Below are 57,671 nucleotides of genomic sequence, written 5' to 3'. Positions count from 1 at the left end.
TACGCTTTCAGGCGGCCAAAAACAACGCGTTTCTATTGCTCGCGCCATGATTAAAAATGCGCCTATTCTCTTGTTAGACGATTGCTTGTCGGCTGTAGACACCGAAACCGAAGAAGCAATTCTAAACAATCTAATGGAGTTCTGCCAAGACAAAACAACCATCATAGTGAGTCATCGTGTATCATCCGCTAAAAACGCCGATCAAATAATAATTTTAGAGGACGGTAAAATCATTCAACAAGGCACTCATAATCAATTAGTAAACCAAGAAGGTTATTACAAAGAGTTATATTTCAAACAACTTTCGGAAAAAGAATTACAATAATTTGTTGCTAATCTTACTTTTTTTTTAGATTTTTGGTTTCAACTAAACACAATTAATTTTTTGAAAGAAGGATTATGAGAGAAAATGATTTATTAGAAAAAGAAGAAATTTTTTCTAAGGTATTACGAGCAGGTAGAAGAACGTACTTCTTTGATGTAAGAGCAACAAAAGCTGACGATTACTACATTACAATTACAGAAAGTAAAAAATTCACAGAAGAAGACGGTTCATTCCACTTTAAAAAACACAAAATTTATTTATACAAAGAAGATTTTGCTGCTTTTAAAGAAATTTTAGATGAAATGACATCGTTTGTTTTAAACCAAAAAGGTGAAGAGGTAATCTCTGAAAGACATCAAAGAGATTTCAAAAAAGAATTCGCTTCTGAAATGATGGAAGAAACAAAATCATCAGGAAGTTTTACCGATATTGATTTCGACGATATTTAATCTTTATCATAACAATCTAAAGCCCGTTTTCAATTTGAAAACGGGCTTTTTTTGTACCTTTAATATGCAAATGGTCTTGACAAAATCTAAACACAATAAAATGACAACAGCAGATTTAAAAAAATTACAGGCTCCATTAAAAGAAAAATATAACGCAAATCCAGAATCCGCTTTAATTACCCTTAAAGCTTCAGGAGAAATTGGAGAGGGAATCTCATGTAAAGTAGATACCGGAAAGCAAATGATAGAAGCGGGACTACATCCAGCTACAGGAGGAACCGGCTTACAAGCTTGCTCAGGCGATATGCTATTAGAAGCTCTTATTGCTTGTGCCGGAGTAACATTACAAGCTGTTGCAACGGCTATGGAAATAACCATCAAAAGTGGCACCATTAGAGCAGAAGGTGATCTTGATTTTAGGGGAACATTAAGTGTTTCTAAAGAAGCACCGGTTGGATTTCAAAAAATTAGATTGTTTTTTGAGATTGATTGTGATGAAGATTCAGAAAAAATACAGACCCTTTTAAAATTAACCGAACGTTATTGTGTGGTTTATCAAACCTTAACATCTGCAGTTACTGTGAACGCTTCAATTTCAACAAAATAAAGGCATTTCGAATACTAACCAATTCGTAAACCATTATCAATTTTAAAATCGGGTGAGAGTAACACAATATCGTTATTTTCACCAACAGCCCCCAATACCAAACATTCGCTCATAAATTTTCCTATTTGTTTTTTAGGAAAATTGACTACAGCAACTATTTGCCTATTCACTAATTCTTCTTTCGAATAACGTTTTGTGATTTGAGCAGACGATTTTCGAACGCCTATTTCTGGTCCAAAATCAATCAACAATTGATAGGCTGGTTTTTTTGCCTCAGGAAAGTCAAACACTTCCAAAATTGTCCCAACGCGCATTTCAACTTTTTCAAATTCTTCCCAAGTCAACATTATTCTTTGTTTTTAGACGGAAATACGTTTTCAATTACCCAAGCCGGACCAATCAATAAAAATTGAATATCTTTTAAAAACGAAGGCTTTTTCCCTTCCAATTTATGTCCGTAAAACTGACCAATCCATGCCAAAGCAAAAATAAGCAGCGAAACTTTCCACAAAGAAAACTGCAAGCCAATGACATAGTTAACCGAAATACACAATGCCGAAAATACAGCCACTTTAATAGCCATCATGATTGACAAGCGTGAATAAAAAAACAACACAAAAAACAATGCTACAACAGCCCAATTATCGATTAACGGTTCATGAAATGGAGAAATTTGCTCTAAAAATGAAGTTGGAACACTCATCAATAACCCAACAATAGAGAAAAAAATGGCTGGCACACACACATAATGAATGGCTTTATTTGTAGGGTTCTGATGACTTACAGCATAATCATCGAACCATTGTTGTAACGTTTTCATGATAAAAGGTTTAACTATACTAAGGTAATACTTATTTTTTTATTGTAATTTGGTACAAATCAATTTCAAAAAATGGCACGAACAGCTTCTAATATGTTACCTCTTGGTACTCAGGCTCCAGATTTTAGCTTAAAAGATACTTTTTCAAATAACACGTATACCTTTTCTGAATTAAAAGGAGAAAAAGGCACATTAGTATTCTTCATCTGTAACCACTGCCCTTTTGTTCATCATGTTATTGATGAAATCGTACGAATTGCTAACGATTACAGAGTTCAAGGTTTCGGAATTATTGCGATTTCAAGCAACGATGTTAGTCAATATCCCGAAGATTCACCAGAATTAATGTATGAATTTGCATTAAAAAACAATTTTGAGTTTCCATATCTGTATGATGAAACACAAGAAATAGCTAAAGCATTCGATGCCGCATGTACTCCCGATTTTTATGTTTTCAACAAACAGAATGAATTGGTTTACAGAGGACAAATTGATGATAGCAGACCCGGAAATGGAATTCCTTTAAGTGGTAGTGATTTACGAGGAGCTATAGATGGTGTTATTTACAACCGAAGTATTAATCCTACTCAAAAGCCTAGTATTGGATGTAATATTAAGTGGAAAAACTAAATATTATTTTTTTTCCAAAACGATATCAATTGGACGGTTTTGTTTTTTTCCAAACTGAACTGCTTTTTCTGCTTGAGAGGCACACAAAACATACATATTGAATGCATATAATTGCACAAATTGTTCCTTATACTTTCCAGATTCGTCTTTTATTTTAATTCGAAAATCGTCTGCGGGAAATGTATTGGAAATTGACAACAAATAATCATCTTTTGCATATGGAAAATACCAACGAGCTGTAGCATTGGCTTCAGTTAAGCGATTTCCGTTTTCGTCGATTTGATAGTTTAGTGAAAACACCATGGGTTTATTACTATTTTTCCAGCTATATGCATTATTCACATTCAATACATTATTACCTAAACTATCAACAACGGTAATGGTTAAGCCTGTTACATTTTCTTTCTTCCCATCTTCATGAACGTGCAAAACCAAATACGATGTGAAATCATACCCACAATGCATTGTACTAATTTGAGCTTTACTCAAAAAACATTGAATCAGAAGAAAAAAAACAAATGGTAATCTCATAAGCATTATTAAAACTAAATCCCAAGTAACTTACCTGGGATTTAAATTTATTTCTTTTTTTATTGCATTCCGGCAGTTACATAATTGTATACAGCTGCAGCATCTTCATCCGATATTTTTGCTTTACGTTGCATTCTACCTACAATTGGTTTCCATTCTTCGGCAGTGTGACTAGAAGGCTCAAACAATTTATGGCATTTTGCACAATTGTTTTCATACACTTCTTTTCCGTGCAATTGATCTGCAGTTAACGTAGCAACTTTTGCAGTCGATTTAACTTCGGTTGTTTCTACTACTTTTTTTGTTGCACACGAAAACACAAATAACGAGGCAACCGCAAGACCTACTATTCTAAATTTCATATTCTATAATTTATAGTTTTTGGATTGTAAATCTAATAAAAAAAGCTCTCAAATTGGAGAGCTTTATATTTTTTTAAAAGATTATGAATTATTTCACATCCATTAATTCTACATCGAAAATCAAAGTAGCATCAGGCGGAATAACACCACCAGCTCCTCTTGAACCGTAACCTAAATATGAAGGAATTACAAAACGGGCTTTATCACCAACTTTTAAAAGAGCAATACCTTCATCCCATCCTTCAATTACATGTCCTTTTCCTAAAGGAAATTCAATAGGTTGTTTTCTTTTGTAAGAAGAATCGAAAACCATCCCGTTATCTAAAGAACCTTGGTAGTGAACAGAAACCGTTTTACCTTTTTCCGCTTGCTTACCATTTCCTTTTTGAATGATTTGATAACGTAATCCGCTGTCTGTTTTTTGAAAACCAGCAGCTAATTTCTCTAATGCTTCTTCAGCTAATCTTTTTTGCTCAGCTAATCTTTTTTCGCGAGAACCTTCAAATGTTCTGAAAGCCTCTACCGCGTTCCATTTTTGAGCTTCATCACCTACTCTAACAATCTCGATACTTTCAATAATATCACCTTGAGCAATTTCATTTACAATATCCTGTCCTTCTACTACATGTCCAAAAACAGTATGTTTGTTATCCAACCAATCTGTTGGCACATGAGTAATGAAAAACTGAGATCCATTAGTACCTGGTCCAGCATTAGCCATAGACAAAACACCTGGAGTATTGTGTCGTAATTCTGGGTGAAATTCATCATCAAATTGATAACCCGGTCCACCAACACCACTACCTAATGGGCAACCCCCTTGAATCATGAAATCAGGAATAACACGGTGAAATTTTAATCCGTCGTAATATGGTTTTCCTTGAGGTTTTACATCATTTTCTAATTTCCCTTCAGCTAAGCCAACAAAGTTCCCAACTGTTCCCGGAGTTTTATCATGTGTCAATTTTACTAAAATAACACCTTTTGTAGTATTGAATTTTGCGTAAATTCCGTCTTGCATCTTACTTTAATTTTAAATTTTTGAGTAGCAAAATTACGAATATTAAATGTAAAAACTTTCATAAATAATAGACAAGTCTACAGAAGTAAAAAGGAATCTGTTTAAATTTGTTATCGACATACAATCATCAATGGAACCAAAAATAATAACGTATCAACCAAAATACAAACAGCAATTTATCGATTTAAACAAAGCTTGGCTTGAAGAATATTTTTTTGTTGAGCAACACGATATAGAGGTATTTGAAAACATTGAAGAGGTGATTTTAAAACCCGGCGGACAAATTTTCTTTTGCTTATTAAATAACGAGGTTGCGGGAACTGTTGCGTTGCAAAAAGTAAACGATTCCGTTATTGAAATGGCCAAACTCGCTGTCGATAAAAAGTACCAAGGAAAAAAATTGGGAAATTTATTGGTTGAAGCTTGTATTGATTTCGCTAAATCCAATTCATACAAAACAGTAATGTTGGTATCGAGCACAAAGCTTAGCACAGCATTAAACTTATATAAAAAATACAATTTTAAAGAAGTACCTTTGGACGAAACCGACTATCATCGTGCTGATATTCAAATGGAATTATATTTATAACCATGGAAACACCAAAAGACTATCTCGAAATCAATAAAGCCTCGTGGAATAAAAAAACAGAAGTTCATATCCAGTCTGAGTTTTACAACATGGAAAGTTTCATGAATGGAAAATCGACTTTAAATCCTATTGAACTTTCGCTTTTAGGCAATATTGAAGGCAAGAAAATTTTACACTTGCAATGTCATTTCGGGCAGGACACTATCTCGTTAGCTCGAATGGGAGCTATTACAACCGGCGTGGATTTATCGGATATTGCAATCAATAAAGCAACAGAACTAGCGAATCAACTACAGGCCAATGCAAAATTTATTTGTTCGGATGTGTACGATTTACCCAACCATTTAAATGAAACGTTCGACATTGTTTTTACAAGCTATGGTACTATTGGCTGGCTACCCGATTTAAACCAATGGGCTAACGTAATCGCTCATTTTTTAAAACCGAACGGTAAATTGGTTTTTGCTGAATTTCACCCTGTAGTTTGGATGTTCGATTATGATTTCAAAAAAATAGAATACAATTATTTCAATTCTGAAGCCATCATTGAAACTGAAGAAGGAACTTATGCAGATAAACAAGCAGCAATTACCAATAAAACTGTAAGTTGGAATCATCCGCTTTCAGAAGTTTTCTCTTCATTGATAAACAACAATTTAGAAATTAAAACTTTTGAAGAATTCGACTATTCCCCATATAATTGCTTCAACAATACCGAAGAATTTGAACCAAATAAATTTAGAGTTCAACATATAGGAAATAAAATTCCAATGGTGTACTCCTTAACCGCAATTAAAAAACCGTAACTCGTATGGAAAGTTTATTTACACAAGAAGGTAATCAAAACATTGTAGAACGAATTAACAAATTAGAACCTACTACACTTTCGGAATGGGGAAAAATGACCGTTGACCAAATGATGTCACATTGCATTGCTCCATTTGATGTTGCTTATGGGGATCTTCAACTGAAAGCCAATCCGATTATTGCTCTATTGGGCAGAATGATGAAAAACAAAATAATTAACTCACCACGTTTTAAAAAAGACAGCCCGACTGCACCAGCTTTCATTCGAACAGGTACATATGATTTTGAAACTACAAAATCTGAACTAATTGAAAAAGTAAAAAAATTTAGTAAAGGAACCGAAGTAATTAAATCATACAAGCATCCTTTTTTTGGAACAATGACTGCAAAAGAGTGGGACACATTACAATGGAAACATTTAGATCACCATTTAAGACAGTTTGGAGTTTGATTTTTAGTTATAAGTAAATAAGCAAAAAGGGATAAGGAAGTTCAAAGCCTTTTCCCTTTTCTCTTTTCCCTCTTAACTTTTCCCTCAAAACTCTTACCTTTGCGCTTTGCAAACAACAAAACCATGCGCATCGATATCATTACCGTTTTACCTGAATTAATCCGTAGTCCATTTGAAGCTTCAATCTTAAAAAGAGCTATAGCCAAAGGTTTAGTAGAAGTTCACATGCATAACCTTCGCGATTACAGCACTAATAAACATAAAAACGTAGATGATTATCAATTTGGTGGTGGTGCCGGTATGGTTATGAGTATTGAACCTATAGCGGCTTGTATTGAGAAATTGAAAAATGAACGCGAGTACGACGAAGTAATCTATATGACTCCAGATGGCGAAACCTTAAACCAAAAAATGGCCAATTCAATGTCGTTGTTAAAAAACATCATTATGCTTTGTGGTCATTATAAAGGTGTAGACCAACGTGTTCGTGATTTATTCATAACCAAAGAAATATCAATAGGTGACTATGTGTTGTCGGGTGGTGAATTGGGTGCTGCCGTTTTATGCGACGCTATTATTAGATTGATCCCCGGAGTTTTAAGCAATGAAACCTCTGCCTTAACCGATAGTTTCCAAGACAATTTACTCTCTCCTCCTATTTACACACGACCGGCAGAATACAACGGTCATAAAGTCCCAGATGTACTCTTAAGTGGGAACTTTGCAGAAATTGAAAAATGGAGAGAAAATATGGCTTACGAACACACCAAAAACCGTAGACCCGATTTGTTGGAGGATTGATTTTTTATTCTAAATGATGAATTATAAATTTTAAATGAATTGAAAATCGTGTAATAATTCAAAATTTATAATTTAAAATTCAAAATATTTATTAAATTTGCAGCCACATTTAGATCAACCTCTGACGAAAGACGTGTATGTTGTTCTGATTCAATAGTTTAAATTAATAAATCATGTCGAATTTATTACAATTTGTTCAAGACGAATTCGTAGCGAAAAAAGATTTTCCAGAATTCAACGCAGGTGATACTATCACTGTATACTACGAAATTAAAGAGGGTGAAAAAACTCGTACTCAGTTCTTCAAAGGAGTTGTTATCCAAAAAAGAGGTGCTGGTGTTACTGAAACCTTCACAATCCGTAAAATGTCAGGTGCTGTAGGTGTAGAGCGTATCTTCCCTATCAACATGCCAGCTTTACAAAAAATTGAAGTTAACCAAAGAGGTAAAGTTCGTAGAGCTCGTATCTTCTACTTCAGAGAACTTACTGGTAAAAAAGCAAAAATCAAAGAAAGAAGAAGATAATCAACTTTCCGACATTTATAAAATTAGCTCCGATAATCTCGGGGCTTTTTTTATGCAAAAAAACAAATCGAAAATTATCATTTTGATAAATTAAAACCTTCATAATAACAATCTGATAATTCGTTCAATTCCGATAAAAACACCCATACTTTTTTGGTCTGATTTCCTTATATTTGCTACGCTTTTTCAAGCAATTATATTCAAACATAAAAAAACACAACGATAGATTTAAAATTCAACCCAATGGCACAAAAATCAAAAATTCATTACACCTTGACAGATGAAGCTCCAATGTTAGCTACTCATTCGTTCTTACCCATTGTACAAGCTTTTACTGCTCCCGCAAACATTGATATCGAATTACGCGATATTTCGTTAGCAGGACGTATTTTAGCTAACTTCCCTGAATTTTTAAAAGAAGATCAAAAAATTGCTGATGCACTTGCAGAACTAGGTCAGTTGGCAACAACTCCAGAAGCAAACATCATTAAATTACCAAATATCTCGGCTTCAGTTATCCAATTAAAAGAAGCAATCACCGAGCTGCAATCACACGGCTTTGCAATTCCTAACTATCCGGAAGAACCACAAACCGAGGATGAGAAAAACATCAAAACAAAATACGGAAAAGTATTAGGTTCTGCGGTAAACCCAGTTTTACGTGAAGGAAATTCAGACCGTCGTGCTCCAAAAGCTGTTAAAAACTATGCTAAAGAGAACCCGCACAGAATGGGCACTTGGACTTCAGACAGCAAAACTAACGTAGCGCATATGACTGCAGGTGATTTCTACGGAACGGAAACCTCAACTACAATTGCTAACGATGGTAAATTTAGAATTGTTTTCGCCGGAAATGATGGTTCTACTAAAGTTTTAAAAGACTATTCAAACCTAAAAGCTGGTGAAGTAATTGACAGCTCAGTAATGAACTTAAATGCTTTAAAAAAGTTTGTTGAAATTGCAATTGCTGAAGCGAAAGAGAAAAACGTTTTACTTTCTGCACACTTGAAAGCTACAATGATGAAAGTTTCCGACCCAATTATCTTCGGAGCTATTGTTGAAACTTTCTTCAAAGATGTATTCACAAAATATGCCGATTTATTCAAATCACTAGATATTAATGCGAATAACGGCTTACAGGATCTATTCGAGAAATTAGCTGGAAATGCTCAAGAAGCTGAAGTGAAAGCAGCAATCGACAGCGCTTTAGCTAACGGACCTCGTGTAGCCATGGTAAACTCAGACAAAGGTATTACTAACTTCCACGTTCCATCAGACATTATCGTAGATGCATCTATGGCTGCTTTGGCACGTAGTGGCGGTAAAATGTGGAACAAAGAAGGAAAAGAAGAAGATACCATCTGTATTATTCCAGATCGCTCGTATGCTGGTTTCTACCAAGCGGTTATCGACGATATGAGAAAAAATGGTGCTTTAGATCCAAAAACGATGGGTTCTGTACCTAACGTTGGTTTAATGGCACAAAAAGCGGAAGAATACGGTTCGCACGATAAAACATTCCAAATAACAGCAACAGGAAGTGTAAATGTGGAAGACGAAAACGGAAACGTTTTATTATCTCAAAAAGTAGAAGCAGGTGACATTTTCAGAATGTGTCAAACTAAAGATGCTCCTATTCAAGATTGGGTTAAATTGGCTGTTACAAGAGCCCGTTTATCGGATACGCCAGCTATTTTCTGGTTAGATAAAGACAGAGCACACGATAGAGAAATCATCAAAAAAGTAGAGAAATACTTGAAAGATTTCGATACTACAGGTCTTGACATTCGCATCATGGACGTGAAAGATGCAATGACAGAAACCTTACGAAGAATCCGCGAAGGAAAAGATACTATCTCAGTTTCAGGAAACGTATTACGTGATTATTTAACTGACTTGTTCCCTATTCTAGAGTTAGGAACTTCGGCTAAAATGTTATCTATTGTTCCATTAATGAACGGTGGTGGATTGTTCGAAACCGGTGCGGGTGGTTCTGCTCCAAAACACGTAGAGCAATTTGTAGAAGAAGGGTATTTGCGCTGGGATTCTCTAGGTGAATTTTTAGCATTACAAGCTTCTTTGGAGCATTTGGCACAAACACAAAACAATCCGAAAGCACAAGTTTTAGCTGATACTTTAGACGAAGCAAATGCGAAATTCTTGGCTACAGATAAATCTCCTGCACGTAAAGTTGGAGAAATCGACAACAGAGGTTCTCACTTCTATCTAGCTTTATATTGGGCTCAAGCTTTAGCAAACCAAACTAAAGATGCTGAATTACAAGCTAAATTTAGTCCAATTGCTACCGAATTGACTGCCAATGAAGCTACAATCAATTCCGAATTAATTGGTGCTCAAGGCAAACCTCAAAACATTGGAGGGTATTACCAACCGTCTAACGAGCTTACCAATAAAGCTATGCGCCCTAGCAGTACTTTAAATGCTACATTAGCAAAATTAGTTTAATCCAATTTATATAGTATGAAAAGACGATTCGAAAGAGTCGTCTTTTTGCTTTCATATATTTTAGCAATCCTTATCTTTACACTAACACTTAATAAATTACTACTCAAGTTATGTCATCTCACCACATTGTTCGGGACGATCAAGAACCAGCTTTAATTATTGCCAACGGAGCAGAGTGTAATCCTGAATTGTTAGGGCAACTCTTAGAATGGTCACCATTTGTTGTGGTTTTAGATTCTGCAATGAAACGCGTTGTCGATCTGGAAATAAAAGTTGATGTCTTATTAGGTGATTTCGATAGAGATTTCAATCCGAACGAGTACCTCGAAAAACAATATCCATTAGAAATAATTCACACTCCTGATCAAAACAAAACCGATTTGGAGAAAGCTTTCGATTTTTTAATAGAGCGTGGTCATAAAGCCGTCAATGTGGTCTGGGCCACTGGAAAAAGAGCCGATCACACAATCACCAACATTACCAATATCGTAAGGTATCGAAACCTACTTAAAATTGTAGTGTTAGACGATCATTCTAGGATTTTCCTATTGCCTAATCATTTTCAAAAATGGTATACTAAAGACAGCATCATCTCGTTAATACCAATTGGTGATGTGCATGGAATTTATTCTGAAAATTTATTTTACCCGTTACAAGGCGATTCACTAAAAATCGGCTATCGAACCGGAAGCAGCAATCATGTAACCGAAGACGGAATAGTTACCATCAATCACGAGAAAGGAGACTTGATTTTAATCGAATCTTTAGATTAATTTAAAGCTTAAAAATAATTTTACACCTATCTTTATTTTAGAATTGATTTTTTTTCAAAACATAAATTGATATGAAACTGAAAGTCGCAATCCTTACCTTTTTCTTTTCCACAGTACTATTTGCTCAAGAAACGAAACTATTAAATTTTGAAGAATCGCTTGAAAAAGCCAAAACCGAACAAAAAAATGTTCTGCTCTATTTTTCAGGATCCGATTGGTGTGCGCCTTGTGTTAAATTTAAAAAGCACTTTGTCGAATCCGATGCTTTCAAATCATTTAGCGATGAAAACTTAATTGTATACAATGCTGATTTTCCAAGACTGAAAAAGAACAAACTGGATGATACTTTGATTTCGCAAAATGAAAAATTAGCCGAAAAATATAACTCAAAAGGATTTTTTCCGATGATTCTGCTTTTAAAATCAGATGGCAGCATACTCAAAAAATGGGAACAACTCCCTTCGGAAACTTTAGAAGAATTTATAGCAAAATTAAAGCTTTAGATTAATGCTCCACAAAAGAGTTGAAAAATTAATGGGAAATCGGTTTGAGTTATCAGTTCTCGGACCAAACGAGCAGTGGTGCGTTGAAAAAATCGATTTAGCTATTGAAGAAATCAAACGAATTGAGCGTCTTTTAACTACCTTTTCTACCGATAGTGTAACTTATAAAATTAACGAAAATGCTGGCATTAAACCGGTAAAAGTTACTGATGAAGTTTTTCAATTGATTAAACGATGTCAATTTATTTCGAAGATAACCCAGGGTGCTTTTGATATCAGTTACGGAAGTTTAGACAAACGTTTTTGGAATTTCGATTTAAACATGACATCGCTTCCCGATGCTGAAACCGCAAAAAAAACAGTCGCTCTTATCAATTACGAAAACATTATTTTGGACGATATCGGAAAAACTGTTTTCTTAAAAAACAAAGGCATGCGCGTTGGTTTTGGTGGAATAGGGAAAGGATATGCGGCAGAAATGGCAAAAAAAGTTTTGATTCAAAATGGCGTAGAAAGTGGAATTGTGAATGCGTCTGGAGATTTATCGGCTTGGGGCTTTCAAGAAAACGGAAAACCTTGGACAATTGGTATTGCAAACCCAAACTTGAAAGATGACATTTTTTCTGCTTTACAAATTACCAATACCGCTGTGGCAACATCTGGAAACTATGAAAAGTTTGTTATGATAAAAGGAAAAAAATATTCACACACTATAGATCCAAAAACGGGGTTCCCAGTAAGCGGTATTAAAAGTGTGACTATAATTGCGGAAAATGCAGAAATTGCAGATGCTTTGGCCACACCTGTTACGGTAATGGGGATAGAAGTAGGATTGGATTTTATCAACCAACTCAAAACCATTGGCTGTATTATTATTGATGATAATGATGCTAAATATTTTTCTAAAAACATTAAACTTACGTAAACTATGAAATATTTAATTTGTTGTTTGCTGTTAACTTTAAGTTTCAGCTGCAAATCGGTTAAAGAGTATCAAAAGTCAAAAATTAACGATTCCGAAATGGAATTAGCTGCAAAAAAAACAGAAAAATTCGAAAACACTTTTCAACTGTATCGCGAAGGTAGTTCGGGTGCTAACGGAGGAAAAACAGGTGGAGGCTGCGGCTGTAATTAATTGGCTATAGATGAAAAAGAGACTCATTACCGCATCGCTACTGGCTTTTTTCTTTGGAAATAATTTAAAAGCACAAAACACCAATTCTTCAGACAGTTCAGCTTATAAAAAACAAAAGCTAAAAATTGAAGAAGTAAACTTCATATCCAGTTATTATAGTCAAGACGGAAACAATTCTGCCGTAACTGGTGGAAAAGGAACAGAAAAACTTACGGATGTAGCCACTACTTTTGAATTAAAAGTTTCAAGAAGAGATAAAAACAACAACAAACACAACATCAATTTTGAATTGGGTGTTGATGCTTATACCTCGGCATCATCGGATAAAATTGATCCAAGTACTGTTTCTTCTGCTTCGTACCAAGATGTACGTGTATATCCGTCAGCCAATTACAGTTACCAGAATGAAGAAAAGAACTACATCCTTAACGGAGGACTTTCATTTTCAACAGAATTTGATTATACTTCTGTTGGTGGAAATGTTGGGTTTACTAAAATTTCAAAAGATCACAATAGAGAATTTTCAGTTAAAGGAATGGCATTCTTCGATACCTGGAAAATTATTTTACCGGTAGAATTACGTGCCACCCCTTCAGATAACGAAGCCAAACAAGGTGATTTAAAACCTCGGACATCTTATAACCTCGGATTAACATTTTCGCAGGTAATGACTAAAAATTTCCAAATCGCAATTTTGTCGGATATTGGATACCAACAAGGTATGCTGGCTACCAAATTCAACCGTGTATATTTCAATGATTTAGCTACTGTAAAATCTGAGAAATTACCTGACACTCGATTTAAATTACCTGTTGGTATGAGAGCTAACTATTTCTTGGGAGACAATATTGTTTTAAGAGCCTTTTACCGTTATTATTGGGATGACTGGAATATTAGTTCCCACACAATCAGTTTGGAACCAAGTTATAAGCTTTCGGCATTTTCATCGATTTCATTGCCTTATCGTTTCTATACCCAAACGGCAGCAAAATACTTTCAACCAATTGCACTTCACGGTTTAGCCGAAGAATACTACACTAGTGACTACGATTTGTCTAAATTTAGCAGTCACATGATTGGAGCAAGTTATAAAGTTATTGATTCCGATAAAGGAATTTTCCACATAAAACGAATGAATAGTCTTGAAATACGATACGGCTATTATACTCGAAATAACGGTTTAGACTCACATATTTTAACACTCGCAGCGCGTTTTAAATAATCGAACAAACCCTAAATATCCATCAGGCTAAGTGATAAATTCTTACTTAGCCTGATTTTTCATATCTTTAAAAAAAAGATTACCAACTATGATTAAAAAAATTCTTGATTACTTAAATCTGGATAGTGAAGTGGATAATTTTGATCTTATTCACGAAAAGATTGAAAAAGATATCACCTTCAAAGGAACCAATCTGTGGATTTTAGTATTTGCTATTTTTGTTGCTTCCATTGGATTAAACATGAATTCAACAGCCGTAATTATAGGTGCCATGTTAATTTCCCCATTAATGGGACCAATTAACGGTATGGGCTACAGCATTGCAACATACGATTTTTACATGTTCCAAAAAGCCTTAAAAAACTTTGGTTTTGCCGTTATTGCCAGTTTAATTGCTTCTACCTTATACTTTGCCATCAGTCCGGTTGCCACTGCGCATTCCGAATTATTAGCCAGAACCAGTCCGACAATCTATGACGTTTTAATTGCTTTTTTTGGTGGACTTGCCGGTATTGTAGCCATTAGTAGCAAGCAAAAAGGGAATGTTATTCCCGGAGTAGCAATTGCCACGGCCTTAATGCCACCGCTTTGTACTGCTGGTTATGGATTGTCTTCCGGTAACCTAAGTTATTTCTCTGGTGCTTTTTATCTTTTTACTATAAATACCGTTTTCATTGCGCTCTCTTCAGTTTTGGTGTGCAAGCTTTTAAAATTTCCGAACAGAACCATTATCGATGAAAAGAAAAAAACACGTGTAAACAATTGGGTTTCTTTCATCATTTTTATAACAATTGCCCCTAGCATTTATTTTGGATACGGATTGGTACAAAATGAAAAGTTTACCGAACGCTCGAAAAAATTCATTGAAAGCATTAATGTTTTTGAAGACAACTATCTTATTAAAAGTAAAATTGATGCAAACAAAAAACAGATAACTTTAGGATTTGCAGGAAAGTCGTTAGATAAAAAATATCAGGAGAAAGTTTACCAAAAAGCAGCCGATTTTGATATTGACAGTACCAATATTATTTTCCAAAAAGCACTAACCTTTAGCAGCAACACTAATATTCAGGATAAAAGCGACAAAATGCAAAGTGAAATAAATCGCTTAAAAGCAATTATCAATACCAACCAGCAAACAAACGACAGTTTAAAACGCTTCAGTAGCGTTTTATTAAAAGAAATAAACCCTATTTTCCCTTCATTAACTGAATGTTCCTATGCTACATCGGAATCGTTTTCGATAAAAGACAGTACAACAACATTCAAAATCGTTTCTTTTGAATGTAAAACTGAAATCTCATCGGAAGAAAAATCAAAAATTAAAGAATGGTTACGTTACCGATTAAATTCGAATTCGATTAAAGTATTCTTCGAAAAAAAGGAAACCGAATAATCTTTTTACCTTTGCAAAACCTGTGAAAAAACAGTATAATCCTTTTTCTTTATCATGAAATTTCAAGTCGTATCCGATTACAAACCCATGGGTGATCAGCCCCAAGCTATAGACAAATTAGCTAAAGGAATTATCAATGAGGAGAAATATCAAACTCTACTGGGTGTAACAGGTTCGGGAAAAACTTTTACGGTTGCCAATGTAATTCAGGAAGTACAAAAGCCTACATTGGTATTGGCACACAATAAAACTTTGGCTGCACAGTTGTACTCGGAGTTTAAACAATTTTTTCCAAATAATTCGGTTCAGTATTTCGTATCGTATTACGACTATTATCAACCCGAAGCTTTCATACCCGTAACCGGAACGTATATTGAAAAAGATTTATCTATCAATGACGAACTCGAAAAACTTCGTTTGAGTACAACTTCTGCCCTACTTTCTGGCCGAAGAGATGTTTTAGTTGTTGCCTCAGTATCGTGTTTATATGGTATTGGAAATCCTGTAGAATTTCAAAAAAATGTAATTTCTATAGAACGCGATCAAACCATCTCAAGAACAAAATTATTACACCGTTTAGTACAAAGTTTATATTCCAGAACTGAAGCTGAATTTACTCCAGGTTCATTCCGAATTAAAGGGGATACTGTTGAAGTTTTTCCAAGTTATGCAGATGAACCGTTCCGCATACATTTTTTTGGCGATGATATCGAAGAAATTGAAGCTTTTGATGCTAAAACCGCTCAGGTTATTGAAAAATACGAAAAACTGAACATCTACCCTGCCAACATGTTTGTAACTTCTCCCGATGTATTACAAAATGCCATTTGGGAAATACAGCAAGATTTGGTAAAACAAGTTGATTATTTCAAAGAAATAGGAAAACATCTCGAAGCCAAACGTTTGGAAGAACGCACAAACTTCGATTTGGAAATGATTCGAGAATTGGGATATTGCTCCGGAATAGAAAATTACTCGCGTTATTTAGATGGTAGGCAGCCTGGAACACGTCCGTTCTGTTTATTGGACTATTTTCCAGATGATTATTTAATGGTAGTAGACGAAAGTCATGTTACCATTTCGCAGGTCCATGCAATGTATGGAGGAGATAGAAGTCGTAAAGAAAACTTAGTTGAATACGGATTCCGATTACCGGCTGCAATGGATAATCGTCCGCTTAAATTTGAAGAATTCGAAAGCTTACAAAATCAGGTAATATATGTTTCGGCAACTCCCGCGGATTACGAATTGCAAAAATCGGAAGGAATCTATGTAGAACAAGTCATTCGCCCAACAGGTTTACTGGATCCAATAATTGAAATTCGACCAAGTTTAAATCAGATTGATGATTTAATTGAAGAGATTCAACAACGTTGTGAAGCCGATGAAAGAGTACTGGTTACAACTCTTACTAAGCGTATGGCAGAGGAACTGACAAAATATTTAACAAAAGTAGCCATCCGATGCCGTTATATTCATAGTGATGTGGATACCTTAGAGCGTGTAGAAATCATGCAAGATTTACGTAAAGGAATATTTGATGTTCTTATTGGAGTAAACTTACTTCGTGAAGGTTTAGATTTACCCGAAGTATCATTAGTAGCCATATTAGATGCCGACAAAGAAGGTTTCTTAAGAAGTCATCGTTCCTTAACACAAACTGTGGGACGTGCTGCACGAAATGTAAATGGTAAAGCCATTATGTATGCCGATAAAATAACGGCTTCAATGCAGAAAACCATAGATGAAACCAATTACAGAAGAGAAAAACAAATCGATTTTAATACGAAAAACGGTGTTGTTCCAAAAGCTTTAAATAAAAGTTTAGGAAATGCATTGGCAGGCAATTCTGTTTCAACACAGTATTATGAAAATCAAATACTAAAAGCTGCGGAACCAGAAAGCCTGTATCTTTCAAAACCTGAAATTGAAAAGAAAATCAGAGAGCTCAGAAAAGCTATGGAAAAAGCAGCTAAAGACTTAGATTTCATGCAAGCAGCTAAATTACGTGACGAAATAAAAGTACTACAGGATAAAATTTAATTATGCTGCTCCATAAAAGCACATAGTAAAAATTCGGGTTCAACCATTCGGCTTGGTGAACTTTGCATGGCTTTTAAAGTTTTCTTTATACCCATAGGATTTAATCCCATGTTAATACCAATCTCGTTAATTGCTTTTATTTCTCTATCGTGCATTACACCATCACAGTGCATCAATAAAGCCAATCTGTAAAACTGCATAATTCTGTTATGCTCGTCTTTTATGACTTGAGTTTTGTCTCTTTTGGAAAATAATTCCATGAAAACATTTTTTTCTATTTCAAGTTCTTGTGCTACTATCCAAAGAAAATCATATTCGCGATCATGCAATTCTCCATCAACAATTGCAAATGCAATCATTTCGGACAGTAGACTAATTTTTTCTTTATAAGTATCCATCTATTGAAATTTTGGCTAATTTAAAATTAAATTCTCATTTCTGAAAACAGTATCTTTGCTTAAATATAAAATGAATTATGACTAACAACGATATTTTCAAAAAACTACGTGTTGCCTTACAACTTAGAGACGATCAAATTGTAGAGATTTTAGAATTGGTTGATTTCAGAATTTCGAAAGGCGAAATAGGTAATTTTTTCAGAAATGAAGAACATCCAAAATATATGGAATGTGGCGATCAGGTTTTGCGTAATTTTCTAAATGGTTTGGTAATCCATTTGCGTGGAACTAAAGAAAATCCTAAAAATCCAATGGATGTTATTCAGAAACATAAAGCGGATGAATCTAAAAATGTTTCAGAAAAAAAAGAACCTACAAAGCCTACATTTTCAAATGAAAAACCAAAGGCAAAAACGGAATCGAAAAGACCAGCTCTAAAAGGAAAATTTAAGCCCGTTCCTAAAAAAGAACCTATTGTTCAGCCTGTAAAATTTAAAAACGGTAAGAAAAAAGAATAACTTATTAAAATAAAAAAATCCCGAGTTAAACTCGGGATTTTTTTATATGATAATCTTTATTATTAAGATAAAGCCGCTTTTACTTGATCTGCAGCTTCTTGGAATTGAACTGCTGATAAAATTGGCATTCCTGAATTATCGATTAATTCTTTAGCGATTTCTGCATTAGTTCCTTGTAAACGAACAATAATTGGAACTTTAATAGCATCACCCATATTTTTGTAGGCATCAACAACACCTTGAGCTACACGGTCACAACGAACGATACCCCCAAAAATGTTGATTAAAATTGCTTTTACGTTTGGATCTTTCAAGATAATACGGAAAGCAGTTTCCACACGTTTTGCATCAGCTGTTCCTCCCACATCTAAGAAGTTAGCCGGCTCGTAACCTGCATACTTAATTAAATCCATAGTAGCCATTGCTAAACCAGCTCCGTTAACCATACATCCAACTGTACCATCAAGATCTACATAGTTTAACCCAGCTTCTTTAGCTTCAACTTCAATTGGACGCTCTTCCGAAATATCACGCATTTCAGCTAAATCTGTATGACGGTATAATGCATTGTCATCTAACGTAACTTTAGCATCTACAGCCATGATTTTGTTGTCTGATGTTTTCAACACAGGGTTGATTTCAAACATAGACGAATCAGAACCGATATAAGCTTTATATAAAGCGTCAACAAATTTCACCATTTCTTTGAATGCTTCACCAGATAACCCTAAGTTGAAAGCAATTCTTCTTGCTTGGAAACCTTGCAATCCTACAGCAGGATCGATTTCTTCAGTAAAAATTAAATGTGGCGTATGCTCAGCTACTTCTTCAATATCCATTCCACCTTCAGTAGAATACATAATCATATTACGACCTTTACCACGGTTTAATAAAACCGACATATAAAACTCTTTTGTTTCACTTTCACCTGGATAGTAAACATCTTCAGCAACTAAAACTTTATGTACTCTTTTTCCAGTTGGAGGAGTTTGAGGTGTAATTAAGTCCATACCGATGATTTGACCAGCAATTTCCTGAACTTGATCTAAGTTCTTTGCTAATTTTACACCGCCACCTTTTCCACGCCCACCAGCATGAATTTGAGCTTTAATTACATGCCAACCTGTTCCGGTTTCTGCTGTTAATTGTTTTGCTTTAGCAACTGCTTCTTCAGCATTGTTTGCTACATAACCACGTTGAATACGTACTCCGTAGCTTGCTAATATCTGTTTTCCTTGATACTCGTGTAAGTTCATAATAGATGTGTTTCTTTAAATAAAAAGTGTCACAAAAATAACAAAGTATATTGAATGTGCCTAATGTTTTTTGTTTTAAAATAACGATTATTCATTAGAAAAAGTAGTTCTTTTAAATTGTAAATCTTATTTTGTTTTAATTATCGATTTCGCATATTCCCAATATAAATCTTTGTTATTTTTACGAAAAATTAATTTAATCATGGAATCCAATCAATTACTCTCAGTAGCAGAAGAGTTCGGCTGTCCACTTTATGTGTATGATGCCGCAAAAATCGAATCACAGTTTAATCGTTTAACCAATGCATTTTCCAAGGTAGAAAAGCTGCGTATCAATTATGCAGTCAAGGCATTGTCGAATCTATCTGTTCTTAAGCTACTGAAGAAGATGGGTTCCGGGCTTGATACTGTATCTATAGAAGAAGTTCAACTCGGACTTCATGCTGGATTTTCTCCTGACAAAATTATCTATACACCTAATGGGGTTTCAATGGATGAAATTGAAGAAGTAGCCGCTTTAGGAGTACAAATCAATATTGATAATTTATCTATTTTAGAACAATTTGGCGCAAAACACCCTAAAACACCAGTTTGTATTAGAATAAATCCTCATGTCATGGCAGGTGGAAATTCTAATATTTCCGTTGGACATATCGACAGTAAATTTGGAATTTCGATACACCAGCTGCCGCATTTACTTCGAATTGTAGAAAACACGAATATGCACATCAACGGTATTCACATGCATACCGGTTCGGATATCTTAGACATCGAAGTGTTTTTATATGCTGCAGAAATTTTATTTGACACAGCAATTCATTTTAAAGAGTTGGATTTTATCGATTTTGGAAGTGGTTTTAAAGTACCTTATAGAAAAGATGATATTGAAACCAATGTAGAAGAACTAGGCAAAAAACTAACCAAACGTTTTTTGGCATTCGAGAAAGAATATGGTCGTGAATTAACCTTGACATTTGAACCTGGTAAATTTCTGGTAAGTGAAGCGGGTTATTTTTTAGCGAAAGTTAATGTTGTAAAACAAACAACTTCAACGGTTTTTGCCGGAATTGACAGCGGATTCAACCATTTAATCCGACCGATGTTTTATGGTTCACAACATTACATCGAAAACATTTCGCATCCAAAAGGAAAAGAACGTTTCTATTCGGTGGTTGGCTATATATGCGAAACCGACACTTTTGCTACCAACCGTCGTATCAGTGAAATTAAAGAAGGTGATATTTTAAGTTTTCGAAATGCGGGAGCCTATTGTTTTTCAATGTCGTCCAACTATAATTCACGAGTAAAACCTGCAGAAGTATTATGGAAAGACGGTAAAGCACAATTAATTCGTAAACGTGAAACGTTTGAAGATATTTTGAGAAATCAAATTGAAATTGATTTGTAATAGCACTAACAAATTTAACAATAAAGGCATATCAGTAATGGTAAGCCTTTTTTTCTGTTTTCTATTTAGCTAGAATATCCTCAAAAAATAAATTCATCTGTAACATTTTAAGTTCAACATCGTTTTATATATACAGCCAAACTTAAAAGAAACAACAATGACGAAATTTAGAATTTTTTCAGGTGTACTACTGCTTGTTTTACTATTTTCCTCACAAAAAGCTCTTTCATGCAGTATGTACAAAGTCACTGTAAACGGAAAAACCATTGTAGGTTGTAATGAAGATGCTTGGCGAACGACTTCACGAATTTGGTTTGAAACTGCAAACACAACGTATCGATATGGTGCTGCTTTTACGGGATCTCGTTTTGATGGCACAAATGGTTTCGCGCCACAGTCTGGTATGAATGAACACGGACTTTGCTTTTCCAGATTAGCTAGTAGCATTACAAAAAAAGAGGTTTCAGGATTTGAAAATCGGTTGAAAATAACAAACCCTACAGCCTATCTTAAGAATATCTTACACAATTGCAAAACTATAGATGAAGTTAAAAAGTTTATCAGCCAATATGACTATAGCTATTTTCTTGATGATGTTTTTATTTATGTTGAACCATCAGGAAAATATTTGGTAGTAGAACCTTATCTAATGACTGTTGGTTATAATCCAAACTATGTTTTATCAAATTTTTGTCCATCTGAAACTAGCAAAAATAAAGCCATGCAACTGAAGCGTTACAGCAATGGTGTTACATTTTTAAAAGACAAATCCGATACGTCACTTGACTTTTGCACGCGTTTATCCGATACAATGCATGTATGCAGAGAAAAAATCGGAGATGGCACTTTACTTACTTCAATATGGAATCCAAAAGATGGCATTGTTAATTTATATTTTTATCATAACTATAAAGAAACTGTTCTATTTAACATTCATGATGAGCTTGCAAAAGGGAATCATATTCTTGAAATCCCTATGCTTTTTCAGAAAAATGAAGAATTTGAGAAGCTGAGTGTGTATCAAACGCCTCAAAACAATGACAAGATACGATTAGTTCTAATTGGAATTGGACTACTTTCACTACTGTCTGCTTTTTATTTTACGATTCAATACATTCGAAATAAAAAACAGTATGCCAAATACATACTGTTCTTTTTACCTATTGGTATAGTCCTTTTTTACTATATGTATGTTTTATCCACACATATCAATATTTTTTATATGAAAGCCCCGTATCAGGATTATTATTCCAACTTGGTTTCCATAACTTCATATTATCCTTTTCTACAATTAGTTGCGTTAATTTTTATAATCCGACTTACAATAGAAGCTTTTTACAAAAAAACTTTCAGTAGACTAACAAAATCAATTTTAATTACAAACACAATAAGCTATATCGTGCTCATTTCTTTTTTTGTGTATTGGAAGCTTTATAATGTTTTATAAAATTTATTTATTCAAAACTTCATCTAAAACCTGAGCTTCTGTTCCACTAGGAAATGGAATTTTAAGCATTTGTGCTAAAGTTGGTGCTATTTGTGGGATTACTTTTTTATCATGACTTTCACCTTTTTTAATCTCCCATCCGTAAAAAAGTAATGGCACATGAGTATCATATGAATAAGGTGAACCGTGTGTGGTTCCTGTGGCAGAATATTCGACGTAACCTGGTTTAAAAACTAGTATTAATTCGCCATTTTGTGTTGCATCGTATCCTTTGGCAATACAATTCAGATAATAGTTGTTTCCGGAAGCGTTTTGAATTTCTTCTTCTGTATAAACATTTTTAATCGCTTTTTGTTCTAATAAAAATTGTTTAAAATCTTGTTTAACAGTATTCAGATTCAAACCTTTTTCTTTAATAAGCGCTTTATTGAAAAACAAATTAAAGTTAGAATAATTCAGTAGTAAATCGGCTCCATATCTTTTCTCTGAAAACGCGTGAAGTGCATTTGAAAAGTTATTCGAAACAATGTTATCTACATCGTATTTATTATCTTTTAAAAAGGTTACATTTTCAGCTCCGGCATGATCTGCAGTTAAGAAAATTAAATAGTTGTTCTTCCCTACTTTTTTATCTAAAAAAGCGAGAAACTGAGCAATTGTCTCATCCAAACGCAAGTAAGTATCTTGCAACTCTATTGAACGCGGACCAAGTAAATGTCCGACATAATCGGTTGATGAGAAACTAACCGTAAGAAAATCGGTAATTGCATCTTTGCCAAGTTCTTCTTTTTCAATGGCACGCATGGCAAAATCAGCAATAAGATTGTTACCAAATGGCGTAGAACGTAAAACTCCAGCATCGTTAGATTCGTACATCTCTTTCAAACTGTACGGAAAAAAAGGCGCTTTTTTAAAAAGTTTACCTTCGTAGGGATTATTATCGTTTAAGCTTTCGTTATAAACTTCTTTCGGTTTTAACAAATTCCAACCTTGAGCTATGTATTTCAAATAGTTCTTTTCGTTATTGAAATCGTTAACCCAATTTGGTAGTTGTTCCGCATAATACGTACTCGAAATAAACGAACCCGTTTTACTGTACCAATACGCGTTATTTGCAAAATGACCCGCTGGTAAAATTGCACCACGATCTTTTAAACTAATTCCAATTACTTTACCTTTAAAATTAGTTGCCAAACGTAATTCATCTGTAATAGTGGTTGATTGAAGATTTCTTGGAGACATTTTCCCTTCACTTTCTGATCCATTTCCAATTGTTTTAACTGAAGCATCGTCTGTACAATACACTTCTTTTCCTTCAGCTTTGCTAAACCATTCGTTGCCAACTATTCCGTGTGTTGCTGGCGTTGTACCCGTATACACAGAAGCATGTCCTGGTGCTGTATACGTTGGCATATAATTATAATGCATGTTATGAAAAGTGAATCCGTTTTGCATTAATCGTTTAAATCCGTTTTCGGAAAAATCATTAGAAAAACGGTACAAATATTCCATTTTCATTTGATCCACTACAATTCCTATTACTAATTTTGGTCGTTCTTGAGCCATTACAGCTGTTGACAATAGTAAGCCAAAAAGTTGAAGCGTTTTTTTCATTATACTTTTTCACATAAAAAATCCCGAAAACCGGGACTTTATTTAACATAATTCATATTGTAAACCAACACCATACTATCTTCTTTAATATAGAGTTGTTTTTGCTTGCTTTTTTTATCCGTACGAATAACCAATACACATTTTTCGCCGTCGTTGTTTACACATTGAAAGCTATCAATACTACCTTCTTCGTTTGTTTTTGGGTCGTCATAACCTAAAATAGTGTACAATTGAATTACTTCCGAATAAACTACAATTCTATCTTTTGTTGGATCTAAAACCACTACCACTTTAGCGGGTTTAAAATCGGTATACTGGCTCCAAACACCTCTAGCACTTTTAATACTCATACTTACGCCCGTTGTTTCAAAACGATACGTTTGAGCCGAAGCTGTTATTCCTAGCAACAAAAGAAAAACAAAACAGATTTTTTTTATGAAATTCATAGCTTTTTTAATTCAAAATTTACAATAATGATGCCACTTGTTTACTGGCTGTTTCAAATTCGGATACCATATCCTCCACAATTTGTTGAACCGATTTTACATCGTGAATCAATCCGGCAATTTGACCAATTTCTAATTCACCATCTTCCAAATCACCTTCAAACATACCACGCTTAGCACGCGCTCTTCCTAAAAGAGTTTTTAATTCCTCTGGTGTTGGACATTTTGTATACAATTCTTGTACTTCGTTATAAAATTTATTCTTTATCAAACGAACCGGAGCCAATTCTTTTAAAGTCAACTGAGTATCTCCTTCTTTTACACTTACAATAGTTTGTTTAAAATTATCGTGAGAAGAACTTTCAAACGAGGCAGCGAATCTACTTCCCACTTGAACACCATCAGCACCTAAAACCATAGCTGCCAACATTCCTCTTCCAGTAGCTATACCTCCTGCCGCAATTAACGGAATAGTAATATTTTCACGAACCATTGGAATTAAAGTCATAGTTGTAGTTTCTTCACGTCCGTTATGTCCTCCAGCTTCAAAACCTTCCGCAACCACGGCATCTACACCGGCTTCCTGAGCTTTTAATGCAAATTTAGAACTACTCACTACATGTACAACAGTAATTCCCTTTTCTTTAAGAAAACCTGTCCATGTTTTAGGATTTCCAGCCGAAGTAAAAACAATCTTCACCCCTTCTTCAACTATGATATCCATAATTTCTTCGATGTTGGGATAAAGCATGGGTACATTAACTCCGAAAGGTTTATCGGTAGCTGCTTTACATTTTTGAATATGTTCACGTAAAACATTTGGATACATTGAACCGGCACCAATAAGCCCTAAACCACCAGCATTACTAACGGCACTAGCTAACTTATAGCCGCTATTCCAAATCATTCCCCCTTGAACAATAGGGTATTTAATATTAAAAAGTTCTGTTATTTTATTCATATTAATTTGAGCACTACTTCTTAATCAATTTTCCAGTTTGAGAAGTATTGTTAAGCGTAATTTTATAAAAATACATTCCAGGCGCTAAATTATCCAAATCTACATAATGATTTGCATCAACCTTTGTTTGAAAAATACGCTGACCTAAATTCGTAAACAATTCTAAATTAGCATTATCCAGAAAATCTTTTGATGAAATTGTTATTCCATTGCGAAACGGATTTGGAAAAACTTTAAATGATTGGTTTTCGAAATCTGTAGTAGACAATAAAGCATTGTTGTATGCCAATTGAAAATCGGGTATTCCGTAGCCATAATTATTATCGGGAGTCGTAAACCTGTCGGCAGAAGCCTTAACAAACTGTATAATTTCGGCATTGGTTGTATTAGGGAACGCACTCCAAAATGATGTTACAGCACCAGCCATAATTGGCGAAGAAAATGATGTACCGCTATTTACTGATATACTTCCGGTTTCTGTTGCTACGGTGGCCGAAACTCCCATAGCCATAACATCGGGTTTTATTCGCCCATCTGCCGTTGGCCCTATTGAACTAAAATTTGGTCGTACTTCACTACTATTAACAGCCCCTACTGTGAGTACCGTTGCGGCATCGGCAGGAACACTAATATAAGGATTGGAAGAACTTCCTGAATTACCTGCAGAAACAACACAAATCATTCCTTTATTAAACGCTATATCGGCAGCTCGAGATGCAAACGATGTTTGTCCGTCTAAATCGGCATATGTATAATTATAAGAAGGCTCATCATAAGTAAAATATCCTAAGGAAGTATTTACTACGTCTACACCTAAACTATCCGCCATTTCCAATGCTTCAACCCAATTACTTTCTTCAATCGGATTTTCACTATTGATATCTTCGGTTACAAATAAATAATATTTTGCATCAGGAGCAGTCCCCACTAACTGTCCGTCAACAAATCCGCCCATATCCGAAAGCACTTGTGTACCATGCTCGAACAATGAGGGATTGTAAAAATCAACACTTCGATTCACAAAATCGTAACCTCCAAGTATTTGATTGTTATCACGTAATCTTTGAAATGCCGGCTGAATATCTACACCCGGAAAACCGGCGTCCATAATAGCTACAACTTTACCATTTCCAGTATAATCTTGTTGATGCAAATAATGCGCATTAAGCATTTGTATTTGCGTTGCCGAACTTCCGTAATTATAGTTTACCTGTGTTTCTAAAAACTTATTGCTGGAATAGGCTTTTTGTTTTTCTTTTGGCTTTTTCCCAAAAGGATTTAAACTTCTATTAGCAAAGAAAACATGATCTACAAACGCTAAGTTTTCTAAATTTTGAATATCGGTTTGCGTACCTCTTACATGCAGTGCATTAAGCCACTTTGATTTTGATTTTACAGTAATTCCAGTTGCGTTAGTAACAGCGTCTATATAATTTTGAAATATAGGAGCATCCTGCTCGCTTAAAGCAATACCTTGAGTTGCTCTCCTATCTAAAGCCCGTTGACTAAGCATCGTTAAAGGGCTATCTAGGTAGCTTTGTGCATCTGGCTTATCGGTAAAATAAACCCAAGCATCTTCCTGAGAAAAAGAAACCGCACTGAAAAATAACACAAATAATAGTAGCCTTTTTTTCATATTGCTTTTTTTGGAAAACGCTAATTTATGAAATTACTCCCGAACCAACTAATTCATCATCAATATGCCAAGATACAAATTGCCCTTCGGTTATTGCAGATTGAGGTTCGTCGAATACTACATATAAATCGGATGCAAACTGATACAATTTAGCTTTTTGCAATGCTTGACGGTAACGAATTCTGGCCATTACCTCCATTTGCTCACCAGGATTTAAACGTAAATCTTCACGAATCCAGTGAATTTCGTTGCTTTTTACTCGTAATGCTTTTTTAAACAACCCGGGATGATTAGATCCTTGTCCGGTATAAATGGCATTGGTTTTAACATCGGTTGCAATGATAAAAAGAGGTTCTTTTGTTCCTCCTACATTTAATCCTTTACGTTGGCCTATGGTAAAATAATGAGCTCCTTGATGTTTTCCAACCATTTTTCCCATTTCGGGAGCATATTCTTTGTTTTGAGCTGCAAATGACAATTCTTCTTCTAGCGAATTAAATTTTGGTGTTTCGTTAGTGTAAATTGAATTATCCGAAGTAATCTCGTAAATATTACCTTCTTTAGGTTGTAATTGCTGTTGTAAAAATTCTGGCAAACGAACTTTTCCAATAAAACATAATCCTTGCGAATCTTTTTTCTCGGCAGTTACCAATTCCATTTTTGCAGCAATTTCACGAACCTGAGGCTTGGTTAATGCTCCAATCGGGAATAAAGCTTTGGCTAATTGTTCTTGAGATAGCTGACAAAGAAAATACGATTGATCTTTGTTTCCATCAATACCTGCTAACAATTGATAAACTTCTTTTCCTTCTTTTTCTATAGTTCCTTTACGACAATAATGTCCTGTTGCCACATAATCGGCACCAAGACTTAAGGCGATTTTCATGAAAACATCGAACTTAATTTCGCGATTGCATAAAACATCGGGATTGGGCGTTCTTCCGTTTTCATATTCTTTGAACATATAATCGACGATACGTTCTTTATATTGCTCGCTTAAGTCGACTGTTTGAAAGGGAATACCCAACTTTTCAGCAACCAAAAGCGCATCATTACTATCTTCCAACCAAGGACATTCGTTTGAAATAGTTACAGAATCGTCATGCCAATTCTTCATAAAAAGTCCGATTACCTCATAACCTTGCTCTTTTAAAAGATACGCTGCAACACTGGAATCTACTCCACCGGAAAGTCCTACTACTACTCGTTTCATCAATACTTATTTTCCTTGGTAATCTTCAATTGGTTTTTTTCTTTTTTCGAATTTTTTACCTTGAAGGTTCATGTTAACATTTTTAAGTTTTCCTTTTTCCATCATCTTCCACATGCCAACTTTTTTTCCTTTTTTGAACATGCCTTGACCTTGAATTTGACCTTCGGCATTTTTAAAAGTAGCCAAACCGTCGTATTCATCATTTTTATAAATAGATTCTTCTAAAAGCACTCCATTTTCGGCGTAACTCTTATACACTCCATTTTTTACACCATTAACATAAGTCGTTTCTTCAGCAATTTTATCGCTATTGTAAAACACCTTTCGGACACCATTTAACTTACCGTTTACGTAATTTTCTAACGTCATTATTTTTGGAGAATCCAAATGGTAATATTTCCACTCTCCAACATACGTATCTTTTCCAACCACTTTTCCTTCGCTAACTTTAAACCCTTTTTGATTGTAAAATACGGTATAATGCGAACCGTCGTTTGCAGAAAAATCGCGGGTTGCAATTACTACTAATTTTTTGGTATTGTCGAAATATTTAAAAACACCTACTTCTTTACCGTGATCGAAAGTTCCTTCATATCTAGGATTTTTGGTGTCCTCGTATACCCCTTTCCACACACCATGACGTTTTCCATTTTCATCAAATTTGTTAACTTCTTGGGCAGATGCCATAAAAGAAAGCAACAAGAAAAACAGTCCGAATATTTTTTTCATAGTCAAAAATTATTTCTCAAAATTAAATTTTATTCTTCAATTATTGTTCCAAAATTACAAACCTAATTCTAATGCTCTATCATTAGCCGCCAAAACAGCATTTCCAATAACTTTGTTTGTAGACGAATTTTGAAAAACTTCCAAAGCTCTCTCGGTAGTTCCACCTTTAGAAGCCACTTTTGCAATCCATTCTTCGTTGGACAAAGAACTACCATTTTGCAGATTTATTGCACCAATGAATGTTTGATTCACTAATAATTCTGCTTCCGATAATGAAAAACCAAGTTCAATAGCCGAATCAATCATCGATTTCATAAAATAGAATACATAAGCTGGGCCACTTCCCGAAACAGCTGTTGCAGCATCTATGAGCTTTTCATCTTCAACATAAACTGATTTCCCTGTTGTATTGATGAGATTTTGAACAATAAAAAGCTCTTTTCTATCAATATTTGATGATGCAGAAAATACAGTCATTCCCATTCCTATTTGTGTAGCAATATTTGGCATGGAACGCACAATTTTAGAACATCTCAAGTAGTCCTGAATAGTTGCAATGGTTACCCCTGCCATCACAGATAAAATTATTTGACGGTCTGATAAATATCCGTTCAAAGTATTTGACAGTTGCTTAAAATCCTGAGGTTTAACTGCTAAGATAACAATGTCTGCCTCGGATATAGAAGTGTTTGGTTCGATAGTAAAATTACTCTCGGGAATTCCGAAAGCATCTTTATCAACACTACAATTTCTACTTAAAACAAAAATATCATCTGCTTTAATAAATCTCGAATGAATAAAACTACCTGCATAGGTTTTACCCATATTTCCGTATCCTAAAATAACTATTTTCATAGAACCATAAATAAAAAACCCTGCTTAAGTTGTTTTCTAATGCAGGGTTTAAGTATTATTAATTAAGAATTACTTCTTTTGATTCGCGTTTTTTTGCGCTTCAGCTTGTTCCATCATTTCCTGCATTTTACGTTGGAACTTGCTTTGCGGTTTATCTTTTGTTTTATTCTCCTGGATTTGAGCGTGAATCTTTTTATCATCAATAATGTAATTCTTGATTACCAACATAATTCCGATAGTAATTGCATTGGAAATGAAGTAGTACAAACTTAATCCTGAAGCATAATTATTAAAGAAGAACAACATCATGATTGGCGAAATATAAATCATAACTTTCATGATTTTCCCCATATCCGGCATACCTTCTTGTGGTGGTGCACTCATAGCCTGATCACCAGTTGTCATTCTCATGTAGAAGAAAATAGCAACAGAGGCTAAAATTGGAAACAAACTCACGTGATCACCATAAAATGGAATACGGAAAGGCAATTTCAAAACGGCATCGTATGATGACAAATCGTCTGCCCATAAGAAACTTTTTTGTCTCAAATCGAACATTGACGGGAAGAATTGAAACAACGAGTAAAATATTGGAATTTGTGCTAAAGCCGGTAAACATCCCGCCATTGGGCTAACACCAGCTTTCGAATACAACTTCATTGTTTCTTGTTGTTTCTTCATTGGATCCTTTGAAAACTTTGCATTTATTTCTGAAATCTCAGGACGTAACACTTTCATTTTTGCTTGTGACAAATACGATTTATATGTAACTGGCGACATGAACAAACGCACTAAAATCGTGAAAATGATAATCGCAATACCATGAGGAATAAATCCGCTTAAAAACGTGTACGATGGAATGAAAACATAACGGTTAATCCAACCAAAAATCCCCCATCCTAAAGGCATTACTTCATCAAGATTTTTATCGTAAGCATTTAAGATTTTATAATCTGCCGGCCCGTAGTACCAATTCATGTTATAAGTCAGTTCTCCACCTTTAAAAGCCAATGGTAATTTAGCTTCAAATTTTTTGGTGAATACTGTATCGATAGCTTCATCATGAACTAAGTTCTCCGATTTTAATTGAGCTGTTTTAATAGGTGTTTCTGTTAATAAAATAGAAGTAAAAAAATCTTGCTTAAACGCCACATACGTTAAATCTTCAACCGTTTTTTCATCTAATTTACTTGCAGCACTTAGACTATTATCTTTACCACCTTCATATTCATAACGTAAATCGGTATAGCGATTTTCATACGAAACACTTTTCTCGGTTCGGTAGGTTTTTAAATTCCAATCCAACTCAACTGGTTTGGCTGTATTTACAACACTTAATAAACCTTGAGAGCGAACTGTAAAATCTAACATATAATCGTTTGGTTTTAACACATAACGATATTCTAGAAACTGATTTTCGGAAGCTTTTAAACGCATTGTTAAAACCTGATTTTCACCTTCTTTGCTTAAAGTAGGCTCAAAATACATGTCTTTCGTATTTAAAATACGATTATCTGCCGTTAGAAACTGTAAATTTAAGTCGGCATTATTAGCTTTAATAAGTTCGATTGGTTTTTTAGACCCTTTGTGAAACTGTTCGAAGTTATTTACAACAAGATTAGAAATATAACCTCCTCGGTTTGCAATTTTAATAGTTAAAAGCTCATTTTTCAATTCAGAAAAAGAATCTTTAGCTGAAGGCAAAGAAGCAGAATATGCAAATTTCCCAAGAACACCTTCAAGTTCTTTAGCTTTTGTTGAATCGGAAACTGCCGCAACAGCATTTTGAACTTCAATTCGTTTGGCTTGTTCAACTTTTTCGGTTTCTGCCTTTTTAGCATCAGCTTCAATTGATTTTTTTTCTTCAGACATGTTGTTGAACATCATCCAAACCATTAATCCGAAAATCAAAACAAATCCTAAAATCGTTTTACCGTCTAACTTTTTTTCTTCCATTATTAATTGCTTTAAGCCAAATATTTTTCTTTAAAATTGGCTATTTATTCTCTATTTATTTTTTGTTTTTTACTGCCGCAGCAACAAAGCTAACAAATATAGGATGCGGATTAGCTACCGTACTCTTGTATTCGGGATGGTATTGAACCCCAATAAAAAACGGATGGTTCTCTAACTCTACCACTTCAACTAAACCAGTGTCTGGATTGATCCCTGTTGCTTTTAATCCTGCATTTTCTAGAGCATTCAAATAATCGCCATTAAATTCATAACGATGACGGTGACGCTCTAAGATATCGGTTTTACCATAAATTTTATGCGCTAAAGAATTGTCTTTCAACTGACATTTCCAAGCCCCTAAACGCATAGTTCCACCTTTATCGGTAATATTTTTTTGCTCTTCCATTAAACTAATAACCGGATGAGCAGTACTTTCATTCATTTCTATTGAATTGGCATCGGCATATCCTAAAACATTTCTTGAATATTCAATAACAGCCATTTGCATTCCTAAACAAATTCCGAAAAATGGAATATTGTTTTCGCGAGCATAACGAACAGTTTGGATTTTACCCTCAATTCCGCGCTCGCCAAATCCTGGAGCAACTAATATGCCATCCAGCCCTTTTAATTGATTTTCTGCCGTTTTGGCATCTAAATGCTCCGAATGAATGCTAACTACATTAACTTTTGTTTCATTGGCAGCACCTGCATGAATAAAAGCTTCTAAAATTGATTTATATGAATCTTGCAATTCTACATACTTACCAACCAATCCTATATTAACTTCGTGTTTTGGATTTTTCAGTTTATGAAGAAACTCATTCCATTGTGATAAATCGGGTGAATTTTTTTCAGGTAGGTCCAAACTTTTTAAAGCTACTTTATCAAGCCCTTCTTCCAACATCAAATTAGGAACATCGTATATTGTTGAGGCGTCTATAGACTGAATAACCGCTTCTTTCTTAACATTACAAAACAATGCTAACTTCTGACGTAAATCTTGAGATAATTCATGTTCTGTACGACAAACCAAAATATCAGCTTTAATTCCGCTTTCCATTAATGTTTTTACAGAGTGCTGTGTTGGCTTCGTCTTTAATTCGCCCGCAGCAGCTAAATATGGTACTAATGTTAAGTGAATAACAATACCATTATTTTCACCTAATTCCCATACCAATTGACGAACCGATTCGATATAAGGCAACGATTCGATATCTCCGACTGTTCCTCCAATTTCAGTAATAACAATATCAAAATCACCTGATTTACCAAGTAACTGCATACGTTCCTTGATTTCGTTGGTAATATGAGGAACGACCTGAACTGTTTTTCCTAAAAATTCTCCGCGACGTTCTTTTTCGATTACGGAAAGATAAACACGCCCTGTAGTAACATTATTTGCTTGTGACGTAGGTACATTTAGAAATCTTTCGTAATGACCTAAATCCAAATCGGTTTCCGCGCCATCATCTGTTACATAACATTCCCCGTGTTCATAAGGATTTAATGTACCCGGATCTACATTAATATACGGGTCAAATTTTTGAATTGTCGTTCTGTACCCTCTAGCTTGCAATAATTTTGCTAAAGAAGCTGCAATAATACCTTTTCCTAAAGAAGAGGTCACACCTCCAGTAACAAAAATATACTTTGTTTGATTCATTGTGTTATGCTTATGTTGTGTTGTTGCTTAAAAAAACGAGGCAAAAATACGATTATAATTCGATTATTAGATTGTTAGATAATTAGATTTGTATAAAATAACTAATTATTAACTAATCCTCTTAGATTATTAAACTACTTAGACCTTTTAGACTTTCTTAGACTCCTAAAAATCTGATTTCATTAAAGATTTACAATATATAAAATCTAAAATCCCAGTATGTTCTAAAGAATCTAACTATCAAAGCGACCTAAGAAAGCTACCTCGGTTTCGGAAAGTTTCGTCTGATATTTCTCACGAGTTCTTCAAGACCATTGAGTTTAAGCTCGTATACCAATTGAAGTTGTTCGCCCAATTGCCCTTTTGGAAATCCTTTATTATGATACCAAACCACATAATATTCAGGTAGGTCAATAAGAAAATACCCTTCGTATTTTCCGAAGGGCATTTTAGTATGTGCGAGTTTAATTAAAAGTTCCTGTTGTGTATTCAATTTACTTCCAATTAAATGTGATTTCTTTTTTAATATCTGGATGTAAACTGTAAAAAACAGGACAAGTCATTGCTGTTCTTTCTAGTATAGTTTTTGTCTTTTCATCGGCAGATAAATTCATGGCAAATACGATATGTATTTCGGTAATACGTCTGGGATCTGTACCCATAATTTTAGTCACTTCTGCAGTAGACCCAATAAAATCCACTTCTAAATCTCTAGCTTTAATTCCCATAACCGTAAGCATACAAGTAGCTAAAGCATTGGCAACAGAATCGGTTGGAGAAAAAGCTTCCCCTTTACCATGATTATCTGTAGGTGCATCGGTAATAATTGTATTACCTGATTGCAAATGAACAGACGATGTACGTAAATCGCCTATATATGTTACCTTAGATGTTGGCATTATTTTGCTTCTTTTAAGGTTAAATCTTCATCATAATACAATAAATAAACACCTTTATTGTAATATCCACCACCTATGTTAACATAGTTGAATTTACTCTCAATTTGTTCTGATGCATTTTCATTAACCGATTCTTTAAATCCACCTTCTTGGAACATGCGTAAAATCACATCGAAAGTTACATCGAAACCTCTGGTTGCAAATCGGTTAGGATAAATATTATTTTTCTTTTTGAAAACTTTAGAAAAGATATCGGCTTCTGGCGTTTCGTTATCTCTAGAAACTGAAGGATACAATAATTTCAACTTGGTTAACTTACTTAAAGGAATTTCTTCAAAATCTAAAGTTTCGTTTTTCTCCAACGTTACCAATTGTACATCAAAATCCGCCATAGCAGTAGCCAGCACATTACATGAACTTAACACAAGTCCAGTTCGCTCACTTTCCAAAATCACATAGTTGGTTTTTCCAGCTTCCATTAAACTTTTAATATTTTCAATGGTTGGAACTCCTTTATCATTGATTTCGGCAATTTTTACTGTAGGATAGTTTTCAGTAATATATTGTCTAACGCTACCTTTTTTAGGATCAATGATGGCAATAATATTCCCGCCTTTACTTTGCATGAAATCGAACATTTTACGTTTCACATCAATAGTATTTGGCATGGCTTGAAATAAATTGGTATACGGTTTACCACGCTCATTAGATAGCGGCGAAATAATTGGCGTATTGTATTTTTCTAATAAAGCAGCAGCAGTTTCTACATGATTTTGAAAAAACGGACCTATAATAGCCTCTGTATTAGAAAAATCATTTTTTGTAATTAAAGTAGCTACGGCCGATGAGTTTTTAGATTCTTCGGAGTCCAAAATTTTAACCTTTAATGGGAAACCTAAAGTTTTAGCCGAATCGATTGCCATTAAAGCACCTGCATAAAAATCTAAAGTCATGTTTAGAAATTTATCTTTTTTCAAGCGTTCTTGAACTGATCGCGCTGAATCAGATTCGATTCGTTCCATATTAAAAGGCAAAAACATTACCAATTCTTTGCTTTGTTTTTTATCTACTTTAGAGGATAAATCTACATATTCTTTATTTTGAACAATCTGATTAAACTGAGAATTAGCAGGCATTCTAATTGTCATACCCGTTTTTACACCATTAGCCAATTCTGGATTTAATTTTAATAATTCATCTTGAGAAAGACTTGCCGATTTAGACAAACTATATAAAGTTTCCTTAGGTTGTACGGTGTAATCCATATATCCGAAACTTTGGCTAGTTCCTTTTACTTCTTCTTTAACAGCTGGAGTAATTGTAGCTACCGGCGTATTTTTATTTAGACGTAAACTTTGTCCGATTTGTAATCCATCTTTAATTTCCGGATTTAAATCTTCCAAATCATTTACCGTTAAGCTATATTTTTTAGCAATACCGAATTTTGTTTCTTTTGGTTCAACCAAATGGTATTTTGGAGTTTTTGATGCCGTAGTTTTAACTTGAGTTATGGTTTGAGCATTTCCTTTTTTAGTAAAAACCGTCACTGTTTGACCTACACGAAGTCCGTCTCTAACAACATCAGGATTATTTGCATTAATAGATTCTACGGTAGTATCGTATTTTTTGGCAATACTGTACAATGTTTCTTTGGGTTCTACAGTATGGTACACACGAACTTCATTGCCACCAGTTTTCACAACAGTATTTGTACTGTTTTTAGTTGGCTGACCTACATTTGTTGGAATTAACAAAATAGCATTTTCATTGATGCCGTTTTTGGCTTCAGGATTTAGTCTGTAAATATCTTCAGGAGATATACTATATTTTTTAGCAATAGAGTATGCTGTCTCCCCTTTTGCGACCTTATGTTCTTTATAATTTTTGGTTTGCGCATAGGCAGACACCGACATTAATAAAGTCGCACAAAATCCAATAAAAAAATGCTTCATCATGTTACTTTTAAATAAACAAGTCGTTACAAATTTAACCATTGTAACGACTTATTCATAATTTTCTTAATATTTTATTCCCATTCAATAGTGGCGGGTGGTTTCGAGCTAATATCGTACACTACTCGATTCACTCCTTTCACCTTATTAATAATTTCATTCGAAATTTTCATTAAGAAATCATACGGTAAATGTACCCAATCGGCAGTCATACCATCTGTAGATTCTACGGCACGTAATGCTACAACTTTTTCGTAAGTTCTTTCATCACCCATTACACCTACACTATTAACCGGCAGTAAAATTGCACCTGCTTGCCATACTTTGTTGTACAAACCATGCTCTTTTAATCCGTTAATAAAAATAGCATCTACGTCTTGAAGAATACGAACCTTTTCTGGTGTAATATCTCCTAAAATTCGAATAGACAATCCTGGACCTGGAAACGGATGACGACCTAATAATTCGTCGTCAATACCTAAAGTTTTACCTACTCTACGAACTTCATCTTTAAATAACATTCGCAATGGCTCAACAATTTGCAGTTTCATAAAATCCGGCAATCCACCTACATTGTGATGTGATTTGATTGTTGCTGAAGGGCCTTTTACCGAAACAGACTCAATAACATCCGGATAAATAGTCCCTTGAGCTAAAAATTTCACATCTTCAATTTTATGAGCTTCGTCGTCAAAAACTTCAATGAACACGCGACCAATGATCTTTCGTTTTGTTTCTGGATCATCTACACCAGCTAATTCAGTCAAAAAGCGTGCCGAAGCATCAACACCTTTAACATTTAAGCCCATTCCTTTATACTGATCCAAAACGCTTTCAAATTCATTTTTACGCAATAAACCATTGTTTACAAAGATGCAATATAAATTTTCTCCAATTGCTTTATTCAATAAAACTGCAGCTACTGTAGAATCTACACCTCCAGAAAGTCCTAAAACAACTTTTTCGTCTTGGATTTTATCCTTCATTTCTTGAACAATTTCCTCAACAAAGGCATTAGGTGTAAAATTTTGAGGAACCTCGGCAATTTTAACTAAAAAGTTCTCCAACATCTGTTTACCATCTGTTGAATGATATACTTCTGGATGAAACTGGATAGCATAAGTAGTTTCGCCGTCAATTCGATACGCTGCATTTTCTACATCTTTAGTAGAAGCTAAACGAACACCTCCAGAAGGCAATTGTTTGATTGTATCACTATGACTCATCCAAACCTGGCTGTTTAGTGCTACTTCATCAAAAAAGACTTCATCATCTTTTATAAATGACAAATTTGCTCTTCCATATTCTCTAATGTTAGATGGAGCTACTTCACCGCCACTAAAATGCGCTAAATACTGCGCTCCATAACATACCGCCAATAAAGGCATTTTACCTCTAATTTGAGATAAATCTGGATGTGGAGCATCTTCAGCTCGAACTGAAAACGGGCTACCTGAAAGAATTACTGCTTTGTAACTCGATAAATCGGTTGGAACATTGTTAAAAGGAAAAATTTCGCAGAATATGTTTAATTCGCGAACACGGCGCGCAATCAACTGAGTGTATTGCGATCCGAAATCTAAAATAAGTACGTTGTGTTGCATGTGCAAAAATAGACATTTCTTGAAAATTCAAAAATTAAAAAAATGAAAGATTTAAGTCGTGGAATTTTTCAACAAAAAATGTAATTTCGCAATATGATGAAAACCAATGAAATTGATGCGCTGAAAGAACTTTTAGCAACTCCAAAAAAAATAACTATTGTACCACATCGCAATCCAGATGGAGATGCAATGGGCTCAACATTAGGGTTATACCAAATTCTTTCCCAACTTCAACATGATGTTGTGGTTATCTCACCAAACGAATTTCCAGAATTTTTAGCCTGGTTACCCAATTCGGAAAAGGTTTTAATTTTTGAAAAAGATATTCATCATTGTACCAACCGGATTAATGAATCGGAACTTATTTTTACTTTAGACTTCAATGCAGTTCATCGTGTTGGAGAACAAATGCAGAAAGCGCTGGAAAATGTTTCCACAACTTTTGTGATGATTGATCATCATCAATTACCCGATTCGTACGCAAAATTTACCTATTCGGATACAAAAATGGGATCAACCTGTGAAATGGTTTATCATTTTATTCATCAGCTCAATCTGGAAAAGTACATTGACAAAATAACAGCTACTTGTATTTATACCGGTATAGTTACCGATTCCGGCTCTTTTCGCTTTCCTTTAACCACAAGCACAACCCATAGAGTTGTTGCCGATTTACTTGAACGAGGTGTTGAAAACTCAAAAATTCACAATTTACTTTTCGATACAAGTTCGTACAATCGTTTGCAACTATTAGGAAGAGCGCTCCAAAATATGAAGTTACTTCCGCAATACAAAACATCGTATATTACCCTAACACAAGATGAACTTGATTCATTTGGTTATGAAAAAGGAGATACTGAAGGAATTGTGAACTACGGTTTATCATTAAAAGGCTACGACTTTACCGCAATTTTTATCGAAAATAAAGACGAAGGAATAATTAAAATATCGTTCCGCTCACAAGGTGCTTTCGATGTAAATCAATTTGCGAGAAACCATTTTAATGGCGGCGGACATATTAATGCGGCTGGAGGAAAATCTTTTAACAATATGGAAGATACCTTAAAGCAATTTATAGCTATTTTAGCAACTGAAAAGAACACGTAAAATGAAAAGAATACACATTATTGGCGCAATGCTTTCCGGAATGCTATTGGCTTGTTGCTCACAACAAGAAGCTCGACGTCCAATTTCTCATTCTTCTGGAACTTTTATTAAAGAGTCGATTAAGCGAAATAAAAAATTAATTGATAATGAAGAGTCCCAAATTAGTGAGATTATAAAAAAAGATTCCTCAAAAAGTTATATTGCTTCTTCAAAAGGGTATTGGTATCGTTATGAACAAAAAAACAGTACCGATTCACCAACTCCTATAAAAGGTGATATTGCATATTTTGATTATTACATTACCAATCTTAAAGGTGAGATAATTTATTCTGCTGAAGAGTTAAAACCTCAAACTTACACTGTTGATAGACAAAATATCATGATGGGATTACGCGATGGAATTAAGCTTATGAAAAAAGGAGAAAAAATCACTTTTCTTTTCCCTTCCCACATGGCATATGGCTACCATGGTGATGATAACAAAATAAGTACTAACGAACCTTTAATGTGTACCGTTACGTTGAACGATATTAAAAAAGATCCTAACCCTAAAAAAGAAAAACCAACAACAGCAGAATAACCCAATATGAAAAAGATATTTTTCCTTTTTGCTTTAATAACAAGCTCATTATTTACTTCTTGTGAAAAACAATACGACAAGTTACCTGATGGCATTTATGCCGAAATCGAAACCGTTAAAGGAACAATACTGGTTGAATTAGAATACAAAAAAACTCCGGTAACTGTAGCTAATTTTATTTCACTTGCCGAAGGAAAAAACCCTTTTGTAAGTCCGAAATACAAAGGAAAACCTTTTTATAACGGTTTAACTTTTCATCGTGTTGAAAATCATTTTATGATACAAGGAGGAGATCCTGATGGAAATGGAAGCGGCAACCCTGGTTATAAATTTAAAGATGAATTTGACAGTAGCCTGAAACACAATTCGGCAGGTATTTTATCTATGGCTAATGCAGGACCAAACACCAATGGCTCTCAGTTTTTCATCACACACAACGAAACTCCTTTTTTAGATGGAAAACATACTGTTTTTGGTAAAGTAATCGAAGGCATGGATGTTGTTAATGCTATTGAAGTTAGTGATGAAATCAACGAAATAACAATTATTCGTCGTGGTAAAGAAGCTAATAAATTTGATGCTCCAAAAGTATTCAAAAACTACTACGACAAAGAAGCCTCTGAATTGAAAAAAATCGCAGATGAAACAGCCAAAATAAAAACAGATAAAGTAGTAGAATTTGCTGAACTAAAATCAAAAGCTATCAAAACAGAATCTGGCTTACAATATGCCTTCATCAAAAAAAGTAATAATCCAAAAACAACCCCAGGTACAACCATTTTCTTTAGTTATGCAGGGTATTTTGAAAATGGCGAGCTTTTTGATACCAATTATAGCGATGTTGCCAAACAGTTTGATAAATTCAACCCTATGCGTGAAAAACAAGGCGGATATTCACCCGTTCCTTTTCAATATGGAAGAAAAGAAGGTTTAATTACCGGTTTTATTGAAGGCATGGAAAAAATGACTGTAGGTGATAAAATAATTTTATTTATTCCATCCTATTTAGGTTATGGAGAAAGAGGTGCTGGTGAAATACCCCCAAACACCGATTTAATTTTTGAACTTGAATTATCTAATACAAAATAATTGGGAAAAACCCGGAAAATCCCAGCGAAATGCAAAAAAAGTACGGATTATATTATGAATCGATGAGAACAAAAATTTTGCTTTTATTGTTTTTAGGAATAATGAGCGGCTATGCTCAAAACAAAAAAACAACAAAAAATGCTCATAAAACAAAAACTGTTGCAGCAAAGTCTAATGAAGGAATTTTTGCAGAAATGGAAACTTCCAAAGGAAAAATTATGCTTCAGCTTAATTATAAACAAACTCCAGTAACAGTAGCTAATTTTATTTCGTTGGCTGAAGGCACAAACACGAACTTAACCGATGAAAAATTAAAAGGAAAACACTTTTATGATGGATTAAAGTTTCATCGTGTTATTAAAGATTTCATGATACAAGGTGGTGATCCAGAAGGTACCGGTGGTGGTGGACCTGGATATAAGTTTAAAGACGAAATTGTACCTGAGTTGAAACATGCTAAAGGAGGAATTTTATCTATGGCTAATGCAGGACCTGGAACAAATGGGAGTCAGTTTTTCATTACCCACAAAGAAACACCGTGGTTAGATGGCAAACATACTGTGTTTGGAGAAGTAACTCAAGGAATGGATGTTGTGAACAAAATTGAACAAGACGACCAAATAGTTAAAGTTACAATTATCCGTAAAGGTAAAGAAGCTAAAAAGTTTAATGCTGCCAAAGTGTTTTCTGATTACTTTGCAAACAAAGCTGAAGACGACAAAAAAATGGCTGCTTTAGAAGAAGAAAAAAGAAAGAAACAAGCCGAACTTGAGGCATCGAAAAATAAAGAATACAACGATAAATACGCTCCTGTAATGGAAGCAAAAAAAGCTGAGTTCGCCAAACTTAAAGCTACAGCAAAAACAACAGCTAGCGGTTTAAAATATGTTATCATTAAAAAAGGATTGGATAAAAAACCAGCTGAAGGAGCACCAGTTCAAATTGGTTACGCCGGATATTTTGAAGATGGTAAACTATTCGATACTAGTTTTGAAGACGTAGCTAAACAATACGGAAAACATGATCCAATGCGTGCACAACAAGGTGGATACAACGGATTTGCTTTTACATACGGTAATAAATCAGGTTTAATTCCTGGATTCATTGAAGGTTTAGAAAACATGAATTCTGGTGACCGTGCTTTAATTTACATTCCGTCAAAATTAGGTTATGGTGAAAGAGGTGCTGGAAATGTAATTCCACCAAACACCGATTTAATTTTCGAAATCGAAATGACCGAACCAGCTAAATAATACAAAAATAAAAAAGGCACTGTAAAGTGCCTTTTTTTTATTTCTTATAAACCCAATGAAATTCGTCGTTAATAAGTAATGCTCCTATTTCGACCTTAGTTACTTCATTAAACTCTGAAACTAAAATTATCCAATTAGCTTCATTAAAATACGTTTCAATTCCTTCTTCTTCGGCTTCCTCCCAATCTTTAAAATCTTTTTGATTCAAAGAACCAATTACTTCTTTAGGCGTAACACCAATTACCTTTTTATCATAAAGCACAATATCGGGATGCGATGCAACAATATAGCCTAATTTAAAATCTTCATCTTCATAAAACGTCAATTTTAACTTAGCTCCATTATACAAATAAACACGATTATCATCTTCATCTTCATACTGTTTATTAGGCTTACCTAAAAGCGCTTCAACATGTTGCTGTTTCATTCCGAACAACAAACCTCCTACTCCATTTTTTGGATTAATTTGCATAATGTTAGATTGATTTCAAATTATCGATTAATATATCAACATCTTCTTTCGTATTATAATGACTGAAAGAAATTCTAATACTTGGCTTATTAATGTCTTCTGGTGCTAAAATTTCAGCTAAAACGTGCGATGGCTTTGTACTTCCGCTTTGACAAGCACTTCCTCGTGAAACTGCAATTCCTTTCATATCTATATGAAATAAAAGCATGGCTGTTTTATCTTCAGAAAGAGGCAAAATCACATTTAAAATATTATAGAACGTATTTTCTCCATTTACTTTAAACTCCGGAAATTCAATTTCCATACGCTCAATCGCGTAGGCTTTTAATTCGGAAATATACTTTCTTTCGGCATCCAAATTCGAATAGCTAATTTCGAGTGCTTTTGCCATTCCAACGATTTGATGAACCGCTTCTGTTCCGGCACGAAAACCTTTTTCTTGCTCACCACCTAAAAACAAAGGCTGCAATATGGTATTTTTACGAACGAAAGCAAAACCTGCTCCTTTTGGTCCATGAAACTTGTGTGCGCTAGCTACAAGAAAATCTACAGGTAATTTTTGCAAATCCAACTCGGTTTTTCCAACCGATTGCACTGTATCGGTGTGAAAGTAGGCATTGTTATCTTTACAAAGTTGTGCAACTTTATCTAAATTGAGTACTGTTCCAATTTCATTATTCACATGCATTAAACTCACTAAAGTTTTTTGTTCTTGAGCGAGTAAATCGGATAAATCGTTATAATCAATTTCACCATTGGGCTTCACGTTTACATAATCCACTTGAATTCCGAACTCAACCTGTAAAGCCTGAACAACATACAAAACCGCATGATGTTCAATTTTACTCGTAATAATGCGCTTCACTTTTAAATTATGAACGGCTGAGCGCAAAATCCAATTGTTTGCTTCTGTTCCACACGATGTAAATATAATTTCGCCTGCAGTTGCATTTAATTGTTTTGCGATGGTTTTACGCGCCTGCTCCATAACAGCTTTTGAACTTCTACCAAAACTATGTGTTGAAGAAGGATTACCGTACTCTTCGGCAAGCACTTGCGTTATCGTTTGAATTACTTCAGGACGTAATGGTGTTGTAGAAGCATTATCTAGATATACTTTTTTCATTTTATTCGGAAACGGGAATTTCTTTCAATTTTCGGTTAAAGATAAGCTTTTGATTGAAAACAAGAATGGATATCAATATCAGAGAATACGAAACCAACTGAATATCAGTTACTTTTTCCTTATAATATGTTACCGCTAATACAAAATTTAAAATCGGATTGATATACAACAATATTCCAACTGTAGCAGAATCGACTCCTTTTAACGCAAATAAATTCAGAAACAACGGAATTATTGTAAAAAGAACAACAATAAAGATCAAACAGATATAAAAAAGATTTTCCTGAGGTACTGCTCCACTAAAAGACGGATAAAATGGTAAAAGTAAAATGCCCGAAGTAAGCAATTGAATATTTAAAGCTATGAATTTGTCAATTTCTGTATTTCGACGCTGTGTAACCAAATAAAAAGCATACGTTAACGCCACTATCAAACTATAGAAAATATCCTTAAAACTATTAAATGACAGTAAAACACAGCCCAAAACACTAATTGAAACGGCTATCCATTGCCATTTGCTTAATCTTTCTTTTAAAATAATAAAAGCCAAAACGGTTGTTAAAATTGGGCAAACCAAATACGCAAACGAAGCCGCTTTTACGCTAATATGATTCATAACATAAATGAAAATGAACCAATTGGCTGTTAATAACAATCCGCCTCCAATATTAACCTTGACTATTGCTCTTTTTTCTTGCTTGGATTTCGATTTGAAATACGTCCAATCTTTTTTTAGAATATCTTTTCTGAAAATCAAGTTAATTGCAGAAATCAGTATAACACTTAAAAAAACCCTATAGAATAAAATATCCAAAGACGGATAATTATGCAATGGTTTCAGTGCTAAACTGAAAAACCCCCAAATTACAAATGCCGTTAATGCAGCGAGGTAATATTTATTGATACGCATAAAAAAGAAATTCGGAACAAAGGTAATAGATTTACCCTGCTCCGAATTCAATATTATCAATTTCTTAAGAATTATACGTTAATGAGAACCTTCGGTTTCAATTTCATCCACATCAATATTTTGTTTTTTCAAAATAGCCTTAACCGTAATTGCAAAAAACAACAAATAAGCAAAACAAATTACAGGAATTATATACGATTGATGAATACCAATAATATCTGATAATTTCCCTTGAATTGGAGGGATAATTCCACCTCCTAAAATCATCATAACCAAAAATGCAGAACCTTGTGAGGTATATTTCCCTAATCCAATAATAGATAAACTGAAAATAGCCGGCCACATAATACTACAGGCTAAACCTCCTGCAAGAAAAGCATAAATAGCAACTGTTCCCGTAGAAAACAAACCAATTAACATCGCTAAAACCCCAAATATTGAAAATACAGTTAAGGTTCTCGCGGGTTTATCTTTACTTATAAAAAAGGCAAGAATTTGTATTCCTACACAAATAATATAATAATAAAGTGGTGTCATGTCTTTTTGTGCCAACATGTTTACACTTATGATAACTGTAAAAGCTAACATAGGGACCAAAAACATCGCTAAATTTTTCATTGATTTTTTAAGATGAAAAACGCTAATAGCACCGGCCCAACGACCAATCATTAAACTTCCCCAGTACATTGAAATATAAGGCGCTATGGCTGACGATTGATGACCACCAAAATCCTTAAGTTTTAACAATTCCCCTAAATTACTTCCTATGGCCACTTCAACCCCAACATAAGTAAAAATAGCAAGCATACCTAACACCAATTGCGGGTATTGTAACGCTCCCCAACCTTCACTATTTTTTTTAGCCGATTGATACGAATAAAGCAATCCGCCCACAACTACAACCAATGCACCAAAAAGACACAACATACGCTGTTGATCTAATGCCGATTTTAACTCGGTTATTTGTGCTGTTTTAGTTTCGGTTACATCGTCGGCAAGTACTTTATCTTCTTTGCCAGCAACAACAGCTAAATTAATATTTTCAACTTCTTTGGTTAACGTTTCTATACGTTGTGCCTCCTGACTTTTATAACTATTAAAAACCGGAGTAAAACAAATTGCCAATAAACCTGTCATGATTAACAAGGTTTTTAATGCTTTATTTGCTTTTTCCATTGGTTCATTTGAAACGCCTGCCGGAACTTTTTTAGAAAAATAAAACAATCCGGCTGCGGCTACAAACAACAAGCCTACACATATGTACAATAAAATAACTTTATTTAAATCGAGATGCTTAATTTGATCATCGGTAACTGCCGCTGTAGTTCCAAAAAGAGCAAAGGCAACCACTAAAGGTCCGATTGTGGTTCCAAAAGAATTTATTCCGCCACCTAAATTCACGCGATCTGCTCCCGTTTTAGGATTTCCTAACGAAATGGCAAACGGATTAGCCGCAGTTTGCTGTAACGAAAAACCAAGAGCCACAATAAACAAACCAGATAACATCCCTGCATATAGATTCGCTTCAACGGCAATAATCATAGCACCTGCTCCAAGAGCCGAAAATAACAACCCGAAAATGATACTTTTTTTATAGCCCCAACCACTTACAATATCTTTATTTTTAAAAGTTCCAAAAATAAATAACAACAGTGCTCCAATATAATATGCTGTATAAAAAGCAAAATCAACTAACTGTGATTGAAACTGATCTAGCGAAAAATAACTTTTACAAAAAGGAATAAAAATGCTGTTTCCAGCTGCAATAAAACCCCAAAAAAAGAATACGGTAATAAGAGTATATAATGCTGGATAATTGGTTTGATGTTTAGATGACATAATTAGTTTTTGGTTTGGTTTTCAAATATAGGAATATTGATGAATTTCATCACGTGAAATATTGGCTTTTACAACCTAAAAATACTACTTTTGTCTCAAAACCAATCTGAAAGTAAAATTATGAAAAAGTTTTTCGGGATATTAATTTGTCTTTTCGTTTTGAATTCGTGCGATGATGGCGATATTGTTTTAGAGTCGTTCAATTTCGGTTCGGCTTCCATTCAAAAATGTAGCGACAAAGATTTACTTTTCAAAACCCATAAAGAAGAGCTTTTATTAATAGACATACCTCCTTCATCATTTGTAAATGAAGTAACACCCGATGGTGAGCCTCGCATAGTTACCATTGGTGATGCCAACAAAGTTTTGTATCGTAAATATAGTGGCAATGCTTCTAATGCCGTAATTTGTTCAGACATTCCTCCTGCTTCACCAACTGTAACAAAACAATGGAGCGCAGCATCTGGCGGAACAGTACAAATCGTAACAACCGAAAAAACTACAACAGACCCAAATACTAACGAAGTTACCTTAGTAGGGTACAACCATCAAATTAAATTGATTAATGTTCAGTTTGTAGGAAACGATAATTCTTTCGTTTTTGAAGAATATCTTTTTGGAACTTACACGACTAATTTATAATTATCTGGAAGGATTTTGTTTGATATAAACTTCTGTAGCTCCTAATCCATATTTTTGATAATTAGCATCTTGAAAAGATATTCCGTCGTAACGACCTAATAGAAAATCAAGTTCGGCTTTCAAAACCCCTTCTCCAACTCCGTGAATAAAAACCACTTTTGGCATTCTGTTTTTGATGGCAAAATCGAGTTGACGTTTAGCAGTATCCATTTGAAGAGTTAGGATATCATAATTAGACATTCCGCGTTTAGATGGGACTAATTTTTCAATATGCAAATCGACTTCCAGAACAAACTCATCTTTTCTGGATTTTTTTTCTTTAACAAACGAGCGTTTAACCGGTATTTCTTTTTCTTTGAGTACCTGTTGTAATGATGTAGAAGCAAACGATTTTAAATCGGCTGAATCTCCAATCTTCACAAGCTCATTAGAAGCAAATGTCATTGTAAAACCATCTGGAGTTTCAATAACTACTGCGTTTTTCTCAAAACCTATTACAATGCCGTTTATTACATCGTCTAAAACCGAAACCGAATCACCAATATTAAGACTCATGCTCATCGTCATCATTAGAATTACTTGAAGTTTTAGCCATGAGTTTCATCATTCCGTAAAAGAAAATCAAAATCCCCACGACTTTAATCCATACATTTCCTTCTGGTTTAGATTGTTCGTAAAAAACAAGACTAATAACTAGAATCATTAATAAAATATAGATAGGCTTCATAACTCGAATTTATTTGAACAAAGGTAAGGAAGAAAAAATATCTTTCTATAATTTAAAAACTATGCAGTATTTTTAGTAAAATTGTCCTACAGATTTAATTTATGGAAGAATATATGATTCCTTGCATGAGCAAGAAATTTTTAGGGATAGAATGCTTCGGCTGCGGAACTCAACGTGCGTTAGTTTTATTATGTCAAGGAGAATTTGTGGCAGCATTTAAAATGTTTCCTGCCATTTTCACCTTAATTCTTTTTGTTGGATTTGTAGCGTTGAACTTCATAGACAAATCCAGAAACTATCATAAAATCATATTACCCTTAGGAATTTTAAATGCGGTAATTATGGTAGTATCATATTTCATTAAACATTTTATTATTTAATACAAACCAAAATCAAGTAATTATGAAAGAAAGCAATTTCAACAATTTTGAAAAAAATCAAAAACTACCTAACGCTACGGCTGTAATGATTTTAGGTGTTGGCTCTATTTTAGTTTGCTGCTGTTACGGAATTTTCAGTATCCTTTTAGGAGCAGTTGGTATCTATTTGGCTAAAAAAGATACCGCATTATATAACGAAAATCCATCCGTTTATACCAACTACAAAAACGTTAAAACCGGTAAAGTTCTTTGTATTATCGGAATAGTTTTAGGAGTTCTAACAATTGCTTACTTTGCTGTTGTAATTAGTGTTGTTGGAATGGATGCATTACAAAACCCAGAATTAATGCAAGAAAGAATTCGCGAAGTTCTTGGTCAATAAATACTAGACATAAAAAAATCCGCTTTTAAGCGGATTTTTTTTTATTTCTTATTTTTCGAAATCTTTTAAGGTCTTGGTGATAATGGAAACGCAATCCAACAATTGTTCTTCATTCATAACCAATGGTGGTGCAAAACGAATGATATTTCCATGTGTTGGTTTAGCCAACAAGCCGTTTTCGGCTAACTTCATACAAATATTCCAAGCCGTATCGCTTTCTTCTGTATCATTAATAACCACCGCATTTAACAAGCCTTTACCACGAACTAAAGTAGCGATATTAGACGTTTCAATATATTTTCCAATTTCCGAACGGAATAATTTTCCTAAATGTTCAGCATTTTCTGCTAAACTTTCATCGGTTACTACTTCAAGTGCAGCAATTGCAACAGCAGCAGCTACAGGATTACCTCCAAAGGTAGAACCGTGTTGTCCAGGTTTTATCACATTCATGATAGCATCGTTTGCTAATACTGCAGAAACAGGATAAACTCCACCCGAAATAGCTTTTCCAAGAATTAAAATATCCGGAGTAACATTTTCATGATTCACTGCTAATAATTTTCCAGTACGAGCAATACCTGTTTGAACCTCATCCGCAATAAACAATACATTATGCTTTTCACATAGTGCTTTTGCTTTGGCTAAATATCCCTCTGTAGGAACATAAACACCCGCTTCTCCTTGAATTGGCTCAACTAAAAATCCTGCAATATTTGGTGATGATGTGATTGCTTTTTCCAGCGCCTCAATGTCATCGTATGCTATTTTAATAAATCCAGCTGTATACGGACCGAAGTTTTTACGTGCGTTTTCATCGTTTGAAAATGATATAATAGTTGTAGTACGCCCGTGGAAATTATTTTCACAAACAATTATCTTAGCTTCATTTTCATGAATTCCTTTTTTCTCATAAGCCCATTTACGGCATAGCTTTAATGCCGTTTCAACAGCTTCAGCTCCAGTATTCATTGGCAAAACTTTATCGAAACCAAAATAGTTCGTTACGAATTGCTCATAAACACCTAATTTGTCATTATAGAAAGCTCTTGAAGTTAAGGTTAACGTTTGCGCTTGATTAATCATAGCGCCAACAATTTTAGGATGGCAATGCCCTTGATTTACTGCAGAATACGCCGATAAGAAATCGTAGTATTTTTTCCCTTCAGTATCCCAAACATACACTCCCTCACCTTTACTCAACACAACTGGTAGTGGGTGATAATTGTGTGCACCATACTTGTTTTCCAGTTGAATTGCTTCTGCAGAATTCATTTTTTCTAACACTTGCATTATAATTATTTTAGTAGTTACAGTTATAAAATTGACTTGGGGTAAATTTGTAGCGCAATTTAACAAATTTTATTCACAAAAATAACATTTTACCCTCTATTTTATGTTTTTTGTAACAATCAATTCTATTCGAAATCAAAAATATAACAATAATCCAAAGCATTTGTAACAATACAGTTTACTAACAAAATGAACACATCTTGTTAAATTGCTATTCAAACATTTCTAACAATTTGGTTATCGTATTCATGTTTCGCATAGTAGCAATAACATTCAATTTTTTTTCGATATACTTTTGATCTAATCTGGTTTTTCCAGCTCCAACAGCATATTTAATATAAATTCTGTTTTTATCGATGTAAGCTTCATCAGGTTTAACCTGGCTCATTTTAAGTTCATGAATGCTGTTTTCGTGTAATTCTTTAGAAAGAAACGTAAAATATAGCTTCTTAGTATCAACTTCTTTCTCCTTTAGATAAGGATTATTACGAAAACAATTTTCTAAATCTTCTTTTGCAACAACCACTACTGGAACATCATATCCCCATTCCTTATAGATTTCCTGTTTGATTTTAAATCCAACTGTAGCGCCATGCTCTTCCTCGGAATCCACAAAAACATTACCCGATTGAATGTAGGTTCTAACATTAGAATAATTCATTCCTTCCAATAACTTTTTCAAGTCTTCCATTTTTATCATGTTATGACCCGAAACATTAATACCGCGAAGTAGTGCCAAATGTGTTTTCATTTTGAAAAATATTTACTACAAAGGAACAATTTTTTTTTAAAGATGACTTTAAACGAGTTTTAATTCAATCACAACGATTTTAAAATTGTTTTAAATCATTAATGATTAATTTCATAGTGATGTCTAACCATAAAACTCAATATTATGAAAAGGATACTACTATTTTTAATGATTACTTCATTAATTTCACTGTCATCATGTTCGAAAGACGATAATAATTCAAGTTCGTCAACACCATCAAAAATAATTACTGCAAAAATTAACGGTGTCACTAAAAAATTTACTGTGGTAAGTGTAACTCAAATTCCTTATGAAGATTATACTGACTTAGAAATCACTGCCGCTGTGGCTAACCAACCTAATGTTTATTTCGAAATGAACATGGAAAAAGCATCCGATGGGCAAATTTACTTTATGCAATACTCTGAAAATGGCGAGTTTTATGAAACTACTGCTTCATTCTCATCATTTGTATCCGAAAACTCAAGCAATAGAGTGACAGGAACATTTTCTGGAACTATGTCTACCGATACAGATCCTGTTAACACGGTTACCATAACTGATGGAACTTTCGACATCAAGTATTAAAAGAATATGAGCTACTATTTTAGCAAAACTTTGACAGGCATCTCTTTTGATGATGCCATTGAAAAAGCTACGGCCGAATTAAAAAATGAAGGTTTTGGAGTATTAACCGAAATTGATGTCAAAGAAACTTTAAAAAAGAAAATTGATGTTGACTTTAAAAAATATAAAATTCTCGGGGCTTGTAACCCCCATTTTGCCCATAAAGCTTTAACGCATGAAGATAAAATTGGCGTTTTTCTTCCTTGCAACGTTGTAGTCGAAGAGCACGAAAACGGTTCTATTGAAATTTCTGCTGTAGACCCAATTGCTTCAATGAGTAGCATCAAAAACCCTGCACTAGAAACACTTGCCATAGAAGTTCAACAAAAACTTTTAAATGTAATTGCTAAGTTATAAAAAGGCAAAACCAAAAGTTTTTTTTCAGAAAATAAAAAACAGCACAACTAAAAAATACGTTATTCTAAAAATGACGTATTTTTTTTTACATAACTCAAATTAAATGAAGTTACATTATGATTGAATGCTTATTTTTGCCCCATGGGAAGAAAAAAAACAGACAAAATCGTATTCGAAAACGTAAAAGTCCTTGATGCAGGAGCTAAAGGCGTATCGGTAGCTAAAGCACCCGATGGAAAAGTAATTTTTATTCCGAATGTAGTGCCGGGCGACGTGGTGGATGTACAAACGTTCAAAAAACGCAAAGCCTATTACGAAGGAAAAGCCATAAACTTTCATGAGCTATCCGAGCACCGCATTGACCCGATTTGTGAGCATTTCGGAGTTTGTGGTGGCTGTAAATGGCAAAACATGAAGTACGAACAGCAATTGTTCTACAAAAACCAGGAAGTTTACAATCATTTGAAAAGAATCGGTAAAGTAGAATTACCGGAATTTGAACCGATTTTAGGTTCCAAAGAACAATTCTTCTATCGTAATAAAATGGAGTTTGGTTTCTCGTCTTCAAGATGGATGACACAAGAAGAAATCGACTCTGAAGTAGAATTAGACAACAAAAACGCCGTTGGTTTCCATATCCCAAAAATGTGGGATAAGATTTTAGACATCAAAAAATGTCATTTACAACAAGATCCTTCCAACGATATCCGTAACGAAATCAGACGTTTTGCCAATGAAAATGGTTTGACGTTTTTCAATCCGAGAGAAAACCACGGTTTATTACGTACCCTAATGATTCGTACGGCTTCAACGGGAGAAATCATGGTATTGATTCAGTTTTACGACAACAATAAAAAAGGCATTGAATTGATGATGAATTTCTTAGCGGAACGTTTCCCGGAAATCACTTCGTTACAATATGTTATCAATCAGAAAGCGAACGATACCATATACGACCAGGACATTATTCTTTTCAAAGGAAGAGATTACATTTTGGAAGAAATGGAAGGTTTGAACTTCAGCATCAATGCAAAATCGTTCTACCAAACAAATTCCGCGCAAGCTTATGAATTATACTCAATTACAAGAGAATTTGCTGGTTTAACTGGAAACGAATTGGTTTACGATTTATATACCGGAACCGGAACCATTGCGCAATTCGTATCTAAAAAAGCGAAAAAAGTAATTGGTGTAGAAGCCGTTCCAGAAGCTATTGCCGATGCGAAAGAAAATGCCAAACGAAACAATATTACCAATTGTGAGTTTTTTGTTGGTGATATGAAAAATGTATTCAACGACGAATTCATCAAAACGCATGGTCATCCGGATGTTATTATTACCGATCCACCTCGCGACGGAATGCATGCCGATGTGGTTGGACAGATTTTAAAAATCGCTCCAGAAAAAGTAGTTTATGTTAGCTGTAACTCGGCAACACAAGCACGTGATTTGGCCTTAATGGACGAAATGTACAAAGTAACTCGTGTACGACCGGTAGATATGTTTCCACAAACGCATCATGTGGAAAATGTTGTACTTTTGGAAAAACGCTAATTGAATTTGAAGGTTTACAAATTTGAAAATTTGAAAATGAAAAAACTAAAGCTAATCGGCTTATCACTGATACTCGCTAATTCTTTTTGGGGTTGTGAAAAAGATGATATTTGTGCAGAAGGAACACCTACAACACCAAATGTAATTATAGAATTTTATGATGCTACCAATCCAACTACATTGAAAAGTGTTAGTAATCTTGGTGTTATTGCTCCGGGATTTACAGAAGGTATAGGATATACTGGTGTAAGTAAAATTAGTGTTCCACTAAAAACAAATGAAGACATAACCACACTTCAATTTATTCAAAACGGTTCTGATGCTGATACGGGTAATGACAATATTGATGTGCTGACATTCAATTATACACGTTCTGATGTTTTTATTTCCAGAGCTTGTGGTTATAAAACTTTATTTTTACTGAACGACAACAATCCTGAATTAACTGACGGTGATACCTCCTTATGGATTTCATCAATTGAAGTTGTACAACCAAACATTCAAAATGAAAATGAAACACACATTAAAATCTATTTTTAGTATGGCTTTAATGTTGGTTTCTTTATCAACATTTTCCCAAAAACAAACTACCGATTCTGTTTCAAATGGAAAAACACAACGCTATGGTGTTCGGGTTGGTGTAGATTTACATCGATTAACAAAATCCTTTTACGATAAAGATTATAAAGGATTTGAAATTGTTGGAGATTATCGTATCTCTAAAAAATTCTATGTTGCGGGTGAGTTGGGTAACGAAAACAAAACTGTAGATGACGACCAAGTAAATTTTACAACAAAAGGAAGTTATTTTAAAGTTGGCTTCGATTACAACTCCTATGAAAACTGGCTTGATATGCAAAACATGATTTATGTTGGTATGCGATATGGTGTAAGTTCCTTTTCACAAAACCTTAATAGCTACGCTATATACAACACCAGTACGTATTTTGGAGAAACAGTAGTATATCCAAATCAGAAATTTGATGGTCTTACAGCAAGTTGGGTTGAAGTAATTGGTGGCGTAAAAGCCGAATTGTTCAACAATGTCTTTTTAGGATTTTCGGTTCGACTGAATTATTTAGCCTCAAACAAAAAACCAGAGAATTTCGACAATCTTTTCATTCCTGGTTTTAATAGAACGTATGAAGGAAATTTTGGCGTAGGATTTAATTACACATTGAGTTATCTTATACCACTGTATAAATCTCAAAAATAATTTTTACCATTTAACTTCCTTAACTCCTTTTATAAACAACCATTTCATGTATATTTTCTCTCCTTCTGGAGTTGGAACTGCTTGAAATTTTGGTGCTAAAATAGAGGCTACTACTGCCGAGGTTAATGGCAACCATAAACCGTTTAAATTGGTAAATGTTTGAGCAACAATTCGTGCTAAAACAAAAAATACTGCAAAACCAATAAAATTATACAACAATGCTTTCGTTTTTAAAGTCATTTTTTGAAGTTATGAGTTATAAATTATGAGTAAATGGTTGAAATCGAGACGACTACTCTTTATTTTGAAATTTCATTCGTTTACTTCCTTCATACATTTCGTATTTCACCAAACGAGTTTCTAATTTTCCGTTAAAGAGCTTTATTTTACGTGATGGTTTTAAACCTACAAATTTCAAAGCTTCAAGATTTGCAGTAATAAACCAAGCATTTGTTCCTGGATAACTTTGCTTTAACGTATCGCCAATTTCTCTGTAAAAACGTTCCATTTCAATATCCAAACGTTCACCGTAAGGCGGATTAAAAACCATATGCAACGGACCTCGTGTTTCTTTTTCCGTATCGAAAAAATTACGTTCCGAAATTTTCACATATTCTTCCAAATTAGCATTTCGAATGTTGTCTTTCGCTTTCATAACAGCCGATGGCGCTTTATCGTAACCTGTTATGGTATAATGAAATTCTTTAACTTTTTTCATTAATGAATCCATAATCTGATCAAACAATGCATTGTCCCAATCGTTCCAACGCTCAAAAGCAAACTCTTTTCTATTGATGTTCGCCGGAATATTGCAGGCAATCATGGCAGCTTCAGCTAAGATAGTCCCAGAACCACACATTGGATCAATAAAATCGCCTTGTCCATCCCAACCAGAAAGCAACAACATTCCTGCTGCTAAAACCTCGTTGATAGGTGCAATATTAGTTGCTGTTTTATACCCACGATGGTGTAATGAATCGCCAGAACTATCCAGTGAAATTGAACATTGATCGCGATCGATATGCACATTAATACGCAAATCTGGAAAATCTTTATCGACGTTAGGACGCTTACCAAATTTATCTCGAAACTGGTCAACAATAGCGTCTTTAGTTTTTAAAGCAACAAATTGTGAATGATTAAAATGATCGGAATGTAGCGTTACATCAACCACAAACGATTGATGAGCCGACAAATACTTAGACCAATCAACACCTTGTACGCCACGATATAAACTTTGCTCATTAAACGCGCGAAAATGATAAATGGGTTTAAGAATTTTTAAAGCAGTACGCAAAGCCAAATTCGCTTTATACATAAAGCCTTTATCACCGTAAAAGCTAACCATACGGGTCCCTTGCTCAATTTTTTGCGCCCCTAATTGAGCTAATTCTTTTGCTAATATTTCTTCGAAGCCAAATAATGTTTTGGCAATCATTTTAAAATTCTCCATTTTTATCAAAATCCATTATCAAAATTCCAAATCCCAAAAAATCTTAAATCTTACATTTCAAATTTTAAACATGGAATTAGTCAGCAAAAATACGTTAAATTTGCAAGATTAATTATCCTCCAATAAAAGAATACATGTCAGATACACAAAATCATCTAACAAAAAACTGGTTTGCCTCTTGGTTCGACACATCTTACTATCATATTTTATACAAAGACCGTGATTATGCCGAAGCGCAACATTTCATGGATAATTTAACGCAGTATTTAAACTTACCTGATGATGCTAAAATTTTAGATTTAGCCTGTGGTAAAGGGCGTCACTCTGTCTATTTGAATCAATTGGGATTTGATGTAACAGGTGCCGATTTATCCGAAAATAGCATCGCAGCCGCATCGGAATATTCAAATGAAAAACTTCATTTTAAAGTTCACGACATGCGCGAACCCTTTGATGAAAAATTTGATGCTGTTTTTAATTTATTTACCAGTTTTGGGTATTTTGAAAGTGATGATGACAACATAACGACCTTAAAAGCAATCAAAAATTCTTTAACCGAATATGGTTTTGCTGTAATTGACTTTATGAATGTTGATTATATAATTGAAAACCTTGTGCCGGAAGAAGTTAAAACAGTTGAAGGAATAGATTTTCATATTAAACGTTATGTAAAAGACAACCATATTTTTAAAGAAATAGATTTTGAAGATAACGGTGAAAAATTTCATTTCACAGAAAAAGTAAAAGCCTTAACTTTAGAAGATTTTGAACAAATGATGGAAGAAGCCGAGATTTTCCTTTTAGATGTTTTCGGCGACTATAAATTACGCAAGTTTTACAAGAAAGAATCGGAACGTTTAATCATGATTTTTAAATAGTTATGATCTATTTATTGCCATTATTTTCAGTTATTTTTGGCTATATTATAGCTACTTTTTTTAGACCAAAAAGTAAAAAAAACTTAAAGCTTCTTTTGGCTTTTAGCGGTTCTTTCTTATTGGCTTTAACGGTATCTCATTTGCTTCCTGAGGTTTATACAACTTATGAAACTTCAAAAAGCTCAGCACACCTACACGATAATGCAGGAATGTTTATCATGTTTGGTATTGTCTTTCAGATTATTTTGGAATATTTCTCAAAAGGCGCAGAACACGGGCATGTTCATGGGCACGATACCATGCATCATATACCTTGGGCTCTTTTCTTAAGTCTATGTTTGCATGCTCTTTTAGAAGGATTACCCGTGAGTCAGCATAACGATTTAGCCTGGGGAATTGCCATACATCATTTTCCTATAGCTATTATATTAACTACTTTTTTCAGCACTTCACATCTGAACAGAACATCGATTTTAATTTTCATGCTTGTTTTCGCAATTATGACGCCATTAGGAACTTTAACTTCCGAAAAGCTTTCATTCATTACAAACTATTACGCGGAAATCACGGCATTTGTTATTGGGATATTGTTTCACATTTCATCAACTATTATTTTTGAAACCAGTGAAGGACATAAATTCAATATGGCAAAACTTTCGGCTATTTTACTTGGAATTCTATTTGCCTATTTCATGTAGTTTTATGGCGTTACCAAAGGCTCGGTCTGTGCGTTGCAAACGAAGTTCACTGAACACAAATTAAAAGAAGTAATCTTTTCTAGTAACTTCGAGAGCCTCAGTCCCAAAAAGGATTTTCTCTACCATCCCTCACACACGCTCAATTTCATTACTGATTTTATGTAAAAAATAGAATAGCAATTCAAAACAAAACTTTGTAACTTAGCAACTTTGCCAGTTAGCAACTTACTTTTATGTCATTTACCAAAACCACCGAACAATCTTCTAAATACGAACATCTAGAAAAAATGTCCGTTCATGACTTGTTAAGCAACATCAATAATG

At 34.2% G+C, this 57,671-nt stretch carries 65 protein-coding genes (2 of these 65 cut by a window edge); 35 read left to right on the top strand and 30 right to left on the bottom strand.

Going from position 1 to position 57,671, the window contains the following annotated elements:
• The 3 genes from ACZ1JT_RS10510 to ACZ1JT_RS10500 form a co-directional block, all read left to right on the top strand.
• Positions 1-325 carry the 3' end of an ABC transporter ATP-binding protein gene (locus ACZ1JT_RS10510; RefSeq protein ID WP_465093779.1) on the top strand. It extends 1,424 nt beyond the left edge of the window, so 325 of the gene's 1,749 nt are visible here — the last part of the coding sequence; its start codon lies beyond the left edge, outside the window; the stop codon is at positions 323-325.
• 74 nt (positions 326-399) lie between these two features.
• Positions 400-774: a PUR family DNA/RNA-binding protein gene (locus tag ACZ1JT_RS10505; protein WP_465093778.1), complete on the top strand. Its 375-nt coding sequence runs from the start codon at positions 400-402 to the stop codon at positions 772-774.
• Positions 775-874: 100 nt separating this feature from the next.
• Positions 875-1,381, top strand: coding sequence for an OsmC family protein (locus ACZ1JT_RS10500; RefSeq protein WP_465093777.1), 507 nt, complete (start codon positions 875-877; stop codon positions 1,379-1,381).
• Positions 1,382-1,395: 14 nt separating this feature from the next.
• On the opposite strand, the gene ACZ1JT_RS10495 is transcribed toward ACZ1JT_RS10500, so the two are convergent.
• A complete protein-coding gene (locus tag ACZ1JT_RS10495; RefSeq protein WP_465093776.1) occupies positions 1,396-1,728 on the bottom strand; it encodes a tRNA-binding protein in 333 nt (110 codons plus the stop codon).
• The gene (locus ACZ1JT_RS10490; RefSeq protein WP_465093775.1) at positions 1,728-2,201 is read right to left on the bottom strand and encodes an Mpo1 family 2-hydroxy fatty acid dioxygenase; all 474 of its coding nucleotides are present in this window, start codon (positions 2,199-2,201) and stop codon (positions 1,728-1,730) included. Before ACZ1JT_RS10490 ends, ACZ1JT_RS10495 begins: the two co-directional genes overlap by 1 nt.
• Positions 2,202-2,273: 72 nt before the next feature.
• On the opposite strand from ACZ1JT_RS10490, the gene ACZ1JT_RS10485 reads away from it, so the two are divergent.
• Positions 2,274-2,831: a thioredoxin family protein gene (locus tag ACZ1JT_RS10485; RefSeq protein WP_465093774.1), complete on the top strand. Its 558-nt coding sequence runs from the start codon at positions 2,274-2,276 to the stop codon at positions 2,829-2,831.
• 3 nt (positions 2,832-2,834) lie between these two features.
• Here the strand turns inward: ACZ1JT_RS10485 and ACZ1JT_RS10480 are convergent, their stop codons facing one another.
• From ACZ1JT_RS10480 to ACZ1JT_RS10470, 3 genes are all read right to left on the bottom strand, one after another.
• Entirely contained in the window at positions 2,835-3,320 is a 486-nt protein-coding gene (locus ACZ1JT_RS10480) for a hypothetical protein (RefSeq protein ID WP_465093773.1), read from the bottom strand.
• 101 nt (positions 3,321-3,421) lie between these two features.
• Positions 3,422-3,724: a c-type cytochrome gene (locus ACZ1JT_RS10475; protein ID WP_465093772.1), complete on the bottom strand. Its 303-nt coding sequence runs from the start codon at positions 3,722-3,724 to the stop codon at positions 3,422-3,424.
• Between the two features lie 88 nt (positions 3,725-3,812).
• Positions 3,813-4,745 carry a peptidylprolyl isomerase gene (locus ACZ1JT_RS10470; RefSeq protein WP_465093771.1) on the bottom strand — a complete coding sequence of 311 codons (933 nt, stop codon included), beginning with the start codon at positions 4,743-4,745 and terminating at the stop codon, positions 3,813-3,815.
• 130 nt (positions 4,746-4,875) lie between these two features.
• Between ACZ1JT_RS10470 and ACZ1JT_RS10465 the strand changes: the two genes are divergently transcribed.
• The 13 genes from ACZ1JT_RS10465 to uvrB all read left to right on the top strand — a co-directional run bounded on the left by ACZ1JT_RS10465 (position 4,876) and on the right by uvrB (position 17,455).
• A complete protein-coding gene (locus tag ACZ1JT_RS10465) occupies positions 4,876-5,334 on the top strand; it encodes a GNAT family N-acetyltransferase (protein ID WP_465093770.1) in 459 nt (152 codons plus the stop codon).
• A 2-nt stretch (positions 5,335-5,336) separates the two neighbouring features.
• A complete protein-coding gene (locus ACZ1JT_RS10460; protein ID WP_465093769.1) occupies positions 5,337-6,140 on the top strand; it encodes a class I SAM-dependent methyltransferase in 804 nt (267 codons plus the stop codon).
• A 5-nt stretch (positions 6,141-6,145) separates the two neighbouring features.
• A complete protein-coding gene (locus ACZ1JT_RS10455; protein ID WP_465093768.1) occupies positions 6,146-6,592 on the top strand; it encodes a DUF1569 domain-containing protein in 447 nt (148 codons plus the stop codon).
• A 123-nt stretch (positions 6,593-6,715) separates the two neighbouring features.
• Positions 6,716-7,393, top strand: a complete 678-nt coding sequence (trmD, locus tag ACZ1JT_RS10450) for a tRNA (guanosine(37)-N1)-methyltransferase TrmD (protein ID WP_465093767.1) — start codon at positions 6,716-6,718, stop codon at positions 7,391-7,393.
• Between the two features lie 173 nt (positions 7,394-7,566).
• The gene (rplS, locus tag ACZ1JT_RS10445) at positions 7,567-7,917 is read left to right on the top strand and encodes a 50S ribosomal protein L19 (protein ID WP_465093766.1); all 351 of its coding nucleotides are present in this window, start codon (positions 7,567-7,569) and stop codon (positions 7,915-7,917) included.
• Positions 7,918-8,160: 243 nt separating this feature from the next.
• Positions 8,161-10,383: an NADP-dependent isocitrate dehydrogenase gene (locus tag ACZ1JT_RS10440; protein WP_465093765.1), complete on the top strand. Its 2,223-nt coding sequence runs from the start codon at positions 8,161-8,163 to the stop codon at positions 10,381-10,383.
• Positions 10,384-10,493: 110 nt separating this feature from the next.
• On the top strand, positions 10,494-11,156 hold the full coding sequence (locus ACZ1JT_RS10435; protein WP_465093764.1) for a thiamine diphosphokinase: 663 nt from the start codon (positions 10,494-10,496) through the stop codon (positions 11,154-11,156).
• Positions 11,157-11,227: 71 nt separating this feature from the next.
• Positions 11,228-11,659: a thioredoxin family protein gene (locus tag ACZ1JT_RS10430; RefSeq protein WP_465093763.1), complete on the top strand. Its 432-nt coding sequence runs from the start codon at positions 11,228-11,230 to the stop codon at positions 11,657-11,659.
• A gap of 4 nt (positions 11,660-11,663) precedes the next feature.
• Positions 11,664-12,584, top strand: coding sequence for an FAD:protein FMN transferase (locus ACZ1JT_RS10425; protein WP_465093762.1), 921 nt, complete (start codon positions 11,664-11,666; stop codon positions 12,582-12,584).
• A 3-nt stretch (positions 12,585-12,587) separates the two neighbouring features.
• Positions 12,588-12,794 (top strand): DUF4266 domain-containing protein, encoded by a 207-nt coding sequence (locus tag ACZ1JT_RS10420; protein ID WP_465093761.1) that lies wholly within the window; start codon positions 12,588-12,590, stop codon positions 12,792-12,794.
• A gap of 10 nt (positions 12,795-12,804) precedes the next feature.
• Positions 12,805-14,016: a DUF3570 domain-containing protein gene (locus ACZ1JT_RS10415; protein ID WP_465093760.1), complete on the top strand. Its 1,212-nt coding sequence runs from the start codon at positions 12,805-12,807 to the stop codon at positions 14,014-14,016.
• A gap of 88 nt (positions 14,017-14,104) precedes the next feature.
• Positions 14,105-15,412, top strand: a complete 1,308-nt coding sequence (locus tag ACZ1JT_RS10410) for a DUF389 domain-containing protein (protein ID WP_465093759.1) — start codon at positions 14,105-14,107, stop codon at positions 15,410-15,412.
• Between the two features lie 54 nt (positions 15,413-15,466).
• A complete protein-coding gene (uvrB, locus tag ACZ1JT_RS10405) occupies positions 15,467-17,455 on the top strand; it encodes an excinuclease ABC subunit UvrB (protein ID WP_465093758.1) in 1,989 nt (662 codons plus the stop codon).
• Here the strand turns inward: uvrB and ACZ1JT_RS10400 are convergent.
• The gene (locus ACZ1JT_RS10400; RefSeq protein ID WP_465093757.1) at positions 17,452-17,853 is read right to left on the bottom strand and encodes an excinuclease ABC subunit B; all 402 of its coding nucleotides are present in this window, start codon (positions 17,851-17,853) and stop codon (positions 17,452-17,454) included. The genes uvrB and ACZ1JT_RS10400 overlap by 4 nt on opposite strands.
• Positions 17,854-17,930: 77 nt before the next feature.
• On the opposite strand from ACZ1JT_RS10400, the gene ACZ1JT_RS10395 reads away from it, so the two are divergent.
• A complete protein-coding gene (locus tag ACZ1JT_RS10395; RefSeq protein WP_465093756.1) occupies positions 17,931-18,371 on the top strand; it encodes a DUF1456 family protein in 441 nt (146 codons plus the stop codon).
• Positions 18,372-18,433: 62 nt separating this feature from the next.
• Here the strand turns inward: ACZ1JT_RS10395 and sucC are convergent, their stop codons facing one another.
• Positions 18,434-19,627: an ADP-forming succinate--CoA ligase subunit beta gene (gene sucC / locus ACZ1JT_RS10390; RefSeq protein WP_465093755.1), complete on the bottom strand. Its 1,194-nt coding sequence runs from the start codon at positions 19,625-19,627 to the stop codon at positions 18,434-18,436.
• Positions 19,628-19,829: 202 nt separating this feature from the next.
• Here sucC and lysA point away from each other — a divergent pair, with 202 nt between their 5' ends.
• Positions 19,830-21,035, top strand: a complete 1,206-nt coding sequence (lysA, locus tag ACZ1JT_RS10385; protein ID WP_465093754.1) for a diaminopimelate decarboxylase — start codon at positions 19,830-19,832, stop codon at positions 21,033-21,035.
• Between the two features lie 157 nt (positions 21,036-21,192).
• Positions 21,193-22,482, top strand: coding sequence for an Ntn hydrolase family protein (locus ACZ1JT_RS10380; protein WP_465093753.1), 1,290 nt, complete (start codon positions 21,193-21,195; stop codon positions 22,480-22,482).
• A 3-nt stretch (positions 22,483-22,485) separates the two neighbouring features.
• On the opposite strand, the gene pafA is transcribed toward ACZ1JT_RS10380, so the two are convergent.
• From pafA to guaA, 13 genes are all read right to left on the bottom strand, one after another.
• On the bottom strand, positions 22,486-24,096 hold the full coding sequence (gene pafA, locus ACZ1JT_RS10375) for an alkaline phosphatase PafA (RefSeq protein WP_465093752.1): 1,611 nt from the start codon (positions 24,094-24,096) through the stop codon (positions 22,486-22,488).
• A gap of 38 nt (positions 24,097-24,134) precedes the next feature.
• Positions 24,135-24,542, bottom strand: a complete 408-nt coding sequence (locus ACZ1JT_RS10370) for a hypothetical protein (protein ID WP_465093751.1) — start codon at positions 24,540-24,542, stop codon at positions 24,135-24,137.
• 19 nt (positions 24,543-24,561) lie between these two features.
• A complete protein-coding gene (locus tag ACZ1JT_RS10365) occupies positions 24,562-25,503 on the bottom strand; it encodes an NAD(P)H-dependent flavin oxidoreductase (protein WP_465093750.1) in 942 nt (313 codons plus the stop codon).
• A gap of 13 nt (positions 25,504-25,516) precedes the next feature.
• Positions 25,517-27,139, bottom strand: coding sequence for a S8 family serine peptidase (locus tag ACZ1JT_RS10360; RefSeq protein ID WP_465093749.1), 1,623 nt, complete (start codon positions 27,137-27,139; stop codon positions 25,517-25,519).
• A 25-nt stretch (positions 27,140-27,164) separates the two neighbouring features.
• Entirely contained in the window at positions 27,165-28,352 is a 1,188-nt protein-coding gene (gene mnmA, locus ACZ1JT_RS10355; protein ID WP_465093748.1) for a tRNA 2-thiouridine(34) synthase MnmA, read from the bottom strand.
• Between the two features lie 6 nt (positions 28,353-28,358).
• Positions 28,359-29,081, bottom strand: coding sequence for a toxin-antitoxin system YwqK family antitoxin (locus ACZ1JT_RS10350; protein ID WP_465093747.1), 723 nt, complete (start codon positions 29,079-29,081; stop codon positions 28,359-28,361).
• Between the two features lie 54 nt (positions 29,082-29,135).
• Entirely contained in the window at positions 29,136-29,936 is an 801-nt protein-coding gene (gene proC / locus ACZ1JT_RS10345) for a pyrroline-5-carboxylate reductase (RefSeq protein WP_465093746.1), read from the bottom strand.
• A 69-nt stretch (positions 29,937-30,005) separates the two neighbouring features.
• On the bottom strand, positions 30,006-31,892 hold the full coding sequence (gene yidC / locus ACZ1JT_RS10340) for a membrane protein insertase YidC (RefSeq protein WP_465093745.1): 1,887 nt from the start codon (positions 31,890-31,892) through the stop codon (positions 30,006-30,008).
• A gap of 55 nt (positions 31,893-31,947) precedes the next feature.
• Positions 31,948-33,558 carry a CTP synthase gene (locus ACZ1JT_RS10335; protein WP_465093744.1) on the bottom strand — a complete coding sequence of 537 codons (1,611 nt, stop codon included), beginning with the start codon at positions 33,556-33,558 and terminating at the stop codon, positions 31,948-31,950.
• A 259-nt stretch (positions 33,559-33,817) separates the two neighbouring features.
• Complete coding sequence (locus ACZ1JT_RS10330; RefSeq protein WP_465093743.1) at positions 33,818-34,051, bottom strand: DUF3820 family protein; 234 nt, start codon at positions 34,049-34,051, stop codon at positions 33,818-33,820.
• A gap of 1 nt (position 34,052) precedes the next feature.
• Entirely contained in the window at positions 34,053-34,457 is a 405-nt protein-coding gene (locus ACZ1JT_RS10325; protein WP_465093742.1) for an OsmC family protein, read from the bottom strand.
• Positions 34,457-36,412, bottom strand: a complete 1,956-nt coding sequence (locus ACZ1JT_RS10320) for a LysM peptidoglycan-binding domain-containing protein (protein ID WP_465093741.1) — start codon at positions 36,410-36,412, stop codon at positions 34,457-34,459. Before ACZ1JT_RS10320 ends, ACZ1JT_RS10325 begins: the two co-directional genes overlap by 1 nt.
• 71 nt (positions 36,413-36,483) lie before the next feature.
• Positions 36,484-38,013 (bottom strand): glutamine-hydrolyzing GMP synthase, encoded by a 1,530-nt coding sequence (gene guaA, locus ACZ1JT_RS10315; protein ID WP_465093740.1) that lies wholly within the window; start codon positions 38,011-38,013, stop codon positions 36,484-36,486.
• 93 nt (positions 38,014-38,106) lie between these two features.
• Here guaA and ACZ1JT_RS10310 point away from each other — a divergent pair, with 93 nt between their 5' ends.
• The 4 genes from ACZ1JT_RS10310 (at position 38,107) to ACZ1JT_RS10295 (ending at position 42,042) form a co-directional block, all read left to right on the top strand.
• Positions 38,107-39,120, top strand: a complete 1,014-nt coding sequence (locus ACZ1JT_RS10310) for a DHH family phosphoesterase (protein WP_465093739.1) — start codon at positions 38,107-38,109, stop codon at positions 39,118-39,120.
• A 1-nt stretch (position 39,121) separates the two neighbouring features.
• Positions 39,122-39,700, top strand: coding sequence for a gliding motility-associated peptidyl-prolyl isomerase GldI (gene gldI, locus ACZ1JT_RS10305; protein WP_465093738.1), 579 nt, complete (start codon positions 39,122-39,124; stop codon positions 39,698-39,700).
• 6 nt (positions 39,701-39,706) lie between these two features.
• The gene (locus ACZ1JT_RS10300) at positions 39,707-40,789 is read left to right on the top strand and encodes a peptidylprolyl isomerase (RefSeq protein WP_465093737.1); all 1,083 of its coding nucleotides are present in this window, start codon (positions 39,707-39,709) and stop codon (positions 40,787-40,789) included.
• A gap of 62 nt (positions 40,790-40,851) precedes the next feature.
• Positions 40,852-42,042 (top strand): peptidylprolyl isomerase, encoded by a 1,191-nt coding sequence (locus tag ACZ1JT_RS10295; protein ID WP_465093736.1) that lies wholly within the window; start codon positions 40,852-40,854, stop codon positions 42,040-42,042.
• A gap of 37 nt (positions 42,043-42,079) precedes the next feature.
• Here the strand turns inward: ACZ1JT_RS10295 and ACZ1JT_RS10290 are convergent, their stop codons facing one another.
• From ACZ1JT_RS10290 to ACZ1JT_RS10275, 4 genes are all read right to left on the bottom strand, one after another.
• Entirely contained in the window at positions 42,080-42,514 is a 435-nt protein-coding gene (locus ACZ1JT_RS10290; RefSeq protein WP_465093735.1) for a hypothetical protein, read from the bottom strand.
• A gap of 4 nt (positions 42,515-42,518) precedes the next feature.
• The gene (locus tag ACZ1JT_RS10285; RefSeq protein ID WP_465093734.1) at positions 42,519-43,640 is read right to left on the bottom strand and encodes a cysteine desulfurase family protein; all 1,122 of its coding nucleotides are present in this window, start codon (positions 43,638-43,640) and stop codon (positions 42,519-42,521) included.
• A gap of 1 nt (position 43,641) precedes the next feature.
• A complete protein-coding gene (locus ACZ1JT_RS10280; protein ID WP_465093733.1) occupies positions 43,642-44,550 on the bottom strand; it encodes an EamA family transporter in 909 nt (302 codons plus the stop codon).
• Positions 44,551-44,628: 78 nt separating this feature from the next.
• A complete protein-coding gene (locus tag ACZ1JT_RS10275) occupies positions 44,629-46,392 on the bottom strand; it encodes an MFS transporter (protein ID WP_465095291.1) in 1,764 nt (587 codons plus the stop codon).
• A 117-nt stretch (positions 46,393-46,509) separates the two neighbouring features.
• On the opposite strand from ACZ1JT_RS10275, the gene ACZ1JT_RS10270 reads away from it, so the two are divergent.
• Positions 46,510-47,031 (top strand): hypothetical protein, encoded by a 522-nt coding sequence (locus ACZ1JT_RS10270; protein ID WP_465093732.1) that lies wholly within the window; start codon positions 46,510-46,512, stop codon positions 47,029-47,031.
• Here ACZ1JT_RS10270 and ACZ1JT_RS10265 read toward each other — a convergent pair whose 3' ends face one another.
• Both ACZ1JT_RS10265 and ACZ1JT_RS10260 read right to left on the bottom strand, forming a co-directional pair.
• Entirely contained in the window at positions 47,032-47,601 is a 570-nt protein-coding gene (locus tag ACZ1JT_RS10265) for a Smr/MutS family protein (protein ID WP_465093731.1), read from the bottom strand.
• Complete coding sequence (locus ACZ1JT_RS10260) at positions 47,576-47,758, bottom strand: hypothetical protein (protein WP_465093730.1); 183 nt, start codon at positions 47,756-47,758, stop codon at positions 47,576-47,578. Before ACZ1JT_RS10260 ends, ACZ1JT_RS10265 begins: the two co-directional genes overlap by 26 nt.
• Positions 47,759-47,883: 125 nt before the next feature.
• Here ACZ1JT_RS10260 and ACZ1JT_RS10255 point away from each other — a divergent pair, with 125 nt between their 5' ends.
• Both ACZ1JT_RS10255 and ACZ1JT_RS10250 read left to right on the top strand, forming a co-directional pair.
• A complete protein-coding gene (locus ACZ1JT_RS10255) occupies positions 47,884-48,138 on the top strand; it encodes a DUF2752 domain-containing protein (RefSeq protein ID WP_465093729.1) in 255 nt (84 codons plus the stop codon).
• A 22-nt stretch (positions 48,139-48,160) separates the two neighbouring features.
• The gene (locus ACZ1JT_RS10250) at positions 48,161-48,520 is read left to right on the top strand and encodes a CCC motif membrane protein (RefSeq protein WP_465093728.1); all 360 of its coding nucleotides are present in this window, start codon (positions 48,161-48,163) and stop codon (positions 48,518-48,520) included.
• Positions 48,521-48,568: 48 nt separating this feature from the next.
• Here the strand turns inward: ACZ1JT_RS10250 and rocD are convergent, their stop codons facing one another.
• Together rocD and ACZ1JT_RS10240 are read right to left on the bottom strand one after the other, a co-directional pair.
• A complete protein-coding gene (gene rocD / locus ACZ1JT_RS10245) occupies positions 48,569-49,813 on the bottom strand; it encodes an ornithine--oxo-acid transaminase (protein WP_465093727.1) in 1,245 nt (414 codons plus the stop codon).
• 211 nt (positions 49,814-50,024) lie between these two features.
• Positions 50,025-50,564: a DUF1697 domain-containing protein gene (locus tag ACZ1JT_RS10240; RefSeq protein WP_465093726.1), complete on the bottom strand. Its 540-nt coding sequence runs from the start codon at positions 50,562-50,564 to the stop codon at positions 50,025-50,027.
• Between the two features lie 144 nt (positions 50,565-50,708).
• On the opposite strand from ACZ1JT_RS10240, the gene ACZ1JT_RS10235 reads away from it, so the two are divergent.
• The 5 genes from ACZ1JT_RS10235 (at position 50,709) to ACZ1JT_RS10215 (ending at position 54,318) form a co-directional block, all read left to right on the top strand.
• Complete coding sequence (locus ACZ1JT_RS10235; RefSeq protein WP_465093725.1) at positions 50,709-51,152, top strand: hypothetical protein; 444 nt, start codon at positions 50,709-50,711, stop codon at positions 51,150-51,152.
• A gap of 6 nt (positions 51,153-51,158) precedes the next feature.
• Positions 51,159-51,548, top strand: coding sequence for a DUF302 domain-containing protein (locus ACZ1JT_RS10230; RefSeq protein WP_465093724.1), 390 nt, complete (start codon positions 51,159-51,161; stop codon positions 51,546-51,548).
• Between the two features lie 141 nt (positions 51,549-51,689).
• A complete protein-coding gene (gene rlmD, locus ACZ1JT_RS10225) occupies positions 51,690-53,102 on the top strand; it encodes a 23S rRNA (uracil(1939)-C(5))-methyltransferase RlmD (protein ID WP_465093723.1) in 1,413 nt (470 codons plus the stop codon).
• 36 nt (positions 53,103-53,138) lie between these two features.
• Positions 53,139-53,642 carry a DUF6452 family protein gene (locus ACZ1JT_RS10220; RefSeq protein WP_465093722.1) on the top strand — a complete coding sequence of 168 codons (504 nt, stop codon included), beginning with the start codon at positions 53,139-53,141 and terminating at the stop codon, positions 53,640-53,642.
• Entirely contained in the window at positions 53,614-54,318 is a 705-nt protein-coding gene (locus ACZ1JT_RS10215) for a DUF6048 family protein (protein WP_465093721.1), read from the top strand. The genes ACZ1JT_RS10220 and ACZ1JT_RS10215 overlap by 29 nt, the downstream gene beginning before the upstream one ends.
• 3 nt (positions 54,319-54,321) lie before the next feature.
• Here the strand turns inward: ACZ1JT_RS10215 and ACZ1JT_RS10210 are convergent, their stop codons facing one another.
• Positions 54,322-54,558, bottom strand: coding sequence for a hypothetical protein (locus ACZ1JT_RS10210; RefSeq protein WP_465093720.1), 237 nt, complete (start codon positions 54,556-54,558; stop codon positions 54,322-54,324).
• A 52-nt stretch (positions 54,559-54,610) separates the two neighbouring features.
• Complete coding sequence (locus tag ACZ1JT_RS10205) at positions 54,611-55,771, bottom strand: THUMP domain-containing class I SAM-dependent RNA methyltransferase (protein WP_465093719.1); 1,161 nt, start codon at positions 55,769-55,771, stop codon at positions 54,611-54,613.
• 134 nt (positions 55,772-55,905) lie between these two features.
• Between ACZ1JT_RS10205 and ACZ1JT_RS10200 the strand changes: the two genes are divergently transcribed.
• The 3 genes from ACZ1JT_RS10200 to murQ all read left to right on the top strand — a co-directional run.
• Complete coding sequence (locus ACZ1JT_RS10200; protein WP_465093718.1) at positions 55,906-56,649, top strand: class I SAM-dependent methyltransferase; 744 nt, start codon at positions 55,906-55,908, stop codon at positions 56,647-56,649.
• 2 nt (positions 56,650-56,651) lie between these two features.
• Positions 56,652-57,347 (top strand): ZIP family metal transporter, encoded by a 696-nt coding sequence (locus ACZ1JT_RS10195; protein ID WP_465093717.1) that lies wholly within the window; start codon positions 56,652-56,654, stop codon positions 57,345-57,347.
• 233 nt (positions 57,348-57,580) lie between these two features.
• Positions 57,581-57,671: the start of an N-acetylmuramic acid 6-phosphate etherase gene (gene murQ, locus ACZ1JT_RS10190; protein WP_465093716.1), read on the top strand. Its footprint extends 728 nt past the window's final position; only the first 91 of its 819 coding nucleotides appear in the window; the start codon lies at positions 57,581-57,583; its stop codon lies off the right edge, out of view.

Source organism: Flavobacterium sp. IC2-16 (assembly GCF_055521455.1).
Note: the sequence above shows the minus strand (reverse complement) of the source record. Positions and strands in the feature narration are given on the sequence as shown.

Coding starts and splice junctions, on each gene's coding strand:
- uvrB (WP_465093758.1), top strand. CDS start 15,467: ATGAAATTTCAAGTCGTATCCGATTACAAACCCATGGGTGATCAGCCC.
- ACZ1JT_RS10410 (WP_465093759.1), top strand. CDS start 14,105: ATGATTAAAAAAATTCTTGATTACTTAAATCTGGATAGTGAAGTGGAT.
- ACZ1JT_RS10430 (WP_465093763.1), top strand. CDS start 11,228: ATGAAACTGAAAGTCGCAATCCTTACCTTTTTCTTTTCCACAGTACTA.
- rplS (WP_465093766.1), top strand. CDS start 7,567: ATGTCGAATTTATTACAATTTGTTCAAGACGAATTCGTAGCGAAAAAA.
- ACZ1JT_RS10350 (WP_465093747.1), bottom strand. CDS start 29,081: ATGAAAAAAATATTCGGACTGTTTTTCTTGTTGCTTTCTTTTATGGCA.
- ACZ1JT_RS10260 (WP_465093730.1), bottom strand. CDS start 47,758: ATGAAGCCTATCTATATTTTATTAATGATTCTAGTTATTAGTCTTGTT.
- ACZ1JT_RS10195 (WP_465093717.1), top strand. CDS start 56,652: ATGATCTATTTATTGCCATTATTTTCAGTTATTTTTGGCTATATTATA.
- ACZ1JT_RS10235 (WP_465093725.1), top strand. CDS start 50,709: ATGAAAAGGATACTACTATTTTTAATGATTACTTCATTAATTTCACTG.
- ACZ1JT_RS10470 (WP_465093771.1), bottom strand. CDS start 4,745: ATGCAAGACGGAATTTACGCAAAATTCAATACTACAAAAGGTGTTATT.
- ACZ1JT_RS10210 (WP_465093720.1), bottom strand. CDS start 54,558: ATGACTTTAAAAACGAAAGCATTGTTGTATAATTTTATTGGTTTTGCA.
- ACZ1JT_RS10200 (WP_465093718.1), top strand. CDS start 55,906: ATGTCAGATACACAAAATCATCTAACAAAAAACTGGTTTGCCTCTTGG.
- proC (WP_465093746.1), bottom strand. CDS start 29,936: ATGAAAATAGTTATTTTAGGATACGGAAATATGGGTAAAACCTATGCA.
- lysA (WP_465093754.1), top strand. CDS start 19,830: ATGGAATCCAATCAATTACTCTCAGTAGCAGAAGAGTTCGGCTGTCCA.
- ACZ1JT_RS10420 (WP_465093761.1), top strand. CDS start 12,588: ATGAAATATTTAATTTGTTGTTTGCTGTTAACTTTAAGTTTCAGCTGC.
- rlmD (WP_465093723.1), top strand. CDS start 51,690: ATGGGAAGAAAAAAAACAGACAAAATCGTATTCGAAAACGTAAAAGTC.
- ACZ1JT_RS10280 (WP_465093733.1), bottom strand. CDS start 44,550: ATGCGTATCAATAAATATTACCTCGCTGCATTAACGGCATTTGTAATT.
- ACZ1JT_RS10440 (WP_465093765.1), top strand. CDS start 8,161: ATGGCACAAAAATCAAAAATTCATTACACCTTGACAGATGAAGCTCCA.
- ACZ1JT_RS10380 (WP_465093753.1), top strand. CDS start 21,193: ATGACGAAATTTAGAATTTTTTCAGGTGTACTACTGCTTGTTTTACTA.
- yidC (WP_465093745.1), bottom strand. CDS start 31,892: ATGGAAGAAAAAAAGTTAGACGGTAAAACGATTTTAGGATTTGTTTTG.
- ACZ1JT_RS10290 (WP_465093735.1), bottom strand. CDS start 42,514: ATGCAAATTAATCCAAAAAATGGAGTAGGAGGTTTGTTGTTCGGAATG.
- ACZ1JT_RS10485 (WP_465093774.1), top strand. CDS start 2,274: ATGGCACGAACAGCTTCTAATATGTTACCTCTTGGTACTCAGGCTCCA.
- ACZ1JT_RS10370 (WP_465093751.1), bottom strand. CDS start 24,542: ATGAATTTCATAAAAAAAATCTGTTTTGTTTTTCTTTTGTTGCTAGGA.
- ACZ1JT_RS10220 (WP_465093722.1), top strand. CDS start 53,139: ATGAAAAAACTAAAGCTAATCGGCTTATCACTGATACTCGCTAATTCT.
- ACZ1JT_RS10365 (WP_465093750.1), bottom strand. CDS start 25,503: ATGAATAAAATAACAGAACTTTTTAATATTAAATACCCTATTGTTCAA.
- rocD (WP_465093727.1), bottom strand. CDS start 49,813: ATGCAAGTGTTAGAAAAAATGAATTCTGCAGAAGCAATTCAACTGGAA.
- ACZ1JT_RS10435 (WP_465093764.1), top strand. CDS start 10,494: ATGTCATCTCACCACATTGTTCGGGACGATCAAGAACCAGCTTTAATT.
- sucC (WP_465093755.1), bottom strand. CDS start 19,627: ATGAACTTACACGAGTATCAAGGAAAACAGATATTAGCAAGCTACGGA.
- ACZ1JT_RS10295 (WP_465093736.1), top strand. CDS start 40,852: ATGAGAACAAAAATTTTGCTTTTATTGTTTTTAGGAATAATGAGCGGC.
- ACZ1JT_RS10460 (WP_465093769.1), top strand. CDS start 5,337: ATGGAAACACCAAAAGACTATCTCGAAATCAATAAAGCCTCGTGGAAT.
- ACZ1JT_RS10335 (WP_465093744.1), bottom strand. CDS start 33,558: ATGAATCAAACAAAGTATATTTTTGTTACTGGAGGTGTGACCTCTTCT.
- ACZ1JT_RS10455 (WP_465093768.1), top strand. CDS start 6,146: ATGGAAAGTTTATTTACACAAGAAGGTAATCAAAACATTGTAGAACGA.
- ACZ1JT_RS10320 (WP_465093741.1), bottom strand. CDS start 36,412: ATGATGAAGCATTTTTTTATTGGATTTTGTGCGACTTTATTAATGTCG.
- ACZ1JT_RS10395 (WP_465093756.1), top strand. CDS start 17,931: ATGACTAACAACGATATTTTCAAAAAACTACGTGTTGCCTTACAACTT.
- pafA (WP_465093752.1), bottom strand. CDS start 24,096: ATGAAAAAAACGCTTCAACTTTTTGGCTTACTATTGTCAACAGCTGTA.
- ACZ1JT_RS10415 (WP_465093760.1), top strand. CDS start 12,805: ATGAAAAAGAGACTCATTACCGCATCGCTACTGGCTTTTTTCTTTGGA.
- ACZ1JT_RS10255 (WP_465093729.1), top strand. CDS start 47,884: ATGAGCAAGAAATTTTTAGGGATAGAATGCTTCGGCTGCGGAACTCAA.
- ACZ1JT_RS10425 (WP_465093762.1), top strand. CDS start 11,664: ATGCTCCACAAAAGAGTTGAAAAATTAATGGGAAATCGGTTTGAGTTA.
- ACZ1JT_RS10205 (WP_465093719.1), bottom strand. CDS start 55,771: ATGGAGAATTTTAAAATGATTGCCAAAACATTATTTGGCTTCGAAGAA.
- ACZ1JT_RS10500 (WP_465093777.1), top strand. CDS start 875: ATGACAACAGCAGATTTAAAAAAATTACAGGCTCCATTAAAAGAAAAA.
- ACZ1JT_RS10360 (WP_465093749.1), bottom strand. CDS start 27,139: ATGAAAAAAAGGCTACTATTATTTGTGTTATTTTTCAGTGCGGTTTCT.
- ACZ1JT_RS10250 (WP_465093728.1), top strand. CDS start 48,161: ATGAAAGAAAGCAATTTCAACAATTTTGAAAAAAATCAAAAACTACCT.
- ACZ1JT_RS10285 (WP_465093734.1), bottom strand. CDS start 43,640: ATGAAAAAAGTATATCTAGATAATGCTTCTACAACACCATTACGTCCT.
- gldI (WP_465093738.1), top strand. CDS start 39,122: ATGAAAAGAATACACATTATTGGCGCAATGCTTTCCGGAATGCTATTG.
- ACZ1JT_RS10230 (WP_465093724.1), top strand. CDS start 51,159: ATGAGCTACTATTTTAGCAAAACTTTGACAGGCATCTCTTTTGATGAT.
- ACZ1JT_RS10265 (WP_465093731.1), bottom strand. CDS start 47,601: ATGATGACGATGAGCATGAGTCTTAATATTGGTGATTCGGTTTCGGTT.
- ACZ1JT_RS10215 (WP_465093721.1), top strand. CDS start 53,614: ATGAAACACACATTAAAATCTATTTTTAGTATGGCTTTAATGTTGGTT.
- ACZ1JT_RS10475 (WP_465093772.1), bottom strand. CDS start 3,724: ATGAAATTTAGAATAGTAGGTCTTGCGGTTGCCTCGTTATTTGTGTTT.
- ACZ1JT_RS10505 (WP_465093778.1), top strand. CDS start 400: ATGAGAGAAAATGATTTATTAGAAAAAGAAGAAATTTTTTCTAAGGTA.
- mnmA (WP_465093748.1), bottom strand. CDS start 28,352: ATGAAACGAGTAGTAGTAGGACTTTCCGGTGGAGTAGATTCCAGTGTT.
- ACZ1JT_RS10495 (WP_465093776.1), bottom strand. CDS start 1,728: ATGTTGACTTGGGAAGAATTTGAAAAAGTTGAAATGCGCGTTGGGACA.
- ACZ1JT_RS10240 (WP_465093726.1), bottom strand. CDS start 50,564: ATGAAAACACATTTGGCACTACTTCGCGGTATTAATGTTTCGGGTCAT.
- ACZ1JT_RS10325 (WP_465093742.1), bottom strand. CDS start 34,457: ATGCCAACATCTAAGGTAACATATATAGGCGATTTACGTACATCGTCT.
- trmD (WP_465093767.1), top strand. CDS start 6,716: ATGCGCATCGATATCATTACCGTTTTACCTGAATTAATCCGTAGTCCA.
- ACZ1JT_RS10300 (WP_465093737.1), top strand. CDS start 39,707: ATGAAAAAGATATTTTTCCTTTTTGCTTTAATAACAAGCTCATTATTT.
- ACZ1JT_RS10400 (WP_465093757.1), bottom strand. CDS start 17,853: ATGGATACTTATAAAGAAAAAATTAGTCTACTGTCCGAAATGATTGCA.
- ACZ1JT_RS10310 (WP_465093739.1), top strand. CDS start 38,107: ATGATGAAAACCAATGAAATTGATGCGCTGAAAGAACTTTTAGCAACT.
- ACZ1JT_RS10490 (WP_465093775.1), bottom strand. CDS start 2,201: ATGAAAACGTTACAACAATGGTTCGATGATTATGCTGTAAGTCATCAG.
- ACZ1JT_RS10465 (WP_465093770.1), top strand. CDS start 4,876: ATGGAACCAAAAATAATAACGTATCAACCAAAATACAAACAGCAATTT.
- guaA (WP_465093740.1), bottom strand. CDS start 38,013: ATGCAACACAACGTACTTATTTTAGATTTCGGATCGCAATACACTCAG.
- ACZ1JT_RS10270 (WP_465093732.1), top strand. CDS start 46,510: ATGAAAAAGTTTTTCGGGATATTAATTTGTCTTTTCGTTTTGAATTCG.